Origin of the sequence: Fontibacillus phaseoli, from assembly GCF_003337355.1 — a bacterium.
In the GTDB taxonomy this organism is placed as follows: domain Bacteria; phylum Bacillota; class Bacilli; order Paenibacillales; family Paenibacillaceae; genus Fontibacillus; species Fontibacillus phaseoli.
The window spans coordinates 115343-173013 of the sequence record NZ_QPJW01000009.1 but is presented as its reverse complement, the minus strand read 5'-3'; the positions used below and the strand labels follow the sequence as shown (position 1 = coordinate 173013).

The window sequence follows — 57671 nt, the reverse complement described above, 5'->3', positions numbered from 1 at the left end:
TGTCCTTTCAATTATTTTCATGGTGTTTGTGAAACCGGTTTATTTGTTCCCGTCCGGGATGATGACTTTGACGCGGCCCACCTGGCCGTCTTGCAGCCGGACCTTGATCCCATGTGGATGGTTCGGCGAGTTGGTCAGAATATCTTTGACGATGCCGCGAGTAAGTCGTCCAGTCGGCTGGTCTTTTTTCAACACGATGTCGACGGTCAGACCCGGAGCAATATTTTTGCGTACAGTTCCGTTCATGGTTGGGTATATCTCCTCAAGTCGCATTTTTTGCAATTCAAATTAGAATTATCCTATACGATACCACAACCTGATGGATATCCAAAATGCACGGATTGGACAGTTACTGACGATAAACGACGGAGTTGTTGGGGAGGGCGGCAGATCGAACGTATTATTACAGAGGTTGCCTCAGATGCCGTGGTTGACCGCTACGGCTTGCCATTGTACAAAACTTTGCATATAATATCAGGTAAGTCAAAAAGTAAATGCAATGATGGAGAAGAGTAGGCAGAAGCCTCCTTACAGGGAGGAGACGTCAGTGATTGAGAGCGTCTCTATGGAATCAGGCTGTCGAAGTTCGCTCCGGAGCAGTTCCTTGAACCCCGCTAGCCGTAATCCGGCATTAAGCGGTGCAGTAGAGGATACCGGCTGCGGCCCGTTACGCCGATAAAGTGAGAGTCTTATCCTTTGGGGAGGTCCGTTTCGGGGCTTCCGGCAGCGGGTTATAGAGACTCTAACAAGGGTGGTACCACGGTCTTTTCGTCCCTTTCCGGGAGAAGAGGCCTTTTTTGTTTTCTGGACCAACACTGATTTATAAAGCTTAAGGGGGATTTGTCGATGAAAGAAACTTTGGAGGCACTCAAACACGAAGCGATGGAACAGCTTGGCAAAGCGGCCGACGCCATTCATCTCAACGACCTGCGGGTCAAATATCTGGGTAAAAAAGGCGCCCTCACCGAGATTCTTCGGGGTATGGGCGGGCTCAGCGCCGAGGAACGGCCGGTGATCGGCCAGGTGGCCAATGACGTGCGCGCGGTGATCGAAGCGCTGATTGAGGAGAAGCAGAACGATTTCCAGCGGAAAGAGACCGAGGGCCGGCTCGCAGCCGAGAAGGTTGACGTTACCTTGCCCGGACGACCGCTTAAGCAGGGGGCCGTACACCCGCTTAACCAGGTCATTCAGGAGATTGAAGACATTTTTATCGGGATGGGATACAAGATCGCAGAAGGTCCCGAGGTGGAAACGGACTATTACAACTTCGAGGCGCTGAATTTGCCGAAAAACCATCCGGCCCGCGATATGCAAGACTCTTTTTACTTGACCGAAGATTTGCTGATGCGTACCCAGACTTCTCCGGTTCAGGTTCGTACGATGGAAGACATGAAAGGGGAAGTTCCGATCAAGGTGATTTGTCCGGGACGCGTATTCCGCCGCGATGACGATGATGCGACCCATTCCTTCCAGTTCCATCAAATCGAAGGCCTGGTGGTTGGCAAAAGGATTCGCATGAGCGATCTCAAGGGAACACTGCTGGAATTCACCCGCAAGATGTTCGGAGCGAATACGCAAATTCGCCTTCGTCCAAGCTTCTTCCCGTTCACCGAGCCGAGCGTCGAGGTTGACGTTACCTGCGTGAAATGCGGAGGAAACGGCTGCCGGGTATGTAAGAACTCCGGTTGGCTGGAGATTTTGGGCAGCGGAATGGTTCATCCGCGCGTGCTGGAAATGAGCGGATACGATCCGGAACAATACAGCGGATTCGCGTTCGGAATGGGCGTAGAGCGGATCGCGATGTTGAAATACGGCGTCGACGACATCCGCCACTTCTACAATAACGATCTGCGTTTCCTGCAGCAGTTTGCCAGAGTCTAGGCCACGGAAAAGGAAGGGGAATTGACATGAAAGTATCAACCGAATGGTTATCACAATATGTTTCGCTGGAAAATGTAGATATTCAGGAGCTTGCTGAGCTGATTACGCGTTCCGGCATCGAAATCGACTCGGTCGAGGATCGGAATAAAGGAGTTACCAAAGTTGTAGTCGGTTACGTGAAAAGCAAGGAAAAGCATCCGGATGCCGATAAATTGAACGTCTGCATCGTCGATGCCGGCGCAGGGGAAGACTTGCAAATCGTTTGCGGCGCGAAAAATGTGGATGCCGGACAGAAGGTGCCTGTCGCCCTTGTCGGGGCAAAGCTTCCGGGCGGGCTGGAAATCAAGAAAGCGAAGTTGCGCGGCATCCCTTCGCAAGGCATGATTTGCTCGGCCAAAGAGCTTGGCCTGAACGATAAATTGCTGCCAAAGGAACAACAGGAGGGTATCCTGGTACTGCCTGAAAACAGCGAGATCGGCACGCCGGTCACAAAACTGCTGCATCTGGACGATCAGGTGCTGGATTTCGACCTGACCCCGAACCGCTCGGATTGCCTCAGCATGCTTGGGGCGGCTTATGAAGTTGGCGCGATTGTGGGCCGGGATGTGAAGCTCCCTCATCCGGAGAAAGAACTGATCGAAGTGGCTGAACCGGCAAGCGGCCGGATTTCTGTAAGTATACAATCCCCGGATCTGTGCAGCCGTTATGCGGTCCGGTATATTTCGGGCGTAAAGATTGGCGTCTCGCCGCTCTGGATGCAAAGTCGTCTGATGGCGGCGGGCGTCCGTCCGATTAACAATATTGTGGACATTACGAATTATGTGATGCTGGAGTATGGGCAACCGCTCCATGCTTTTGATGCCGATAAGATCGCGGGGAACGCAATCGGCGTGCGCGAGGCCAAAGAAGGCGAGACCTTGGTTACGCTGGACGGACAGGAGCGCAAGCTTGAAGCGGGAGCGCTGTTAATCGTGGACGGCGAAGATCGGCCCGTAGGCTTGGCCGGCGTAATGGGCGGACTGGATTCCGAAGTGACGGAAACCACCATGAACATCGTGCTGGAGTCGGCCAAGTTCGACGGCGGTTCCGTACGTAAAACGTCGCGTCAGCTCGGTCTCCGTTCTGAGGCATCGCTGCGGTTCGAAAAGGAAGTAGACCCGGCTAGGGTGCTTCCGGCACTGGACCGCGCGGCATCGTTGATGGTGGAATTCGCCGGCGGCAAAGTACAGGAGGGCGTAGTTCAGTCAGTTACTGCAGAACCGCAGGATCGTACGATTACTTTATCGCTGAATAAAATGAACGCCTATCTGGGCACGGACATTTCGGCTCTGGAAACGAAAGCTCTTCTGATTCGCTTGCACTTTGACTGCGGAGATCTGGAAGGGAATACGCTCGAAGTTCGCGTTCCGACCCGCCGGGGAGACATCACCCGCGACGTGGATCTGATTGAAGAGATCGCCCGTTTATACGGCTATGACAATATTCCGGTTACGATGATCGAGGGACCTTCGACTGCCGGAGGATATACTAAGCCGCAAGCTTTGCGGCGGGCGCTTCGCGGCCTGCTCGTACACGGAGGTTGGCAGGAGACGATGGGCTATTCCTTCATCCGTGAAGGGGCTAGCGGTAAATTCCCTGCGCCGGGTGAAGGTGGACATGAAGTGAAGTTGGCCATGCCGATGAGCGAGGACCGCAGCGTGCTGCGCGGCAGCCTTTTGCCGGGGTTGATCGATATGGCACAGTATAACCGGAACCGTAAACACGACGAGCTTGCCTTGTTCGAAATCGGCACGGTTTTCCATGGAAAAGATGAGCATTTGCAGGAGCAACCGAGGGAATTGCCTGTGCTAGGTCTGCTGCTTACTGGTAACCGCGGAGTCAAACGCTGGAACGCTCCGGCCGAGAAGGTGGATTTCTTTGATCTGAAAGGCGCTCTGGAAAGTCTGTTTGAATATCTTGGACTTGGCGATGCCGTTTCTTATCGGGCTGATGAACCTCAAGGGTTCCATCCCGGGCGTTCAGCTTCACTTTACCTGAATACTCCGGAAGGCGGGCTAAGAATCGGCACGCTAGGACAACTGCATCCGGAACTGCAACGGGACATGGACCTTGAAGATACGTATGTAGCCGAACTGTTGCTCGGACCTCTTTACGAGTATGCCGGCGAAACCGTAGCATACCGGGATCTGCCACGCTTCCCGGCGATGCAGCGGGACATTGCGGTCGTTGTGGATAGCCATGTGGAAGCAGGGGCTCTGATTTCTAAGATTACTCAAACGGCTGGAGAATGGCTTGAATCTGTTGAAGTTTTCGACATATTTACCGGCACCAAGCTGGGCGAGGGCAAAAAGAGCGTAGCCTTGTCTCTGGTATACCGTCACATGGAACGGACACTGACCGACGAAGAGGTAACCGGAGTGCATGAAACCGTCATTGCGGCTCTGGAGCAAACTTTTGCTGCAGAATTGAGAAAATAGCAGGAATTGAACGGAGTCACATCGAATCTTTCTTTGTAAGTAACGATTCGATGTGACTTTCGTGCAAATACAGACATCTGAGATCAAACCCGGACTGAAGGAGGCACTTGGCTGTGAATACCCCTGACCGTATTAGTGTAAATGTGGAAATATACGGAACTTCTTATAAAATCGTTGGCAGCAATGCTGATTACATGAAGCAGGTTGCCCGTCGAGTTGATGAGCAAATGCGTTCCATCGCCAAGATGTATACCCATCTGGACATTCCGCGCCTGGCGGTGCTGGCGGCTGTCCGTATGGCGGAGGAGGCTGTAAGAAGTGAACAGCTTCAAAGCGAACTGAAACAGGTTCAGCAGGAGAAAGGTGATCTCAAACAGGAGATCTCAGTGATGCAGGCGCTCCACGCGAAGCAGGAAAATGATCATAAGGGACTTCAGGAGGAGCATCTTCAACTGAAAAGCGACAAGAAGTTGCTCGCGGAGCAGGCAGCTCGAAGCGAAGATTCGCTGAAAGAGCGCGATGCAGAGTGCCGGAAACTGACCGTCCGGATTCAAGAGCTGGAGCGGCAGTTAGCGGAGCAACGCGGAAGTAGTACGCAAATTCAGGCAAAATTACGCACCGCGGAACAGGATATTCGTAAGGAGAAAGAAGAGCGCGTGAAGCTGTCCGAGCAACTCAAAGCATCCCAGCAGCGTGAGGAAGCGGCAAAGACGGCTGAACAGCGGGCTAAGGAGATTAGCCTGAAGCTGGAGCAGCAGTATAAGCTGGCGCAACAAACGCTGCAGGCTGCCGATGCCGAAGCCAAGAAACAGGCCCGTCTGCTTCAAGAAGCTAAGGAGCGGGAAGATAAGCTGCGTTCGGAGCTTGCGGCTGCCGTGCAGAACGAAACTTCGTGGCATAAGCTTGCGGATAAACGGAACGAAGAACTCAGCCGTTTGGAAATCGGTCAGTTAGAGGCGATCAGCCGGACGGAAAAGCTGGAGGAGCAATTAAATACCTTGAATGGCGAATTGGCGTCGGCCAAGGAAAAAGTATCTCTGGAAAAGGACAAGTCCGGGAAATTGGCGGGTGAACTTGATTCCCTTCGCGCCAGACTTGAGCAGAGTGAGCGTGAAAGAGAATCTGCGCTGCTTACCGCACAATCTGCGGGCGAAGACAAGCGGCGGCTGGAAGCGGAAATTGGCAAGTTAAACGGACGATTGCAGGAACTTGAGCAAGAGATGCAGGAATATGCGGCATTGGCCGAAGAGCAGGATGATTCCCGTCAGGCTGCCGAACGTCGTGAACGCGAATGGAGAGAACAACTTAAGTCGGCGGAGGAGGAATTGGCTTCCTGGCGCGAAACGGAAGCCGAACTGCAGCGTCAGCTTGCGGAATGGCAGCAGGAGTGTGCGAGCGGTGGCGAACAAGTGTTGAATCTGTCAACCGATTACCGGGAACTGGAGCAGGAGAAGGATCGCATCGCCGAGGAACTGCGGCAAGTTTCGGAAAGTTTTGAGATCGTGTCCCACGAGTATCGTTTGCTTCAGGCGGAACGCGAACTGGAGCGGGAGAATGTGCAAGATAAAGAGGAAGAATACAAGCGTCTAAGGGAAGATTATGCAAAGCTGCAGACCGAATATAATGAATGGATTGAACTGATCGAGCAGGATCAGAATTAAATCCACACATCGGGTTTTGTCAGTCCATTCATATAATAGAGCCCCCGGCGTTTTTCGCCGGGGGCTCTACTCTCTTATTCTACGATAATTTTAGAAATCATGGCGCTATGCCCGGTTCCGCACATCACCGAACAGGATAATTCGAATTCCCCTGTCTCTTTGGGGATGATCACAGCGGAATCTTCCTTGCCTTTAAGCTGCAGCTTTAGACCGGGGACCAGCATCCCGTGGTTTCCTTCCGAACTTTTGAACGTAATCTTCACGGGTACGTCTTTCTTTAAGTGGTATTCGTTCTGGTCAAATGTATAGTTTGTAGCTTCGATCACCAGTTCAGCTTCCGGTTTAACATGGCTTACTTCAGCGCTGCTGTTCGATGCCGAACCGCTTCCGCACGCTGCCAAAACCAACAAGAGAACAGAACTCATCAGAAATGCAACTATCTTTTTCACGATAATCACCCACGATATTAATATTTTTATGACAATTTCAAGAATATTATATCGTAGTTGAAAAGAGTCGATGAAAACAAGGTTTGGAGATTTGGTGAACATCTTCCTTGCAAACGGACAATCCGCCCGGTGCCGAAGGTCCGGGCGGATCGCTGTTGTGTATCTATAACTTTAAAGTCCGGTAGAAGGGATTAATCTTTCCCGGCTTCAAATGGAGTGGATACCGGGATAAACAGGTCGATAATCCCGATAACCAATGCGGCCAACAGGGCCCCGATCATGGAGACGGATACTCCGGATACGATAAATTGGGCCAGCCAGATCACCAGCGCGCTGGTGATGAAACCAACGATGCCGCGTCCGAACGGAGTGACTTTTTTACCGAAAATACCTTCAATAGCCCAACCCAGCAAGGCAATGACGAGCGCAAGCATCAGGGCGCTGCCGAAGCCGCCGATACTGAATTGCGGAACAAGCCAGCCTACAACAAGCAATACCAGGGCTGAGACAATGAATCGTACTACATGTCCCAGAAAATGCATGGCACTTGGCCTCCTTTTGTAAAAATGCGTGTCCTAATTCCCAGTTATCTTGTTCCGTGGAGCCCTGTTTTATGTGTGACCGTGTGAAATGGCGAAAAATGACCGGTTTCGCTATAATGAAATCATAGCCCGAGGGGAGTTGTGAACGTACTTGGACGACAAAATTTTAAAAACGATGGAATACCGAAAAATTATAGATCAATTAACCAAATATACGCAGACGCCGCTTGGCAGAGCAGTAGCCGAAGCGCTGTCTCCCGTTACCGGACTTGAGGAAGTCAAGTGGCTGCTGCAGGGTACGGAAGAAGCTTTTACCGTGGACCGGTTAAAAGGTTATCCGGCGTTCGGGGGGATACTCGACATCACTCCGGCCGTTAAGCGGGCGCGGATCGGCGGCACGCTGAATCCGCATGAATTGCTCGGCGTGGCAACCACGCTCGAAGGATCGCGCAGGATCAAGCGCTATTTGTCAGCGATGCATGAAGAACACCCGATCGAGCTTCTGTTTACCCTGAGCGATGCGTTGAGCGAACAGAAAACGCTGGAAGAAGGCATCAAGCGCTGCATCGATGACAGCGCGGAGGTGCTGGATTCCGCCAGTGCGGGGCTTGCGCAAATTCGCAGGGAGCTGCGGGGCGGAGAAGTGCGTATCCGGGAGAAGCTGGATGCGATGATCCGCTCCTCCAGCATTGCGAAGATGCTGCAGGATCAATTGATTACGATCCGCGGAGACCGGTTCGTCATTCCAGTGAAGGCGGAATACAGATCGCATTTCGGCGGTATTGTGCACGATCAGTCCGGTTCCGGAGCGACGCTGTTTATCGAGCCTGAATCGATCGTGGCCATGAACAATAAACTGCGGGAAACACGGCTGAAGGAAGAACGGGAAATCGAAGTGATTTTGCAGAAGCTTACCGCCCAGGTCGGCGAGCAGGCGGAGTTGCTGTTATACGACAGCGATGTGCTTGCACAGCTTGATTTCATGTTTGCGAAAGCGCGGATAGCCCGGCAGATGAAAGCGACGCTGCCGCGGATGAATGACCGCGGATTTATGAAGCTAAGACGCGGACGCCATCCTTTGATCCCTGCGGAGCAGGTCGTTCCGATCGATGTGGAGTTGGGCAACCAGTATTCGAGTATCATCGTGACAGGACCGAATACCGGCGGTAAGACGGTCACGCTAAAAACGATCGGCCTGCTTAGCCTGATGGCGATGTCCGGCTTGTTCGTTCCTGCGGAGGAAGGCAGCCAATTGTGCGTCTTTGACGCCATTTACGCCGACATCGGGGATGAACAGAGTATCGAGCAAAGCCTCAGTACTTTTTCAAGCCATATGACCAATATTATTTCGATCCTGAGTAAAATGACCACGAAAAGTCTCGTTTTGCTGGATGAGCTTGGAGCCGGCACGGATCCGGCGGAAGGTTCTGCGCTCGCCATTGCGATCCTGGAACATATTCATTCTCTGGGCTGCCGGATGGTAGCGACCACGCATTACAGCGAGCTGAAGGCCTATGCCTATGAGCGTAAAGGCGTCATCAACGCGAGCATGGAATTCGACGTGGCCACGCTGAGCCCGACTTACCGGCTGCTGGTTGGGGTTCCGGGCCGAAGCAACGCGTTTGCGATCGCCGAGCGGCTCGGGCTTCCGGGTGCCATTCTGAATTATGCCCGCGGCGAGGTGAAGGAAGAAGACCAGCGGGTCGAGCATATGATCGCTTCGCTGGAAGAAAACCGCAACGTCGCGGAGCAGGAGCGCGAAACCGCGGAAAAACTGCGTAAGGATTTGGAAGCTTTGCGCGGCCGGCACGCGGCGGAACTGGAAAAGCTAGAGCAGCAAAGAGACCGCAGGCTGGAGAAAGCCGAAGAAGAGGCGAGGGCGATTATCGTCAAAGCCCGGGGCGAGGCCGAGAAGATCATCGAAGACTTGAGGAAGCTGGCGCTCGAGGAAGGCGCTTCGGTGAAAGAACACAAGTTGATCGCCGCGCGCAAGCAGTTGGATGAAGCCGAGCCGCAGCAACGGAAGAAAACGGCCGGACGGAAAGCGGCCAAACCGCCGCAGCAAATACAGCCCGGAGATGAGGTCATGGTATACAGCCTCAATCAAAAGGGCCATGTCGTGGAACTGGCCGGGAGCAAAGAGGCGGTCGTACAACTGGGGATCATGAAGATGAAGGTGGCGTTGGACGACCTTGAGCTGGTTGGTTCGGCTCCGGTATCGAAACCGGCTCAACGGACGGTAGCTAATGTGAAACGGACGCGGGATGATCAGGTTCGGAGCGAACTCGATTTGCGCGGAGCCAATCTGGAGGAAGCGCTCATTGAGGTCGACCGCTTCATCGACGAAGCCTTTCTGGCTAACCTGGGACAGATTTACATTATTCATGGCAAAGGCACAGGAATATTGCGCACCGGCATTTCGGATTATTTGCGCAGGCATAAGCATATAAAGAGTTATCGTCTCGGAAATTACGGGGAAGGCGGTACCGGAGTAACGGTGGCCGAACTGAAGTGACGGGGAGGAGAACGGATTGAAGGGAACCACCATTGATCCGCTGTTGGAACAGCCTATAGGACTTATGGCCGGATATTTTTCAGTAGCGGTAGTAGAACTGATTGTGTTTCTTTCCTGCTTTGAGCTTGTAACGAGGTATCGTTGCTGGCATGAGATCAAACGGGGGAATTTGGCGGCCTCGCTCGCCACAGGCGGGAAAATTTTTGGCCTTTGCAATATTTTACGGTTTGCTACCGCACGTTCAACCATCTACGAGTTCATGGCATGGTCTTTTGTCGGAGCATTCCTGCTGTTTCTGGCTTACATTATGTTTGAGTTTGTGACTCCGGTCTTTCGGATCGACAAAGAGATCGCCGAGGGGAATGTGGCGGTGGGCTTTATCGCCATGGCCGTCTCCGTTTCGGTGTCCTATGTGATCGGAGCCTGTATCGCTTAGGAGGAATCTGGTATGTTGAAAAACCTGGTCAGGGTGTTATTTGTGGCTGCCGTGTTGTTTTTGGCTGCCGGAGTTATCTTCTTATGGAATGCCTGATGAAGTAGCTGTAAAGATGGACTAAAGAATTCATCTTATCCAAAACGTGACTTAAACTGTAAAAAAGGAAGGAAGGGCTGGCATGGATACAACGATTTGCCCATGGTGTCAAACGGAAATCGTATGGGATGAGGAGCTTGGACCCGAAGAGGAATGTCCTTACTGCCACAATGAACTTAAAGGCTACCGTACATTGAATATTGCGCTTGGTTCGGATGAGGAGCTTGAAGAGGAAGATGAGCCGGAGGAAGAAGATCTCGGGATTTGGGAAGAGGATGACGAAAGTCATCTGAACGCGATCCGGCGATTAGAGGCTTTTGGGGCCGTTGGCGGAGATCTGCTGGCTTATGAGTCCGGCGTTGAAAAAATTCTGGACCATCAGGAAGAAGTTCCCGAATGCCCTCACTGCCGGGAATATATGATGTATGCGGGGAGCCGGTCGCTGGGGCCTGATTATATTCCAGTTGTTCCGGAAGGATTAAAAGCGCCTCTGCTAAAGCAGGCTGCCAAGCTAAATGTTTATGTATGTACCGCCTGCTTCCATGTAGGCTCCTTCCTGTCGGAGGAAGACCGGAATGCGTTAATTCGTGCCGTTAGCCAAGATTGAGTTCAATAATATGGAGCTTTCCCGTAGTCATGCATCAAGACCGGGGAGGCTCCTTTTTTTCATTGCTTTGCTAGGAATTCATGCTTCCCCGCAGATTGGGTATCTTACAGGTACACTTAATCGTTGGAGGGGCAAAATGCATGAAGAGGAACCTTAACGGCCAATCCAGGCTGCTTCTGGCCGTCAATGGCTTATTTGTTTTGGCCGGGGCGTTGTCGGGAACTTTCCTGAACGTCTATCTATGGAAGGTAAAACAGGATTTTGCGATGATCGGATGGTTTACATTCAGCCAGCAGATTGCGCTCGGGCTCACATTCTGGATCGCCGGCAAATGGGTAAAGGAGCGGGATAAAATGGTGTCCCTTCGGCTGGGCATCGTCGTGTCGGGATTGTTTTATTTGCTCGTTCTTTGGGCGGGAGCGCGTACGGTCGAGTACATCTGGCCGCTTGGTTTTTTGTTCGGCATCGGCTCGGGCCTGTTTTGGCTCGCATTCAATGTCGTTTATTTTGAAGTGACGGATGTCGATACCCGGGATTTGTTCAACGGCTGGATCGGGATTTTAGGATCGGTGATCGGTATTTTGGGTCCCTGGACTTCCGGCGTGATCATTTCAGTGATGAAAGGCGATCTGGGGTACCGCGTAATATTTACGGTTTCCCTCGTCATTTACGGGGTCGGAATTCTGCTTAGCTTCTGGTTGAAAAAAAGAAAAAAGGGCGGCCCATACCACTGGCTGGGACCTTTCCGCCACTTTGAAAAAGACAGTCCCTGGCGGCAGGCTATACCGGCCTCGGCCGCGCATGGACTGAGGGAGGGTGTTTTTTCGTTTCTGGGCACTTTGCTGGTGTTCATCAGCACTTCCGCAGAGAGGAAGGTGGGGCAATTTTCCCTTGTTACATCACTCGTGTCCCTGGTCAGCTTCTGGGCGGTAGGCAAATGGCTCCATATCCGTTACAGGTATGTCGGCATGCTGATCGGGGCGGTATTGATTACCGGAGTCATCATTCCACTGCTCTGGAACGTCAATTATTTAACGCTGATATTTTTCGGGATCGGTACTTCTCTGTTTATGCCGCTTTATTTACTCCCGGTCATTTCCTCGGTTTTCGACTTGATCGGCAAAAGCGAAGATACGGTTGAGCAGCGGGTGGAGCTGATCGTGCTCCGGGAACTGAGCATTATGTCCGGAAGATTGGTCGGCACGCTCCTGTTCATCATTGTATTCGGCTGGTTCCCACGCATGACGACGGTGACCTGGCTGATGCTTGGACTTGGGGCATCGCCAATATTAAGCTGGATCGCGATCCGTAAATTGTTCAAGCCTCGAGCCGATGCGCCTGATACCGTCTGATTGGCTTGATGCTCCAAGAACCGCGTGCACTTTGGGTACGCCATGCCGAAAGAGCGGAGCGCCGGGGCAAGGAATTTCCGGTCAGATCAGGGTGAAGGCTTGGTGCTTCTGGTCAGCGCAAACAGGTCCATATCGTTGCGGTGCTTACCGGACAGGACATCCGTAATCATTTCTGCGGCTAACATACTGCAAACGGTGCCGTTACCTCCGTAGCCTTCCAGAAAGAAGCAATGGGGATAGTCCGGATGGGTGCCGATATAGGGTAATCCGTCGCGCGTTTCCCCGAACACGGCTCCCCAGGAGTAAGCGGCCTGAAGTTCCGCTTTTTCCGGGAACATGCTATGGACCATGCTCAATATCTCGCGCGATTTGTGAATTTCCCTTCCCTCCTTGAGCTTGCCGCCGGACAATGCTTCATCAAGGCCGCCGGCCATAATCCGCCCGTCGGGCGTCGTCCGCATATAAAGGTAAGGACGGGCGGATTCCCAGATCAGGCAGCGTTCATGCCAATCATTGAAATGGTCCGCCGGCTCCGTCACCACCACATAGGTACCCGTTAATGAGGCGCCCGGTTCTTTTTTCAGTATCTGCGCTTCGTAACCCGTCGCAAAAACGACATGTTTGGCTTTGATCGTGCAGCGTCCCGAACGGCATACAACCCCATCGCTCCTGAATTCCCAGCCGGTTACGGGGGTATGCTCAAAGATTTGCAGGCTCAAGGGTTCCGAGCGCTTCAGAAGGCTGTGAACAAAGGCGAACGGATTGATCTCGGCATCGCCCTGCGTATAAATGGCTCCTGGTTTGCGAAACGGGAATTTGCTGCCAATCTCGTCTTCGTCCCACCATGCTACGTTAAATCCGTATTTTATCAAATTCTCAAATTCATCTCTCAACATGGCTAGGTCCTCATCGGTACTCGCCAGATAAAGACTGTTCCTCTCCTGCAGCGGCAAGTCCGGACCCAGGCCCCGGTTGATTTCTTTCAAACGGATAAGGGCATCCCGGCAAAGCCGATAAACATGAACGGCCTTCTCTTCGCCGAAAGTATGGATTAATGAGGTCAGGGTTTTATCGTTGGCATACTGTAGAATGCCTGTATTGACCAAGGTGCTGCCTGAGGCGATGTCGCCTCTTTCGGCTAAGACGGTAATTATACCCTGTTCGCTTAAAAGATAAGCGCATAGGGCTCCGCCGACGCCGCCCCCGATAACGAGGCAGTCGCATGAGATATCCTCCTCCAAGGCCGGGTAGCGGGGAACCGTAGCCATCGTTTTGTTCCAACAATATTTCCCCGTATGTAATTTCATCGTTGCTCCCTCCTTGTTCTTTTCTCTAATCCCATATTCACCGAGACGCCATAAGTATAATCATCAAACGCCTTATAAAAATGGACAGGCAGGACATAATATGCCCGAATGTACCTATCTATCAGGAGGAAACCGAAATGAACCATATGCAAATGAAGCCATTGTCCGGCAAAGAGGTCAATTACATTGCGGATTCTGTGGCTAACGAAGACATGCTGATCAAAATGTGTGCGGCCGCGGCTGCCGTCTCGACAAATTCTCAACTCGGACAAGCCATTACGGAGCATATGCTTGTCCACGAACACCATATGCACACACTGATCGATGCACTGAAACAGCATCAGCAACTTGCTCCGACCCAGGCTCAGTAATGAAAACCAACAACAACTAAATTAGGAGGAAATCTTGTGAACTTACCATCCAGCACGGAGCAATTGCCCGAGAACGATCTGTTGAAAATTATTCTTGCCGACCTCCGGCGCACCGTAAGGGAATACACAACAGCAACAACGGAATCGTCCTGCCCCTCGATCAGACGCACCTTTGCCGAATTGACGGACAGTACTTTAAGACTTCAGGGCGATCTGTACATGCTGCTTGAGCAAAATAAGGTATATTCTGCTCCTGCCAGCGCCTCCCGTCAGGAAATAGACAAAAAGATTCAGGAGGCGGAACAAAGCCATCAAAAGGTCCATCAGTTTGTGCAGCAGCGTTCGGCCCAGAATAACCCTTATCTCCATCCGTCGAATGTTTCATACCATCAGACCAATGTGCAACAACAAAATCCCCGCTACATTTAGTAAAGCCTGTTTGTAAAGTATGGGGTTAACCCGAAACGTCCGCTTCCGTGGAATCTTCCATGAGCGGACGTTTTTCTTTGCAGGATGCACAAATTCATGTAATATTAATATTAAATTTAGATTCCGCGGACCTTCATCCTTGACGGCCCGCCGGAACAGCGCTGGAGGGTGAAGCATGAAACAATTGAGCGAACTTAAGCTGAAAGTGCTGGAACTCCTGAAAGAGGACGCCCGCCGGGATCCGAAATTGCTGGCAACCTTGCTGGGCGTATCTTCGGAAGAAGTCGCGACTGCCATTACGGAGCTGGAAGAGGATCATGTTATCGTTAAATACGCGACTGTGGTCAATTCAAGCAAATTGGATGACGAGAAAGTGACTGCCTTGATCGAGGTACAAATTACGCCGGAACGCGGCAGAGGCTTTGAAGCGATCGCGGAACGGATATACTTGTTCCCTCAGGTCATGTCCGTCTATCTGATGTCCGGAGCCTACGATTTGCTGGTTGAAGTGGAAGGGCGCAATTTAAAGGAAGTGGCCAGCTTCGTTTCCGACAAGCTGTCTCCGCTTGAGTCCGTGCTTTCGACGAAAACGCATTTCATTCTTAAAAAATATAAACAAGACGGCATCATCTTTGAAGATCCGGAAGAAGACCGCCGCCTGATGATATCTCCGTAAAGGAAGTAATGTTATGAGTGTAAATTCACAAGGACAAACAGAGCAGACGGGCAGATCCATGACTTCTTACTTGGCACCACGGGTTAGAGAGATACAACCTTCGGGCATTCGCCGCTTTTTTGACCTCGCCAGCGGAAACAAGGATATTATTACGCTGGGGGTAGGCGAACCCGACTTCATTACTCCTTGGCATGTGCGTGAAGCATGCGTTTATTCGCTGGAGCGGGGGTTCACAAGCTATACAAGCAACGCGGGTACACCCGAGCTTCGTGAAGCGATTGCGGAATACTTAAATAACAGCTATGACGTAAAATATAACCCGAAAGATGAAGTCCTTGTGACCGTAGGAGCGAGTGAGGCCATTGATCTGGCGTTACGCGCATTGATCGTACCGGGAGATGAGATTCTTGTTCCCGCACCCTGCTACATTTCGTATTCACCGATTACCGAAGTTGGCGGCGGGATTTCCGTAGAGATCGAAACGTTCGCCAAGGATAACTTCAAATTGAAAGCAGATCAGCTGAAGGCCAAGATCACGCCGAAATCCAAAGTTCTGATTTTGAACTACCCGAGCAATCCGACCGGCGGAATTATGAGTTACGAGGATTGGTTGCCGATCGCGAAAATCGTGGAAGAGCATGATCTTATCGTGATTTCCGATGAAATCTATTCGGAATTAACCTACGGCGAGAAACATGTCAGCTTTGCAGCCATTCCCGGCATGAGAGACCGGACGATCCTTGTCAATGGGTTTTCCAAAGCCTTTGCTATGACGGGTTGGCGCATGGGTTATGCCTGCGGCCATCCGGATTTGATCTATGCGATGTTGAAAATCCATCAATATACAGTTATGTGCGCTCCGGTCATGGGCCAGGTTGCCGCGCTTGAAGCACTCAAGAACGGATTGGAGGAAAAAGACCATATGGTTGAATCCTACAATCAGCGAAGAAGACTGATCGTTCAGGGATTGCGTGACATCGGGCTGACCTGCCATGAACCTCAAGGCGCATTTTATGCCTTCCCGAGTATCGAGTCTACCGGCCTAAGCTCAGATGAATTTGCTACCCGATTACTGATGGAGTCCAAAGTGGCGGCCGTACCCGGCAATGTGTTCGGAGCGGGCGGCGAAGGTTTCCTCCGCTGTTCCTATGCGACTTCCGTTACTCAGCTTAGCGAAGCGCTACATCGGATGGGACAATTCATTCATAAACTGAAGCAGGGCTAAGTCAATAGTACCTAACCGGGAAAATGGGGCTAATTAACATTTCTTTCATATATTAATTGATCACTGTCCAATTGACATGGTATAATTTTATTTTGGAAGAGGGTTTAGTTTCTCAGGGAGGGATTACTTTTGGGTTGTGGTGAGTACAATTTGCCTTATGAACTAGCTGGAATTGTGAACGCAAAGGGCAATGAATCGAATCAGTGGATAGTCGAAACCAGTCGCGGGACTTCACCACAAGCAGTTTCCTTGGAAGATGAAATCCATTTGCTGCGCAGTAAAATGGAAAAGCTATTCCAGCAGGAAAATTCGTTTACTTCGGATATCGTAATTGAAATCAGCAGCTTGCTGGATCTGAAAATTAATGAATTTATGAGAAATAACCGGAAGAATAAATAATTGCAGTTTTGGAATAGACCGTATTTTCCCAAAGAAGATCCTTCAAGGATCTTCTTCTTTATTTTTATGGTATATTTGAAAATAGGAAAAAAAGGGGGTAAGGTTTGTGAGTATTTATACACGTACCGGTGATCAGGGGCAAACCTCCGTCATCGGCGGAAGAGTATATAAAGATGACGAGCGGGTTGAAGCTTACGGAACGATCGACGAATTAAACAGTTTTGTCGGGCTGGCCGGTAGCTATGCGGATCAAGTCTTGTTTGCCGACTTGAAAGAGGATTTGCAGCAGATCCAACAGGAGCTGTTTGATTGCGGTTCCGACCTGGCTTATGTCAAGGCCGAAGAGCGCCGGTTTAAGGTTAGCGCTGAAATGGCCGAACGTTTGGAAACCTGGATTGACCGGTATCAAGCGGAAAATCCAGCGCTGGAAAAATTCATATTGCCTGGAGGGACGATGCTGGCTTCTACGTTGCATGTATGCCGGACCGTTTGCCGACGCGCCGAACGGCGGGCGGTAACGTTAAGTCGCCAGTCGGAGATCAATGCGGAAGCCGTAAAGTACTTGAACCGCCTGTCCGACTTCTTCTTTGCAGCAGCCCGGACGGCCAATGTCCGCCAGCAAACCCCTGATGTAGAATATGTACGCAGCAAGAAGGTGTTCGGCAGAAAATCATGACCGTTTATTATGATCCGATTTCTTATAAAGTTACCGAGCAAGAGGACGGATGGCTGTTAAAAACCGTGCTGCAGCGCAGGCTGGGGGTGTCACGGAAGCTATTGTCCCGCATCAAGCTTACGGAACAGGGCGTTATGCTGAACGGAGAACGGGTGTACATCAGCGTCCCGGTGAGGGCGGGGGATATCGTGTCCATCTCCCTGGAGCAGGAAACGTCGGAGGACATTTTACCGCAGCCGATTCCCTTTGATATTGTTTACGAGGATGCTGCTTTATTGATCGTGAACAAAGCGCCGGGCATCATCGTCCATCCGACCCATGGACATTATACCGACACCTTGGCTAACGGGGTGGTCCATTATTGGAAGGAAAAGGGCGAAAAGGTTCGTTTCCGCCCGGTTCACCGCCTGGACCAGGAGACGAGCGGTCTGATTGCGATCGCTAAAAATGCATATGTACACCAGCATATCTCCGAGCAATTGATCGCGGGCAATGTGACCAAGAAATATACGGCACTTGTACACGGCTGCCCAAAACCGGATGACGGCATTCTGGACGGCCCGATTGACCGCGATCCTCAGGAGCCTCATCGGCGCATAGTTACCCCGACCGGATATCCGGCGCTGACTTATTACAAAGTCGTCGCGTGTTACGGGCTTGGGGCACTGGTGGAATTGCGCCTGGGGACAGGCCGGACCCATCAGATCCGCGTTCATATGACTTCGATCGGTCATCCGTTGATCGGGGACAAGCTGTATACCTGGAGCGGAGCAAAAGGAACCGAGAATTTAACATTTTCCGCTTCGGTGCTGGATGACGTCATCAGCCGGCAGGCTCTTCATGCGTCGGAGCTCGGCTTTCAACATCCTCTAACTGGAGAAGAAATGCTTTTTCAGGCACTGCTTCCTGCGGATATGGAGTCATTGCTGCAGAAACTGGAATGCGGAGAATAGGAAAGTGAAGGTGACCGTTTAAAATGAGTAATTTGATCGTGTATCGATATCCGCCTTGCGATACCTGCCGCAAGGCCGTTAAATGGCTTGAAGCTCGGGGACATCACCTTGAGCTGAGAAATATCAAGGAGACCCCGCCCGGCCCGTCCGAGCTTTCCGAAATGGTAGGGCTCAGCGGATTGGAGTTAAAGAAATTTTTTAACACCAGCGGCGAGGTATACAAAGAATTGGCGCTAAAGGACAAGTTGCCGTCCATGCCAGTGGAAGAACAAATTAAACTGCTATCTTCAAACGGGATGCTGATAAAGCGGCCATTGGTATCTGACGGAAAGACAGTAACCGTGGGTTTCAAAGAAGAGGCATACGATCAGGCATGGGGAAATAAAAAATAAGTTAGCGTTGTTTACACTTGTTGATTTTCACGCAGAAAGGGGAGCGAACCATGACTCTCGGACAGAACAACAAAGAAAGCATTCTGCTGGTTGACGGTATGGCGCTGATGTTTCGCGCCTATTATGCATCTGCCGCTACGGGGTATATCCGGCGAACCAAGGCCGGTCTTCCGACGAATGCGATTTACGGGTTTATGCGGTACTTTTGGGACGCGGTACAGAAATTTGCTCCGAGTCATATCGCCTGCTGTTGGGATCTCGGCAGCAAAACATTCCGGACAGAGCAGTTTACGGCTTACAAAGGCAACCGTTCCGAGGCGCCGGACGACTTGATTCCGCAGTTTTCCGTTATCCGGGACGTGATGGAGAGTTTGGGCATTCCGAACATCAGCTGTCCGGGATACGAAGCCGATGACTGCATAGGCACGCTGGCGGCCAAATTCAGGGAGGATATGGACGTGCTCATCCTGACCGGAGATCATGATATGCTGCAGTTAGTCAGTGAACGCACGAGCGTTATTATCATGAAAAAAGGACATGGCAACTACATGGTCTACACTCCGGAAAGCCTGATGCAGGAAAAGCAGCTGACTCCGGGCCAGATTATCGACCTGAAGGGGCTGATGGGCGATACGAGCGACAACTACCCCGGCGTCCGCGGGATCGGCGAGAAAACGGCGTTGAAGCTTGTCCAGGAATACGGTTCCGTACAAGGCATCCTGGAAAATCTGGACAGCCTGTCCAAATCGGTGCGCACGAAAATCGAAAGCGATCTGGAGATGCTCCATCTGTCGAGACAGCTCGCTGAAATCCGCTGCGACGTCGAGCTTCTGTGCAATTCGGATTCCTGCCGTCTGGAGCTGAACCATGTGGTGGTCGCGTCCAAATTCGAAGAATTGGAAATGGCGAGCATCAGCACTTTAATGGGATTGGCGGCAACGCCGTAAAATAAGGGCTTGGGCCAGAATCGCCGTGGGTCAAACCAATAAAAGGGCCTCGTTGGAATTAACCCAACGAGGCCCTTTTGTATAGATGTTTATCCCTTAAAGGTAGGGAAGTCATCTTCGGTGTCGTATAAAACGGTTCCGGTCAACGATAAATCATAACCGCGAATGGAAGACAGCTCCTGCCGAAACTCGGGGGACCGCAAGGTTTGAAGGAGCAGTTGAATCCAGGCGGTATTTTGTTTGCTTTTTAGCACAACCAAGTCATAGCGCTCCTTGATCAGAGGCACGAAATCGACGGTGCTGATCAGGGATACTGCATTTTCGATCCCGACCCCCAAGTCTGCCTGACCGGACGAGACTTTGCCTGCGACGGCCAAGTGACTCGTTTCCACGTCATCATATCCCTCGATACCGGAGCGGTCAATGCCATGAGCACGCAGTTGCTCATCCAGCAGAACGCGGGCCCCGGAGCCGATTTCACGATTGATTAACCGGATGCCGGGCCGGCTTAAATCCGCCCATGTATTCAATTGTTTGGGGTTGCCTTGTCGCACGTACAGCCCGGCTTGGCGCTGCAGTAAATTGACGACGACGTAAGAATGACCGGTGAGTATTCTTGTTATATACGGAATGTTGTATTCGCCGCTGATTCCGTCCAGCAGATGGGTACTGACGATATCGCTCTTGCCGTGATACATGGAGATCAGACTGTCCAGGCTTCCGTCATGCGAGCGAAGCGGCCGGAGTGACGGATTCGCGCGTTCCAGATGTTTGGCCAGTACATCAAGGCTAAGATCCTGACCGGTGATGACCAAGGCCCCGGAGATTTGGGTTTGACCGGGAAGATTCGGATCTTCCTCGCGGAATTCCTGCATATGCGAAACTGTCCGCTTGACGGTTGCCAGCTTCCCCTTGGCGCGAATTGCCGCATATGTGCTATTTCCGCTTTTCGCGTTCTGCTTATACATTTCAAGATCATCCGCATCCACCCGCATCTGCTTGCCTACCCGGTAAGCGGGAAGCTCTCCTTTTTTGATCAGGTCATACACGGTTAATTTGGAGACTTTCAGCAGTTTGGCGACTTCCTCGGTAGTATAAGAGACTTCGTTCATGGATATCCTCCAATTGACAATATTATGTCTAATTATAATTAATTATGTTCAAATATATCTAGATATAATAAAATATAAAAATAAAATTCATTACATATTGGATCGGAGGAGTTTTTATGTCGATGGTTCAGAAAATTTCGGTTCGAGGCCGGTCCCTAGTCTGCTTGCTTCTGCTGGTCGGAGTCTTGTCCGCTTGCGGCAGTACGGGTAACACCACGGGAAACGCAGCGGGTGACAATACTACCCAACAGGTAGACGCGGAGCCGAAGAGTCAGGTTACGCTGACAATTTCAGCTGCGGCCAGTCTTAAAGACAGTATGGAAGAGCTTGCTTCCTTGTACAAAAAAGAACATGGGAATGTAACGCTGACCATGAATTTCGGTGCATCAGGCTCTCTGCAAAAGCAAATTGAGCAAGGCGCTCCCGCCGATTTATTCCTGTCCGCCGGACAAAAACAAATGAACGCCCTGATCGACGGCAAGTTCGTTAACGCGGACAGCAAGATCGATTTGCTGCAAAATCGCCTGGTTCTGATTGTTCCGTCCGATGCCGCGATAGTTCCTAAAGACTTGGAAGCCCTAAAGGATAACGGTTTTGGCAAAATCGCGCTTGGCGAACCTGAAGTAGTACCAGCGGGTTCCTATACGAAGGAATCGCTCGAATACGCGCAATTATGGGATGCGCTTCAATCTAAAATGGTGTTTGCCAAGGATGTGACTCAGGTATTGACCTATGTGGAATCCGGGAATGCGGATGCCGGTTTTGTGTACGAGAGCGATGCCAAGCTTTCCGACAAAGTGAACACGGCGCTCGTCGTGGACGAGAAAAGCCATGCTCCCATCGTATATCCGGCCGGAATCGTGACGGCTACCAAACATCTTGACGAAGCCGGTCAGTTCTTGAAGTTTCTGCAAACCGCGGAAGCTCGCGACGTGTTCGCAAGTCACGGGTTCACCGTTACCGAGTGAGGCCGTCCATGGAGTGGAGCGATTTTTGGTCGCCTGTCGGTTTGTCGCTAAAAGTATCGCTGCTGGCGGGCATAATCGCTTTTTTGATATCAGGCTATGCAGCCTGGGTCATGTCCCGTAAAAAATTCCGGGGTAAAATGATCCTGGAAACGGTATTCATGCTGCCCATGGTTTTGCCCCCGACCGTTGTCGGCTTCCTGCTGCTGATGGCGTTCGGCCGCCGCAGTCCGGTCGGAAAACTGTTTGAGGCATTGGCCGGTATGCCGATCGTGTTTTCATGGGGCGCCGCCGTGCTCGCCGCGTCCATTGTTGCCTTCCCTTTGGGATATCAATCGGCGAAAGCCGGATTTTTGTCCATCGACCGGGATTTGCTGTCAGCCGGCCGGTCGATGGGTGCCTCCGAATGGCAGGTTCTGCTGTGGATCGCGATTCCGCTTGCCCAGCGTACGCTCGTAACTGCGTTCGTGCTGTCTTTTACGAGAGCGCTCGGCGAGTTTGGCGCGACATTAATGCTTGCCGGTAATATTCCCGGCAGAACGCAGACGCTGCCGACGGCGATTTATATGGCGGTTGAATCCGGCGATACGTCGTCCGCCTGGGCTTGGGCCGGCCTGATGATTTTGATCTCGTTTCTATTGTTGGCGTTTTGCGGATCCCGGACGGAGCGAGAGATTTGATCCCTAATGATTCATCCGGCGAGTCCGCGGTAGATTCAGTCCGTAAAATAAGCTTCGCCCACAACCTGATACAGGAAAGTCCGGAGTTCTCCGCTTTCCTCTTCATTTAGACCGAAAACATGCTCCAAGTAGCCTTCTTCCTCCAAATCGTCCGTCCCCAGGATGGCAGTTTTGCCGTTTTGAAGATCGATAATGAGTTTTTTTCCGTAGAAGCGGTTGGTGGTGGTAACCGCCAGATCAAACCGCTTTAGGGAGTTGCCGATAAACGTAACGAAGCGGGTTGAAGTATTTTCCGTACTATCGGATAAAAAATCCAGTTCCTGATTAGGTTCAGGTTCAGTCATTGGCAAGGCCTCCTCGGATACTTGTTGTCTTCTGTCATTATATCCGAAAAAGAGAGCGGCGGGGAAATGATAACGATTGACAGCGAAACAAAAAATGGTATGATTAGGAATAACAGTATACGACTAGGGGAAGCACCTCTCTTGATTCATTCAGGAGGGGTGCTTTTTTGCGTGCCTGAAACATGAACCGGTCGATGCTGACAGTGATTAAGGAGGGTAATGAAATGAGGATCGTTTTTTTGAACAGCTTGGAAAAGCAAGAGGACGGGGCGGTTTCCGACGGGGCCCAGGTATGGATCGGGGAAGATGAAGGCATATGGCGGATGGGCTGGAACGAAATCACCGGGAGTGAGGAGCAGGAGACCGTTTGGTATGAAGGCGGCTCCTGGTCCGAGATGCTGCATGTGTACCGGCACCGTCTTGTCGTCAAGATGGGGGAAGGCTACCGGCCGGTGATCGAAGGGATTTGGGATGAGAGAGAAGAGTTTCACGGGCGTGGGATGGCGGCACAGAAGCTTATTTGTTATAGCGAGCAGCACGGCAATGAGGGGTTGTATAACGAACTCTGTGTATGGCGGCGAAAGAAAGCAGCTGCTGACCGCAAGGCACCTTATATGATCGCAAGCAACCGGCTCCTGAAGCTCATCAGCGTGTTCCGCCCGAGAACCGTCGAGGAATTGCTTCAGCTCCCCGGGTTAGGGGAAAGCAAAGCAACGGAATATGGACCTGATCTTCTGGAAATGGTGCAAGCCCAAGGGGAGGAACGACCGGGAGACTTTCCGCTGGATTGGGTGGAGCGGGAGATCGACGAGGATGTATTCCGTACCTGGATGTATAAACAGAAGGAGGCCAAGTTCCGGCTGGAAATGGAGAAATTCAGCTTGCGCCGCATGGTGCTGGAGTCGCTTGCCCAAGGTCTGGATCTCGAAGGAATCTGCAACCGGACGGGTCTCGAACGCAGGGAGGCAGTGGAATTGCTTGAATTGCTGGAGAAGGATGGATATACGACGGATGCCGTAGTACAGTTAGAGATCCAGAACATGCCGAAGGAACAGCAATCGGCGGTATGGAAGGCCTTCGAGGAACTCGGTGATCATTTCCTAAAGCCGGTATTGCAGCGCGTCTACGATCAGGAGGCGATTGAGGGCGGAGGGGTGGAACAGCTTTATGAAAAATTGCGGCTGATTCGCATTTCTTACCGGCGGCAGAAGGAGAATGCGCCAAAAGCGGGTTAATCCCGGCACAAACGCGCCACCGTCATAGAACGAAAAAGCGCCGGTTTCCGGAAAATCCTGAAGTGGATTCATCGGAAACCGGCGCTTGCTGTATTGTGTCAAACGGTAACATTACTCCGCATGCCGTTCATATCCAGTCGCGTTTCCGGAACAGATAGAACATTCCCGCCCCAAGTGCGATCATGATGCCAATGACGACATAGTAACTGTACTTCCAGTGGATTTCCGGCATATTGTCAAAGTTCATTCCGTAAATCCCGGTAATCAACGTCAGCGGGATAAAGATCGTCGTAATCGCCGTAAACACGCGCATAATTTCATTGGCCCGGTTGGCGATGGCCGCCTGGTAAGCTTCTCGTAAGTTCCCCACGAGTTCCCGGAACATATCGAAGTTTTCGGAGATCTTAACGGCGTTCTCATAGATGTCGCTGAAATATTTCTGCAACTGGTCATCGATCAGGCGCAGATCTTTTTTGTTTAAAATATTGATGACTTCTTTTTGCGGGCCCAGTACTTTCTTAAGCCACAATATTTCGCTTCGCAGTCCGATAATTTCATTCAGATGCGAACGTTTGGTGTGCATGAGGATGTCTTCTTCCAGTTTCTCGATCTTGACTTCGATCCGGTCGCCGACGATAAAGTAATTGTCAACGACCAAGTCGATAAGATAATACATGAAACGGTCGGGCTCGCTGACTTCCTGTTCCCACAGGATCGGCTTGACGGCACGGAGTTCGTTGATTTTTTGCTTGGTCACTGTAATGATATAATGCCGGCCCAGAAAAATGTTAAGCGCCCGCAGAAAGATTTCCTCATCATCATAACGGATGCTGTTGACCACAATAAAATAATGATTATCGTAGGTTTCGATTTTCGGACGCTGCTCTTCTTCGGTCAGACAGTCCTCCACCGCGAGATCGTGCAGCGAAAACAGCGGCTGCAGCAGTGCCAAATCGTCGACATCGGCGTCGATCCAGTAAAACCCTTGCTCAGGTGATGTTGTTGTCAATTCCACGTCCTCTACCGGCGTAAATACACCGGCGACCACATGACGGATTTTCATACCTTCACTCCCTTTCCGGCCGGAACAGCCGGTTATGCTCATATCTGTTTTGGTTGAGCATAGGAAGGTGATCAGGACTGGCGGCGCGGGAACGCCGAAAAAGGCGTTTTATGAAAACACCGGGAAAAGAAAGTGCCCATGACTTCCCGCAGGGCGCCTGCTGATCGGTTTCCTATGCGATTGTTGCTTCAGGACAGTACACTGCGGACTCGGGTCGCCTTCCATTCTCGGATTCACCTCTTTTTGGTCATAAAATTTACCTCTCAAACACTTGTCTAGTATAACGCTGGGGGATGAAATGTTTCAAGCCAAAAAGTTGCGGACAAAAAAGGGCGCATGACTTGTTAAAAAAGCAATTTCATGTATAATGAAAATCAGCATATTTAAATTTAAATCATAACAACAAAATAATAAGACGATTTTCTTATCAAGAGTAGGTGGAGGGACTGGCCCGATGATACCCGGCAACCGGCGATATGTCGCACGGTGCTAATTCTTGCAGAACTGCGGAGCTTCAATCCGAAGCTTAACGGTCTCTGAGAGATGAGAGAGGCGCATTCAGGAATAGATGATGACCTTTCTCTTTTTTTGGAGTGAGGTCTTTTTTCTATTGCACGCCCGCTTTCAGGAAAACCAATTCCAGTCTAATCGTCAAAAGGAGTGGACATTATGCCGATTAAAGTACCGGATCATTTGCCGGCCAAGGAAGTGCTATCGAACGAAAATATTTTTGTCATGGACGAGAGCCGGGCTTATCAACAAGATATCCGCCCCTTAAGAATTGCCATTCTTAATCTTATGCCGACCAAGGAGACGACGGAATCGCAAATTTTGCGCCTGCTGGGCAATACGCCGCTCCAGGTGGAAATTGTTTTGCTTCACCCGCGGTCCCATACGTCCAAGAACACATCCGCGGAGCATCTGGAAATGTTCTATAAAACCTTTGACGAGATCAAAGGACGCCGTTTTGACGGCATGATTGTCACGGGTGCTCCGGTCGAACAGCTTGCTTTCGAAGAGGTGAATTATTGGGACGAGTTAAAGGAAATCTTTGAATGGAGCAAAACCCATGTAACGTCGACCATGCACATTTGCTGGGCTTCCCAGGCGGGCCTTTACTATCATTTCGGAGTCCGGAAAGTACCGCTTGAGAAAAAATGCTTCGGCGTATTCACCCACGGTGTCAACAATCCGCATGTAAAGCTGCTGCGCGGCTTCGACGAGGTATTCCAGGTGCCGCATTCGCGCCACACGGACGTGGCGAGAGAAGATATCGAAGCTGTTGCTGAGCTGGAGATCTTGGCGGAATCCGAAGATGCAGGCATTTATCTTGTAGCTTCCCGGGACGGCAAGCAGATTTTCGTAACCGGACATTCGGAATACGACCCTTGTTCCCTGAAATGGGAATATGACCGGGATATCGCCAAAGGACTCGACAGCGAGCCGCCGGTCAACTATTACCCGAATAACGACCCTTCCAAAACTCCGGCTTCAACTTGGAGAGCGCATGCGAATTTATTATTCTCCAACTGGCTGAATTACTATGTGTATCAGGAAACACCATACGATATAGATCAAATGGCTGAATTCGTTTATCAGATCTGATGGGGAGGGGTTAATCTAGTGAAAGAGAACAAATGGCATTTGGAAAGCAGATTAGCACAGATCGGCTCAGTCGATGAGCCGGTCACGGGTGCGGTGAATTACCCGATTTATCAGGCGACCGCGTTTCGGCATCCGCAGCTCGGCCAAAGTACGGGGTTCGATTATTCCCGGACCAAGAGCCCGACAAGAACCGTGTTGGAGGAAGCCTCCGCGGTACTGGAGAGCGGTGACGCCGGCTTTGCCTGTAGTTCGGGCATGGCTGCACTGCAAACGGTATTCAGCTTATTTTCGCAAGGGGATCATCTGATCGTTTCTCTGGATTTGTACGGCGGTACTTACCGCCTGCTGGAAAAGATCCTTTCCAGGTTCGGGATTAGCGCTTCTTATGTAGATACGAATGATCTGGATGCGCTTGAGCAAGTGCGCAAACCGAATACGAAGGCGGTATTCATCGAGACGCCGACAAACCCGCTGATGATGATTACCGACATAGAAGAAGTAAGCCTTTGGGCCAAGCGGCATCAGTTGCTGACGGTCGTCGATAATACGCTGCTGACGCCTTATTTTCAGCGTCCGCTTGAACTGGGTGCAGATATCGTCGTACACAGTGCGACGAAATATTTGGGCGGACATAACGATGTCCTTGCCGGTTTAATCGTCACGAAGGGAGAGGAATTGTCCAAGGAGATCGGTTTCCTGCACAATTCGATCGGTGCGGTGCTCAGCCCAACGGACTCCTATCAGCTTATGCGCGGCATGAAGACTCTGGCACTCCGAATGGAGCGGCATGAGAGCAACGCCTTGGCAATAGCTCAATATCTGCTGAATCATCCGCAGATTGCGGAAGTGTTCCATCCGGGCCTTCCCGGCCATCCGGGTTATGCCATCCAGAAGAAGCAGTCAAGCGGCAATACGGGAATCTTCGCGTTTAAGGTAACTGATGCCCGTTATGTTGAACCCGTACTCCGCCATCTGGAGCTAATCGCTTTCGCGGAAAGCCTTGGCGGCGTGGAATCGCTGATGACTTATCCGGCGGTTCAAACGCATGCCGACATCCCGGCGGAAATCCGCGAGGCGGTCGGCGTGGATGACCGGTTGCTCCGTTTCTCGGTCGGCATCGAGCATGCGGAAGATTTGATCGCAGATTTGGGACAGGCGCTGGAAGCGGCGCGGATTGAAGTCGAGGGAGGACAAGGCCATGAGTGACGCAGGACAACATCAGCAAGGGAATGAGGGGCAAAATGGGCCGGGTAAAAAGTTCGACACAAAGCTGATTCATTTCGGCAATGAAGTGGACGCGGCTACCGGAGCATCCAGCGTTCCGATTTACCAGGTTTCCACTTTTCATCACCATGACATCTTCAATCCCCCCGAATACGACTATAGCCGTTCGGGAAATCCGACACGTCAGGCCCTGGAGGATTATATCGCCGTACTTGAAGGCGGCGAGCAAGGATTTGCCTTTTCCAGCGGGATGTCGGCGATCTCGACCACGTTTATGCTGTTTTCGGCAGGCGATCATCTGATCGTTACGGAGGACGTGTACGGAGGTACATACCGGCTGCTTACGAATATATTGAGCCGTTTGAATATTGAAGCGACGTTCGTCGATATGACGAATTTTGAAAATGTCAAAGCGGCGCTGAAGCCGAATACGAAAGCCGTCTATATGGAGACGCCGTCCAATCCGACCCTGAAAATCACGGATATGGCGTTGATCGCGGCTTGGGGCCGAGAGCATGATCTGCTCAGTATCGTTGACAATACATTTATGACTCCGTACTATCAACGGCCCATCGAACTTGGCGTAGACATCGTATTGCACAGCGCCACCAAGTTCCTGGGCGGACATAGCGACGTGTTGGCCGGACTGGCCGTGGCCCGCAGCGAATCGCTCGGACGCCGCCTGAAATTTCTTCAGAACGGTCTTGGCACGGTGCTGGGTGCTCAGGATTCCTGGCTGTTGATGCGAGGCATGAAGACGCTCGGCGCGCGAATGGCGCACAGCGAAATCAGCGCCCGCAAGCTGGCCGATTGGCTTAACCAGCGTAAGGACATCGACGCCGTCTTCTATCCCGGTCTGCCGGATCATCCTGGCCGTGATGTCCAGGAGAAACAATCGACCGGTTACGGCGCTGTCGTATCCTTTGATGTCGGTTCGGGCGAGCGGGCGAAGCAAGTGCTGAGCAAAGTGAAGCTGCCGCTTGTAGCCGTCAGCCTTGGCGCCGTCGAGAGCATCCTGTCCTATCCGGCAATGATGTCGCATGCATCGATGCCGCGGGAAGTCCGGCACGAACGCGGAATCACCGACGGCTTATTACGATTTTCCGTCGGTCTTGAAGATATCGACGATCTGATCGCCGATTTGGAGCAGGCACTGGAGAATAACTAAATTGATGTGCGAAACGGCACCCGAAGCAGATCGGGTGCTGTTTTTTGGTGACGATTGTGTTACGATTATTTTATTGGTGTTGGAATTTTATTGATTAGCTATTATAGAACAAACGCAAGGAGGCAGCAGAATGACTGCGATTAATGATATTTTAGATAAGGCGCTGCAAGGGGAGCGCCTCGATCTTGAAGATACGATCAAGCTGTTCGAGTCGGACGAAGTGGAGAAGATTGGTCATGTGGCCAATATTTTGATGGAACGAAAACATCCCGATCCGGTGACGACGTTCGTGATCGGGCGGAATGTGAATTACACGAATGTTTGCGACGTGTACTGCCGGTTTTGCGCTTTTTACCGCCGTCCCGGCTCGGAGGAAGGCTACGTGCTGCCGGATGAAGTGATTTTTCAAAAAATTCAGGAAACGATCGATGTCGGCGGAACCGAAATTTTGATGCAGGGCGGAACGAACCCGAATCTTCCCTTCAGCTATTATACCGACCTGCTTAAAGCCATCAAAGCGAGATTCCCAGACATTACGATGCATTCCTTCTCTCCTGCGGAAATTATGAAGATGAAGGAAGTATCGGACGGGCTTTCCATCGAGGAAGTCGTGCGTGAAATTCATGCGGCAGGCCTGGATTCTCTTCCTGGCGGAGGCGCGGAAATTCTGGACGACCGCACGCGCCGCAAAATTAGCCGGGCCAAAGGTTCTTGGCGGGAATGGATGGATGTCATGCAGACAGCGCACCGGATCGGCATGAATACGACCGCAACGATGGTCATCGGATTCGGCGAGTCGATGGAGGAGCGCGCCCTGCATTTGCTTCGGGTCCGCGAAGCACAGGATGAATGCTTGCAAAACGGATATCCGTCCGAAGGATTTTTGGCCTTTATTCCTTGGACATTCCAGCCCGACAACACGAATCTGAAGGTCGAGCGTCAGACGCCGGAATCTTATCTTAAGACCGTGGCCATCAGCCGGATCGTGCTTGACAATATCAAAAACCTGCAATCCTCCTGGGTAACGATGGGTCCTGAGATCGGCAGGCTGTCGCTGCAATACGGCTGCAATGACTTTGGCAGCACCATGATCGAAGAAAATGTCGTATCTTCCGCCGGAGCGACTTATAAGGTAAATATCGAATCCATTCTGTCCATCATCCGGTCGGCAGGGAAAACCCCGGCGCAACGGAATACGAAATACGATATTTTGCGTGTATTTGATCAGGATTCCAGCATCGAGCGGGATTTCATCATGCAGAATTAATACATTTTCAAACTGGTAATGCTGGCTATCTTTCCATAGGCTCGTCTCGTATATCCGTTTCCTTCCCGCCATATACTTTGGGAAGGAAACGAAAGGGGGAGGGCTTATGGATTTTTTTATGCTGCGTGCGGATTTAAAGGGCATTTTTTCGGAACAGCAATTTCTTGATTATCTCGGCAATACCGGCGGTGCGGTACATAATGACGCTACCCCGGTATACTTCGGCCATTCCCTGAATGGAACCGTGATGACCTTTACGATTTCCTTTGCGGAGCCACATTTCAGTCCGGAATTAAGACAAATGATGATGGAAGATCTCGCGCGAGGGATGGCTGCTTACATTGTGGATGTCCGGGAAGAGAGCATAGCGATGAGCATCGCCTCGAAACAGTATTCATTTTCCTCACGCGAAGAAAGTAGGGCTGCGGAACAGTGCTGCCATAAACTGCTTGCCGGTCCTGAAGAAGGAGACCAAGCGGCAAGGCAACGGCGAAAAAGCGGAATATATAAGGTCCTTAAAGAATATTTGCAGGATAACCGCTATTTAGACCTGGATGGTTTTATTGCTTTCCGGCTGCCTGAATACAGGGACAAGCTGCGTGAAACGGTGGAGAACGCCATGGAGGAATACCTGCTGGACCAGCAGTATGAGGAATTCATTCACTTGTTGCAGTATTTTGTTCATTTCCAGGAGCCGCTCATCCCGCTGATCCATCTGATGCATAAAGAAGATCATGAATTTCATATTTTGAACGAACAATTTTCCAAAATCAGCGTTCCTTCCCAAGGCGGCGTCGTGGCCCAAATTGCGGATCAGGAGATGGAAATGGAGGATATGATCGTCAGTACGCTGATTTCCTTATCCCCTGACCGGATTTTGATTCATACGCTTGAGCCCGAGGCGCAAATTATTTTGACGATCCGGCGTATTTTCGGTGACCGCGTGGAACTCTGCTTGCATTGTCCGCGCTGTCAATTGTTTCATCAGGAGCAGTTCCATAGGGATCAGGGAACCTGAGGAGGTCCTTGACGAGCTTTCGCGTTAGCTTTATAATTACACATAATTCAAGTCAAAAGCGTTGACAAAGACATGAACCAGAGCAGCGGACAGTGCAGAGAGAGGGAACCTTGGCTGAAATTCCCTTGTGATCCGGTTTTGGTTTACCCCTTTGTAGCTGTGATTCCGAACCTGTTCAGGGAATTCAGGACGGAAATAAGGATCGCCGGTTCATTACCGTTACCAGATGCTCAATAAGGGCTGCACTTGCGATGGCAGGTTGGCCGAATGAGGGTGGAACCACGGGTAGATAACGCTCGTCCCTTTCCGGGACGGGCTTTTTTTTGTCGTCCGTTTCCGGGACAATAAATTTTTTCGGGAGGAAAAGACAGTGGCAATTAAAGTATCTTTGCCGGATGGTTCGGTCCGGGAATATGCGGAAGGAAGCACTTTAGAAGATGTAGCGTCATCGATCAGCAGCGGTTTGCGCAAAAACGCCGTAGCCGGCAAAATCGACGGCAAAGCGGTGGATCTGAATACGAAGCTGGAAGACGGGAACAAGGTGGAAATTGTGACTCTCGATTCCCAAGACGGTCTGGAAATCATGCGTCACAGTACCGCCCACTTGATGGCTCAGGCGGTTAAACGCCTGTTTGGCGGCAAGGAAGTGCTGCTCGGTATCGGTCCGGTTATTGAAGACGGATTTTATTATGACATGGATCTGGAACACCCGTTGAATCCGGAAGACCTGCAAAAAATCGAAAAAGAAATGGAGCGGATTATTGGCGAAAATCTGCCGATCACCCGTCGCGAAGTCAGCCGGGAAGAAGCGGTAGCGATCTTTACCGAACTCGGCGATCCATACAAGTTGGAACTGATCCGCGATCTGCCGGAAGAGAGCGTCATTTCGATTTATGATCAGGGCGAATTTTTCGATCTTTGCCGTGGACCGCATGTTCCTTCGACCGGTAAAGTCAAGGTGTTCAAGTTGCTGAGCGTGGCCGGCGCATACTGGCGCGGTAACAGCAACAACAAGATGCTGCAGCGGATTTACGGCACGGCGTTCGTGAAGAAAGCCGAGTTGGATCACCATCTTCTCATGCTGGAAGAAGCCAAAAAACGCGATCATCGTAAGCTCGGTAAAGAGCTGAACATCTTTACGTTCAACAATCTTGTGGGTCAAGGGTTGCCGATCTGGCTGCCTAAGGGCGCTACTCTGCGCCGGACGCTGGAGCGGTATATCGTCGACATCGAAGAACGCCTCGGTTACCAGCATGTGTATACGCCAGTGCTTGGCAATGTCGATTTGTATAAAACTTCGGGGCACTGGGAGCACTACCAGGAAGACATGTTCCCGAAAATGACGATCGACACCGAGGAATTCGTGCTTCGTCCGATGAACTGCCCGCATCACATGATGGTTTATAAGAGCGATATGCGAAGCTACCGTGATCTGCCGATCCGGATTGCCGAGCTTGGTATGCAGCACCGTTATGAAATGTCGGGCGCGCTGACCGGGCTTCACCGGGTGCGTTCCATGACGTTGAACGACGCGCATATTTTCTGCCGCCTGGATCAGATCAAGGGGGAATTTACGCGCGTACTGGATCTCATCAAACAGGTGTACAGCGACTTTGGCATCCATGAGTACCGGTTCCGCTTGTCCTATCGGGATCCGCAGGATACCGAGAAGTATTTCCAAAACGACGAAATGTGGAATACGGCCCAACGCATGCTACGCGAAGTTGTCGAGGAAGCCGGTCTGCCGTTCTTCGAGGCTGAAGGCGAAGCGGCGTTCTATGGTCCTAAGCTGGACGTGCAGGTGAAAACGGCGCTCGGCAAAGAAGAAACTTTGTCCACCGTGCAAATCGACTTCCTGTTGCCTGAACGCTTTGAGCTGGAATATGTCGGCGACGACGGCGCGAAACACCGTCCGGTTGTCCTTCACCGGGGCATCCTTGGTACGATGGAACGTTTCTCGGCCTTCTTGCTTGAGAACTTTGCCGGAAATCTGCCGCTCTGGCTGGCGCCGGTTCAAGCCAAAATCATTCCGGTTTCCGGGGCGTTCGAAGAGTATGCACGTGCAGTTGAAGAGAAACTGCGCGCCGGAGGCATCCGGGTAGAGAGTGATCTGCGCAACGAGAAGCTCGGTTACAAAATCCGGGAAGCACAGCTGGAAAAGATCCCTTATATGTTCGTAGTGGGCGAAAGCGAGCAAAGCAGCGGCAGCGTCTCCGTCCGCAAACGCGGTGAAGGGGACCTTGGAGCGAAGTCGCTGGATGAGGTACTGGCGTTCCTCCAGGACGAAATCCGCAATCACGTGATATAGTGGATTTTTTGAAGTTTATTTGAATTGGAATTAAAAAAAACATTGAATAATCGATGTATAAACTGCGGCGCATGTGGAAACCCTTCGGAATAAGGGGGAGGTTTTCATATGCGCCAATTTGTATTGTGGCGGAGAATCGGATTAAGTTTGTTAACGATTCTTCTCATTCACGGGATCGCCGCAGAATGTAAAATTCATGCCAATACTATAGATTTTTCGAAGAACCCGTATCATCAATATGTTCTTCGGGAATATCGGGAAAATGCCCTGAGGCTGGAAATAGCTGCAGCCAACCAGCCGCAGAGCGAAAAGACCATGAGTTCGATTCATACGCCTCTTCAGGGCAAAAAGATAAGTGACGTAAAAGTGGAGGCGGCCAAGAAGAAAGTCCAAACGGTCAAAGTGATGGCTACCGGTTATACCGCCGGTTTCGAATCCACGGGTAAGAAGCCGAATCATCCCCAGTACGGAATTACGTATTCGGGGGTCAAGGTTCGCCGGGATAAAGATACGATTTCGACGATTGCCGCGGATTTGAAAGTATTTCCGCTTGGCACCATTCTTTATATTCCCGGTTACGGTTACGGCGTAGTCGCGGACAAAGGTTCGGCGATCAAAGGGAACAAAATCGACCTGTATTTTAAAACGACCAAGCAGGTGTTTAAGGAATGGGGCAAGAAGGAAGTAGAAGTCCAGGTGATCCGCAAAGGGAACGGTAAGCTGACGGAAGCGATGCTTAATAAATTAGGCAAAGCGATGGAGGTCGGACAAGACATTCCTGATAAAGTATGGGAGCTGGCCATTTGATCAAGCTGAATATTTCGCAATATCTGTAAGCATAATAAAAGGCGTGGTCATAACTGACCCACAAGTCATACAGCGCTTGCGCTTTATGCAAAGGGAGGTGAAATATCATGCCTAATCAAAAAAACAAGGCTGCTTCTCCAGGCTACAAAACGCCAAACGAGAAGTTTAATGCCGAATTTGCTGAAGAATCCACAGCAACGGTTGCCCAAAAAGCGAAAGCATCCCGGAATGCTGTGAACAACCAAGGTTCAGGACAACAACAACAATAACGCAAAGAATCGACAAGGTGCTTCCTGACCACTCAGTCTGTGGTCTGAGGCACCTTTTTCTCATGTACAGCCATTTTCTATAGAAAATGATTTGGATAAAAAAGTAAACCCCTCCGTCTGTAGACCGAGGTGATCTTCCATCCGGCGCCGCTGTTGCACGTCCCCTGTATACGGTAAACTGGGTTTAACCATTCAGGAATGATGAAAACGGAGGGAACTGCAATGAAAAACGGAATGATGGGACGGTTGATTGGCGGCCTGGTGCTGATCTCCATCGGCGGAATATTTTTATTGAATCAGATGGGGATTACCGATCTTAGCCTGGGTTATCTTTTCGCTACCTATTGGCCTGTATTTTTGATACTTGGCGGCCTCGGTCAGCTCAGCAACGGAAATTGGAAGGGCTCCAGCTTTATCGGGAGCGCAATATTAATTATTATCGGGGGCTATTTTTTAGCAAACAATCTAGATCTAATTTCGTTGTCACCGGGAGATTTCTTTAAGTACTTCTTCCCGCTTGCGCTCATTGTTGGCGGCTTGTGCGTGTTGTTCAAACCGGGCCGCGGCAAAAAATACCGGAACGACGATTTTCCGCCTCCTCCACCTTCAAGACCACCGGTACCGCCGCTGAACGACACTTATATTCCGGAGATGGAATCTCCGCTAGACTCCATTTTTGGCGGTTTGGAACAAGAAGAGAAGAAAAAAGAACAGAAATTCAAACATGAGAAGTCGCACCATTACGATGCATTCGGCAAAAGTTATGGCAACGACGGCGGATTCTCCGGCGGAACGGAGAAGATCAACAAGTCAGGCTTTATCGGAGACGTTCATCTGGGGCAGGATTATTTTGAGCTTCACCCTACGAATATTTCTCACTTTATCGGCGATACGATCATCGATTTAACGAAAGCGCAAATTCCTTACGGAGAAACCAAAATTAATGTGTCTGCATTCATCGGTGACGTGAAGGTGTTTATTCCGGACGACATGGATATCGGGATAACCGCGGTTTCGAGCGCTTTTATCGGCGATTTAAAGGTGCTGAACCAGAAACAGGGCGGATTTATGAGCAATGTTCAGGCTCAGTCCCCTCATTTCGGAGAAGCCAGTAAACGGGTAAAACTGTTGGTCAACGTCTTTATCGGAGACGTTAAAGTGAATATGGTGGGTTAAGCTTATGATGGTGCAACGGATTTTGAAAAATACGAAATGGGAGCTTCTGCTTTTCTTCTTGCTGGCAGGCGGTTTGGCGGCGATTACTCTCTATATCGGGACCGTAACCGGGGTCATTGTGGTCAATGATTCCCGGATATGGATTTACGATATGGCGGGTGTCGTCGTTTTGACGCTCATTATCGGGTATGTCGCCGGACGGCGTATCCAGGGGCGGATTGATTTGATGCATCTGAACATGCTCCAGGTAGCTAAAGGCAATTTATCGGTACGTATGCCGGAAACGGTGGATCAGACTTTTGCCGGAGTATATCAGGAATTCAACAACATGACGGATGCGGTAGAAAAAAAGATGCAGCTTCTTCAACGGCTCGGGGAGCAGGAAGTGGTGGAGAAGGAACAGGCTGCGGAGAAGGCCGTTCTTGAAGAACGGCGGAGGCTGGCCCGTGACTTGCACGACACGGTCAGCCAACAGTTGTTTGCGATTCATATGGCGGCTTCCTCCCTTCCTAAAGTGCTGGAAAATAACGAGGCGCAAGCGCATGCGGTCATGGATCAGCTCATCTTGATGTCCAATACGGCGCAAAAACAAATGCGGGCGTTGATCGCCCAGCTTCGCCCCATGGAACTGGTCGGAAAGAGTCTTGCGGAAGCGCTCGATCAGTGGTTTCCCGATTACTGCAGGCAAAATGGACTTAAAGGGATCAAGGACATGGATGTGCAAGGCGACATGTCGGAAGCAAAAGAGCATCAATTATTTCTGATTGTACAAGAAGCAATGGCGAACATCGTCAAGCATGCCGGGGCCCAGTTGGTCAGTTTGTCGCTGCGGGAAGGGCCGAGACAGGTCGTGCTCAGCATCAGCGATGATGGACAAGGGTTTAGCGGCACCTCTCAGAAACAGGGGTCTTACGGGCTGACCACGATGCGGGAACGGGCCGAGAAGCTTGGGGGACATGTGGAAATTATCAGCAAGCCCGGTGCGGGAACGACGATCAGGGTACATATTCCAAAGTTTGAGGATGGTAAAAGGGGAGAGCGGGAATGAGCGGAAAAATCAAAGTGATGATCGTGGACGATCATGACATGGTACGGATGGGGCTTAAAACTTATTTGATGCTGGACCCCGGGTTCGAGGTTATCGCCGAGGCCGGAAACGGCCAGGAAGCGCTACAGGTCTTGGAAGCCGGGGTGGAGCTGGGACATCCGGATATCATTTTGATGGATTTGATGATGCCGGTCATGAACGGCGCCGAAGCGACAAAAGCGGTGCTAAGCCGGTTCCCCGGCATGAAAATCGTAATTTTGACAAGCTTTCTTGAAGATGAGCTGGTCGTGCAAGCGGTAGAGTCCGGAGCGGTCAGCTATGTGCTGAAAACCGTGTCCGCGGAAGAGTTGATCTATGCGCTGCAAGGGGCTTACCGGGGAATGCCTGTAATGACGGGGGACGTAGCCCAGGCATTGACGCGGGGACTTCGCCAAAGGACGGTGCAGGGCGATGATTCCGGCATGACGGAACGGGAAAAAGAAGTGCTGCTATTGATCGCGGAAGGAAAAAGCAACAAAGATATCGGCGAGGAACTGCACATCAGCATAAAAACGGTGAAGACGCATGTCAGCAATCTATTGATGAAATGCGAGCTTGAAGACCGGACGCAGCTTGCCATTTATGCCCATAGACAGGGATGGGTCTCCAAACAGTAATCCTATATTTTTATACCCTACTTCTTAAACCTATTCCTTACTCTTTCGCTTTTATCTCCTTTTTAATTGTTTTTAAGGTACGCTTAAGGTTTATAGTACAAAATAAGAACAAGAAAACAAGATAACCCCTGTAAGGAACAGGGGAAGGAGGGTACATCACCATGGACGAGGAAAGAAACAAATCTGGTCAGCCTTTTGGGGAGGACATGAACAGCAACGAAAATAACAACGATAAACCCCGGCAATCGGAAGGTTCCGGCTCATCATATTATTATTCGTACGGACCTTTTCAATCCTATGGCAAAGACGGCGACAACAGCGATGGCGGAGCTTATCCGTACGAGCCCCGGCAGCAAGAAGAAGTGGAAATCACCAGACCGCAGCCGGTTCGGCCGATTCCCGCGTCTTACGAGATTCGTTCTGCGGGAGACGGCATCGGAGGCGGTGCCAATGGAGACGGAAGATCCTCTTCACCGGCAAAAAATTCGGGTAACTGGCAGTTTAATAAACCGCCGAAAAAATCGTCGTTCAAGTCGGTACTGGCTGGCGTGTTGGCCGGGATGCTGATTATGACCGGAGCGATGGTGTTTGCGGATAGAGAAAATTTATTCACGGGAGATCAGCCTGCGGCAAGCGTGGCTGCGCCGGCCCCTTCGACTTCAAACGGAGGCGACAGCGCGAAAGAAAGCCAAAGCGGTTCTTCTTCATCCAAAGCTACGCAGGCACTTTACCCGATCACAAATCCCGGCGACGTGACTAACGTAGTTCAGCAAGCGGGACCGGCGGTCGTGAAAATCGAAACCCTGGTCAGCTCAAGCAAGCAAGGTTCGGGCAGCAATCCCTACAGCAATGACCCGTTCTACCGTTACTTCTTCGGTGATGATTACGGAAGCGGAGGCAATTCAGAAGATAACGGAGGAGGAACCTCCTCGGGATCGGATCAGCTTGTTCCTACGGGAATCGGCTCCGGCTTTATTTTCGATAAGAGCGGATATATTTTGACCAATGAGCACGTGGTGCATAACGCGGATGTTGTTCAAGTAACGGTTCAGGGTACGGATAAACCGTATGAAGCCAAAGTGCTTGGCACAAGCTATGAACTGGACTTGGCCGTACTGAAACTTGAAGGCGACGGAAACTTCCCTTCGATTCCGCTGGGGAACTCCGACAACACGGAAGTCGGCGAATGGCTCGTGGCGATCGGCAATCCGCAAGGTTTTGACCACACAGTAACTGCCGGTGTGCTCAGTGCGAAGGAACGCGGCATTACGATTGCCGGCGAGAACGGGGAAAAGAACCGTGAATACGAGCATCTGCTGCAAACGGATGCCTCCATCAACCCCGGAAATTCCGGTGGTCCGCTGTTGAACCTGAACGGGGAAGTCGTAGGAATTAACGTAGCGGTAAGCTCGGATGCCCAAGGGATCGGATTTGCGATTCCGACAAGTACGATTAGCGAAGTGCTTGACAAGCTGAAAAACAATGAGAAAATTCCGCAAAAACCGGTACCGTTTATTGGCGCAACACTGATGACGATGACCGATGAAGTGGCGAAGCAAATGGGAACAGACGTGAAGGAAGGCTCTGTCGTATCTGATATCGTCTTCAAATCTCCGGCTTATAACGCGGATCTTCGCCCTTACGACATCATCACCGGAGCGGACGGGAAATCCTTTGCCACTAAAGAAGCGCTGATCGAGTACATTCAGACGCAGCAGGTCGGCGACGAAGTGACCTTTAATGTAGTTCGCGACGGCCGCAAGCTGGATCTGAAAATTACGATCGGCAACAAGAATAATTTTAACAATCTGGAGTAAGCGGGCGGGAACCATGTCCGAGAAAGAGAGGCGGCAGGCTGAGGCCTGCCGCTTTTTTTAAACCGAGGTTTAGGGCAAAGCTTTAGCCTAAGCTTGTTTGGCTGGTCTCTAAAAAGTCCGGTTTTTTTGTTAAAATAAATGAGTGAGAAGAAGTATAATGGCTGGCTGCCCGACTGTCGGTGAAGTTATCCAATGCATGAGTAAGGGCGGCCTGAATAAAAGGAGTGATGGTAAGTGAGATCTACAATTCTGGTCATTGATGACGATGAAAAAATCACCTCCATGCTGCGGCGGGGTTTGGCTTTTGAAGGGTATGACGTACATACGGCGCTTAATGGTGCTGAAGGGTTATCGAGAGTAATTACGGAAAACCCCGATCTGATTATTTTGGATGTCATGATGCCGCAAATCGATGGGTTTGAGGTATGCCGCAGGCTGCGTGAAGGCGGAAGTAAGGTTCCTGTGCTGATGCTGACGGCCAAAGACGAAGTAGAGAACCGGGTAAAGGGCCTGGACACCGGGGCGGACGATTATCTGGTGAAGCCCTTTGCGCTTGAGGAACTGCTCGCGCGCGTTCGCGCTTTGCTGAGACGGAAAGAACCGGCAGGCGAAACCGAGAGTCATCGGCTTGCATTTGAAGACATTCTCATGGACATGGATTCCCGCGAGGTGCTGCGGGCAGGCCAACGTCTGGAACTGACGGCGAAGGAATTCGATTTGCTGCATCTGTTCATGCAAAATCCGAAGCGGCTGCTGACGCGCGATCTGATTATGGATAAAATTTGGGGATATGATTACAGCGGCGAGTCCAATGTGCTGGAGGTCTATATCGCGATGCTCAGACAAAAGACGGAGGAGTATGGCGGCAAAAGGGTCATCCAGACGATTCGCGGCGCAGGCTACATACTGAGAGGAGACTCCTAGAGATGTCGATGAGATGGCGGCTAACCGCCTGGTATACGGGGATTTTGGCAGTAACCCTGATCTTGTTCGGAGCTTCGATTTACGGATTTGTCAGGTTTTATACGTATGGCGAAGTGAAAAGTCGGCTCGAAGAGCAGGCGGAGAAAATAAAAAACTCGCAAAATTTCAGTCTATCCCAAGGCCTTGACCTGTATCTTGATCCCATGCAGGCAGAGCGGCTTGAGGATGCGCAATTGTTTGTCCAAATTCATAATTATACGAACGGCTACACCCGATTTTCCCGGAACATGCTGGATCGTCAATTGCAATTTCAGGTACCGGATTCCAGCGAGGTTTCGAAGATTTTCAGATTTCAAAACACTCAGTTGAACGGCTACTCTTTTTTGTTGTATCAGGTTCCGGTTAGTTTGAACGATAAGGTAATCGGGCTTGTTCAACTGGCAGCCTATACCGGTGCCGAGGACCGGCTTATGGAGCGGATGAAAACGATTCTGCTTATCGGCTCCTTTATTACGATTATAGTGGCGAGCACTTTCGGTTTGTTCCTTGCCCGTAAATCGATGGCGCCGATCGGCAAGGTGATCGAGGCGGCGAGCGGGATTCAGACCGGTAACGATCTTAGCGTACGGATTGACTATGATGGGCCCAATGACGAAATCGGCCGCTTAATCGGCACGGTCAACAGTATGCTGGCCCGGACGGAAGGATTTTATAAGGAGCTGGACGAAGCCTATTCAACGCAGCGGCGGTTCGTGTCCGACGCTTCCCATGAGCTGCGCACCCCGTTAACAACAATTCGCGGGAATGTGGATCTGCTTAAAAAGATCTGGTCTGCCGAAGAGGGGGCCCGCCCGGAGATGGATGAGGAGCGGCTGAGAAACTTTTCGCTGGAAGCCGTAAACGATATTGCGGATGAGTCCCAGCGGATGAGCCGGCTGGTGAACGATATGCTGTCCTTGGCGCGCGCGGACGCCGGACAGACGATTGCGCGGGAGATGGTGCCGATGGCTCCGCTCGTGGAAGAAGTGATCCGCAGGGCACAGTTTTTGCCGCGTAATGCAGTCTGGGTCCAAGGGGATCTGGAAGTGCTGAATGGGGCAAGCGTTTTTGGCAGCAAAGATTATTTACAGCAAATGCTCTTTATTTTTATAGAAAATGCCTTTAAATATACGCCTGAAGGCAGCGTTACGTTGGATGCGATCCGTGCGGGCGAACAGATCGGGATTCGCATTACCGATACCGGGATCGGTATGGACCGCAGCGAGGTGCCCCATATTTTTGAGCGGTTTTACCGGGCGGATCCTTCCCGTGGCGTAACGCCGGGAACCGGGCTTGGTTTATCGATCGCGAAATGGATCATTGACGAGCATGGAGGATCGGTCGAAGTCATGACCAAGTTTGGCGAAGGGGCGACATTCGTAATCTGGCTTCCGGTCGTCTTTAATGCCTTGCCGGAATAGGCTATAATAGAGGAGGTTCCCTCCGGAAGGAAAACCGGGAACGAGAAAGCAGGGATAGAAGAATGGAAGTTATTAAAATCTCGCCGCGCGGTTACTGCTACGGGGTTGTGGATGCGATGGTACTGGCCAGACAGGCCGCCAAAAACCTAGATCTTCCGCGCCCGATTTATATACTGGGCATGATCGTTCATAACAGTCATGTCACGAATTCTTTTGAGGATGAAGGCATTATCACGCTGGACGGTCCCAACCGGATGGAAATTTTGGAGCAGGTGGAGAGCGGAACCGTCATTTTTACGGCACACGGCGTATCTCCGGAAGTACGAAAGCTGGCGCGGGACAAAGGTCTTACAACCGTGGATGCAACCTGTCCAGACGTCACGAAGACGCATGTTCTAATCCGTGAAAAAGTGGCTGAAGGCTATGCTATCATCTATATTGGTAAAAAAGGCCATCCTGAACCGGAAGGCGCCGTTGGCGTTGCTCCTGACAAAGTTTATCTGATCGAGAAGGAAGAAGAGATAGAAGCTCTGGAAGTGGCAGGCGATAAAATCGTGATTACGAACCAGACGACGATGAGTCAATGGGACATCAAGCATATCATGAAAAAACTGCTGGAGAAATTCCCCGGCGCCGAAGTACACAACGAGATTTGCCTGGCGACTCAGGTGCGGCAGGAGGCCGTGGCGGAACAAGCCGGGCAAGCCGACCTGGTCATCGTGGTCGGAGACCCGCGCAGCAACAATTCGAACCGCCTTGCCCAGGTATCCGAAGAGATTGCCGGGGTAACAGCTTACCGGATCGCGGATGTAAGCGAATTGAATCGCGATTGGCTAAAGGGCGTTCAAAATGTGGCGGTGACATCCGGCGCATCAACGCCTACGCCGATCACGAAAGAGGTCATCGCTTACCTGGAGCAGTATGAGCCCGAAGATCCGGCGACCTGGGAAATTGTACGAACCGTCAATATGCAGAAGCTGCTGCCACCGGTGAAGGCAGGAGTAAAGAGTAAAACCGATGAGGTTCGCAGCTAATAAGCAAGCCAAGTGCTGGTTCGAACATTACAATAAACCGCCCTTTAGGATGGCATCCCAAGGGCGGTTTTAATGTATGAAGGGAAGATTTCAGTTCTATTACCAACTTTTGCGGGGTCCTTCTTTACGAGAATCATGTTATACTCCTGATAGAAAGATTACAAAATTGTTACTATATCAAACTAGCTATCAAGGAGATGACAGCATGAGAACAACCCGAATGAGAAAACATTTGATTACCGGAGGATTAACTGCCATTCTGGCAGCAGGTCTCGTCTTGCCTGCATCGGCTTCGGCGGCGTCCAATAATCATGATACGACGAATACTACGTCCTATTGGAAAACCTACTTCTATTCGATTCCTTGGAACGAAATCTATAAGCAACAACCGGTGCAAAACGGAAATCAAGGTACGACTGGCGGAACGAACGGAACGGTTCAGAACGGCAATTCGGGCAACACCAGCAACACAGGCAACACAACTAACTCCGGCTCTTCTTCCCAAAGCGGATCAAGCACCGACAAATCGCAATTTGCTACCCAGGTGATCACGCTCGTGAATCAGGAACGTGCCAAACAGGGGCTGAAGCCGCTCGCCGGTAATGCGGAATTGAATAACATGGCTTTAGCAAAAGCGAAGGATATGAGCCAAAACAATTATTTCGACCATACGTCTCCAACCTACGGTTCGCCGTTCGACATGATGAAGAAGTTCGGCATAAGCTACAGCTATGCTGGCGAGAATATTGCCATGGGACAAAAAACACCTGCGGAAGTCGTTAATGCCTGGATGAACAGCGCTGGCCACCGTGCCAATATTTTGAATGCCAATTACAATTTGATCGGCGTCGGCTATTATAACGGGTATTGGGCACAAGAGTTTGTAGGCAGATAAACAACGAGGAATGCTTGAAAATGGCGGTGCAGATATTAGCGGTGCGGAGGTTTATTTCCGCGCCGCTTTTTTTGTTTATGGCAAGCCTGCCTTCATTCGAACTTTTCCAATGGGGAACCAAGGGAGCCGTGATTTGTGTTCTCTCATTGGATAAATTACCCTACATAGTTGGATATTGTCCAATCAAGCGGATAGCCAGTATCCGCAGGTAACTAATTACGCGAAAAGGGTTGACGAGAAAGGTAAAAACCGTTATATTTACTTTAATGGATAAAAGCATAAAAGCGAACAAGCGTTCAAGCGAAATAGTATTCTGCGGATGAACGCTTTACATCGAATTAGTTGGGTTAAACCCGTTCAAATGAGAGGATGAAGGAATCATGATCGTTATTACTTCGAATCAAACGCCTGAGGAACGCGTTCAGGAAATTATCGCAGTCATCGAAAAGGAAGGGCTGCAAACCCATGTGTCCCGCGGGAAAGACCGGACGGTTATCGGCCTGATCGGCCAGATCGAACCGAAGCTTGCTGAGCATTTGCGGCAGATGAAGGATGTAGAAAATGTCATCAAAATATCTAAATCATACAAATTAGCGAGCCGCGACTTCCACCCGGAAAATACGGTGATCAACATCGGAGACGTGAAGATCGGGGGCGGAGATCTGGTCGTCATGGGCGGCCCTTGCGCCGTGGAATCGCCTGAACAAATCGACGAGATAGCAAGACTCGTGAAGGCTGCAGGCGGGCAAGTGCTGCGCGGCGGCGCCTTTAAGCCCCGTACGGGCCCGTACAGCTTCCAGGGCGTCGGTGTGGAAGGTCTCGTCATGATGGCCGAAGCAGGCAAAAAACACGATCTGTTGACCATTACTGAAGTTATGACTCCGGAGTATGTCGACGTCTGCGCCGAATACGCCGATATTTTGCAGGTGGGTACCCGCAACATGCAGAATTTTGATCTGCTGCGGAAGCTTGGAACCTGCGGCAAGCCGGTGCTGCTCAAAAGAGGATTCAGCTCCACGTATGATGAGTTCCTGAATGCCGCCGAGTACATTTTGGCTGGCGGAAACCCTAACGTGATGCTCTGCGAGCGCGGTATCCGCACGTTTGAAACTTATACCCGTAATACGCTCGATTTGTCGGCAATTCCTGTACTTCAAAATCTGAGCCATTTGCCGGTCATTTCCGACCCTAGCCACGGGACGGGACGCAGGGAACTCGTCGAGCCTATGACCAAGGCATCCGTAGCCGCCGGCGCGGATGGACTCATTATCGAAATGCATACCGATCCGGACAATTCGATGACAGGGGACGGCGTGCAATCTCTCTTTCCGGACCAGTTTGCAGCTTTGCTGCAGGATCTGGAGAAGTTAGCCCCATTGGTCGGAAAAAGGTTTGACACGCCGAAGGCCGTGCAAATTTAAACAAAAATCCAGTGGTTTCCTTTCAAATTTGAGCTCTCCCGCACTTAGTAGCGGGAGGGCTTTTACACTTTTTGTCGACAAATTTGTACTTAGTGTAATAATACCTTACACGGCATATAAAAATACCTTACATGGCTATTGACGACATTCATCGTGCAGTTCTATAATGACGACAGAATAAATATAAAGGATGAACGTTAAACCAGTTTTAGAGATTTAATGTTCGTGATTTGGGGAGGAAGTTATTATGTCAGCAGAGTTGGTTATGAAAACAATTCAGGAAAAGCAAATTGAGTGGGTCGATTTTCGTTTTGTTGACTTATCAGGTCGCGCACATCACATTACTCTTCCGGCTAAAGAGGTAGATGAGGATACTTTTGTAAACGGGGTTGCTTTCGACGGGTCTTCGATCCCGGGCTTCCGCGGAATTGAAGAGTCCGATATGGTGATGATGCCGGACCATGGCGCGGTATTCGTGGATCCTTTCACGGCTCATCCGACACTGAACGTATTCTGCGACATTTTCACGCCGGACGGGGACAGATATGAGAGAGATCCGCGCAGCATAGCGGTTCGGGCGGAAGAATATCTGAAAGCAAGCGGCGTCGGTACCGCTGCATTCTTCGCACCGGAATCGGAGTTCTTTATTTTTGACGATGTTCGTTATGAGAGCGGAATGAACAAAACTTCTTATTCGGTAGATTCAGAGGAAGCGATCTGGAATACGGGACGTACTGAGGAAGGCGGAAACCTTGGTTACAAAATCCCGGTGAAAGGCGGTTACGTACCGGTTGCTCCGGCTGACAAACAGCAGGACATCCGTAGCGAAATGTGCCGTCTATTGGATGAAGCAGGCATTCGCGTGGAACGCCATCATCACGAAGTGGCGACTTCGGGCCAGGCTGAAATCAACTTCCGTTTCGATACCTTGTTGAAAACAGCCGACAATCTTATGGTGTATAAATACATCGTCCACAATACGGCCATTCAATTCGGAAAAACGGCAACCTTTATGCCAAAGCCTTTATTCGGAGATAACGGCAGCGGGATGCACGTTCACCAATCGATTTTTAACGGAGACACTCCTTTGTTCTACGAAAAAGGCGCCTATGCGAATCTGAGTGAGACGGCGCTGCACTATATCGGCGGAATTTTGTATCATGCTCCAGCGTTGATCGCGTTCACGAATCCGAGCACGAACTCGTTCAAACGTCTGGTACCGGGTTATGAAGCTCCGGTGAACCTGGTTTATTCGAAGGGCAACCGTTCGGCTGCCGTACGGATTCCGGTCGCAGCCGTGACGCCTAAAGGCTGCCGGATCGAATTCCGTACGCCGGACTCCACGGCGAACCCGTACCTCGCATTCTCGGCCATGCTGATGGCCGGTCTGGACGGAATCAAACGTAAGATTGATCCGACCAAGGAAGGCTACGGTCCGTTCGACAAGAATATTTACGAACTGTCTGATGAAGAAAAAGCGGGTATCCGCAGCGTTCCGGGATCGCTTGACGAGGCCTTGAGTTCGTTGGAATCCGACTATGAATTCTTGACAGAAGGCGGCGTATTTACCAAAGCATTCATCGATAATTTCATTGACCTGAAACGCGCAGAAGCCAGATCGGTAGCGATCCGCGTTCATCCTTACGAATTTGGGCTGTACTACGATCTGTAAGTAAGGCAAACAAAAAACGGCTGGAACCTGAATCTTCGGGTCCAGCCGTTTTTTTGTTTGATGAAATAAAAAAAGCCGCTCACAAAAACTCGCGGCGGCCTAACTTTAAAGCTGAACTTTCAATTTATCCCCGCAGGACTCCCGGATGACAAGCTCGGGTTCCACAACCACATTGCTGGTTACCGATTGGGAATTGATCAGGTCGAATAATAAGGAAGCGGCGAGTCTGCCGATCTTATCCTTGTTTTGGCGGATGGTCGATAGGGCCGGACTCGTATATTTGCAAGCTTCAATATCATCGCAACCGATGATGGCTACGTCTTCGGGAACGCTGAACCCATGCTCCTTCAAAGCGCGCATCGCGCCGATGGCAATTAAATCGGAAGCTGCAAAGATGGCCCTTGGTAGGCTGCCGATATCGATCATTTTGTTGATCGCTTCATATCCGCTATCTTCGAAAAAGTTCTCTCCGTTTACGAACCAGGTTTCGGTTACCGGAAGTCCGAAGCTTTCAATGGCATCCTTGTATCCTTTCTCCCGCATATTGGAAATATCGGATTCCAGCGTGCTTCCTATGTATCCTAGCTCCCGAAATCCTTGCAAATAGAAATGTTCAACCACTTTGTAAGACATTTTGTAGTTGTCGGACATAATATAACCGGAGCTTTTCCCCTTCAGCTCGATGTCCACGCCGATGCAAGGAATTTCGCTGTGATCCAGCTCGCTGATTGAGGGCTCCACCTGCTGTCCCGTAACGATGATGCAGCCGTCAACTTGAAAGTGGCGGCATCTGGCCAAGTAATCTCCGTCTACGGCATGGGATTTTTCATTGGAAAAGAATAGGAGGTCGTATCCGAGAAAGCCCATCTGTTTCTTAAAGGAGTTGAGTACTTCCACGAAAAATGGATGGGTAAAGTCAATGTTCAGTTTCCCGGCAAAAATAACGCCGATCAAACTGGATTTCTTGGTGGCCAGCGTTTTCGCGGAATTTGAAGGCACATAGCCGGTCTGCTTCATGATTTCGTGAACTTTCGCTTTGGTTTCTTCTGAAATATCACTATAGTTGTTAATGATCTTGGATACGGTCGATACTGAAACCCCCGCCATTTCCGCAATCGTTTTAATATTGATCGGCAAGGTGAAGCCCCCTTCTGTTGAAACTGATTCATTTCACGGGATATTCTTGCTACGAAACATGTTTCGTGACTTTAGTTTACATGTTCGCATTAAGCAAGTCAATCCAAAATAGCAGGTCATATGCCGTCAATATTGAGGAGAAAACCGCTAATATAAAAGGAAACTTTAATGTTAATCGTCTTTTGGAGAAAGCGTTTTTTCTTCCGGAAAGAGGTTTATAAAAAATACCTTTACAAACGGCATGAATGATGCAATAATGTGTTTTGACGAAACCGCTTTCGGAGAATTTTATCTATTTGTTCGATTTTCCTGAAGTTTCAACGAAAATTTTAGGAACTTCACTGTCGGATGCATACCGAAAGAGTTGTCTACTTATTTATCAAATTAGGGGGTAACAACATGGTAAAGAGAATTTCAGCCTTGGTACTTGCAGGCGCTCTTACACTCAGCCTTGCAGCTTGTGGCGGTGGGGATAAAGGCGGCAATGCGGCACCTGCAAATGAAGGCGGGGGCAACAAAGCAACGGGTGAAAAGAAAGTTGTAAAGATTCTCCACTGGAAGCAAGAAAACATTAATAAAGCGATGAAAGAAATCAACGATGCTTTCGAAAAGAAATATCCGGAATATAAAGTCGAATACACGACGACAGGTCCGGACGACGAATATAAACAAGCCCAAAGAGCCAGAATCACGGCAAAAGACGTGGATGTCATGGCCGATTTGTCGGGAATGAGACTTTCGCCGCAAGATTGGACACCGGGTGCGAAAACGCCGGATTGGCAGCAATGGATCGATTCCGGTCTGATTGCTGATCTTTCGGATCAGGCGCTGGTGAAAAACTGGAACGCGAATGATATCGAAAAAGCCGGTACATACAATGGCAAAGTTTATGCCGTTCCTACCGGTAAAGTGGCCATGTCGGGTCTGTTCTACAATAAACAGATTTTTGAAGACAATGGCTTGAAAGTGCCTACGACCTGGACCGAATTTCTCAAGCTTTGCGAAGATTTGAAGGCTAAAGGAATCACTCCGATCGGTGTGGCCGGTAAAGACGTATGGCCGTTGAAGCTGCCGGTATTTGCGCTTCAAGCGAAAATCCTGGGCGGCGGCGATCAGCAAAAATGGATCGAAGGCGTTTGGAAAGGCGAAACCGCGTTTAATGACGCCGAAGCCGTTGAAGTGCTCGACAAGATGAAAACGATTCAGGACAACTACATGATCGACGGTTTCATGGGCATCGACTATGCTTCCGCTCCTGCTATCTTTGCTACAGGAAAAGTTGCTATGCTGGCTGACGGATCGTGGGATGCTCCAACGATCGCTACGGCTAACCCGGATTTGAAATTCGGATACTTCCCGGTTCCGGCTACCGAAGATGCAGCGAAAAACGCTTCTTTCGTCGGGAAGTACGATGTAACCTGGTATGTTGCCGAGCAAGGCCCGAACAAAGAGGGCGGAATCAAATGGCTGGAATTCTTCTCGGAGCCTGAAAACTACACTAAATTCGTCAAAGCAGCAGGCTTTATTCCAACCCAAGACAACATTTCCACGGACAGCGAGTTTATCGATAACGAACTGACTCCTTACCTCGGAGATTTTGAATTGGCTTACGAAATCATGATGATCAACCGCGAAAACGTGGGTGAACATCTCGCTGCAGAAGGCGTGCATACAGAATATCTGGCACCGGGCGGACAATTTAAAACCGCTAAGGAATTGGCTGACGTACAACAAAAAGAGTGGGAAGCCGCAGCTCCAAAATAATATAGAGAGAAAATTATAAAGATCATACTGCCCTCGGGGTCTGCGTTGGCGGACCCCGATCATTTATTTGATATGGACCTGCGAGGTGAGAGAGATGTATCCATTTGGCAAAGGCTTTGCGAGATTTATACCGTTTATATTACTGCTGATCCCCATGGGATTGTATCTTGTCTTCTATTTTGGACCCTCCGTAATGACAGTGATTTATTCCTTTACCGACGTGAAAAACATACCCGGCAGTTCCATGAAATTTGTCGGCCTGGAAAATTATTATGATCTTTTCTACTCCGGAAACTCTGGAGAACGCTGGCGCTCCATTATTAATACATTAATCTTCATGTTTGTCGTTACCATCGTTCAGAATGGAGTCGCCTTATTCGTTGCCGTATTGATTAATCAGCGGCTTCGCGGCGACTATTTCTACCGTGCCGTATTCTTTTTGCCGGTCGTGCTTGGGGTAGCTGTGGTCGCTCTGATCTGGAGCATGATGTTCGACCCGATGAGCGGTCCGGTAAATATGCTGTACGAGTGGCTGTTCGGATATAAAGATATGTTTTTTGCCAGCTTTACGCATGCGTTCGGTTATATTATTTTCGTTCAAATCTGGATGTACATGGGCTACTCGATGCTTATTTTCTTGGCGGGCCTGCAGTCGGTTCCTAAGGACCTCTATGAAGCCGGTTATATCGACGGTACAACCAAATGGCAATCCTTCCGTCATATCACCTTCCCGTTGATCGCTCCGTCCTTTACCGTGAATATGCTGCTTTCGATCATCGGCGCGATGTCTGCGTTCGATATCATTCTGGCCACGACGGATGGACGATTTAACACGAGAACGATGGCTTATGACGTTTATAAGGAAACTTTCCGCGGCAGTCTGGAGATGGGACTTCCGTCCGCTTTGTCTGTCGTTCAGTTCCTGATCATTCTGGTCTTCGTCGTAGTTGCGGTGAGACAGACGCGTAAGAGAGAGGTGGAATATTAATCATGAAAAATTCCAAATCGTTTACAGTGCTGTCTTATGCCGTGATCGCGATATTGTTGATTTTATATGTAGTACCGCTGATTCTTGTACTCAATGTTTCCATTAAATCATACCCCGAATACCTGATGAATCCGATCGGTTTCGTCAAGGAAATCCAGTGGAGCAATTACGCTACCGCATGGACGGAGGGGAATTTTGCGAATTACTTCGTGAACAGCGTTCTTTATACCGGCGTGGCAACCGTGTTAACGATTATCGTGTCCGTATTGGGTGCTTTCCCGGTAGCCCGCGGCTATGTCAAATGGGCCGGATTTATTTATCTCTTCTTCCTTTTGTCTCAATTTCTTCCGAATCCAATGGTTGCCCAATATAAGCTCATGTTGTCAATGCGCGAAAGTCTGGACATGTTCGGATATGACACGAAGCTGGGTTACATCATTCTGAAAACATCCGGTACCGGTGTCGTCTTCATGATGTTTGTCGGTTATATCAAATCGATCAGCCGGGAACTGGATGAAGCGGCCGGAATGGACGGATCGGGCTATTTCCGTTATTTATTCCAGATGATTCTGCCGCTGATGAAACCGGTTATCGCTACCGGCGTCATCCTGACGGCCATTGGAATCTGGAATGATTTTGTCGGACCGATCATGTATTTGCCGAGCAAAGCCAATTACCCGATCACTTTCGGTCTGAAGGAATTCAAGGGCCAATACGGCAACAACTGGCCGCTCCTGGCCTGCGGTATTACCATTGTGGCAGCACCGTTAATCGTGTTGTATACCTTCATTCAAAAATATCTCGTGGACGGCGCGCTTGCGGGAGCAGTAAAATCCTGAAGCTGTTTCACGGAACAGAATCCCGCGTACCTTCGTAGAGCGGGATTCATTTTTGCCTGAAAACAGAAATCCGGCTGGTAAGGTGCGGATTTACGATATCCAAAGGAGAGGGAGATCCAAATGAAAAGCAAAAAATGGGAGTTTTTAGGGGATCATGGGCAATTTAGGCTAGAGCAACCGGAAAAGAGCAGTTATTTGTATTTTCCGCTGGTCAACGAAGCGGGGATGATGTCTGCGATCACCCCCAATTTACACGGTGAAATGACCTCCGGCCATAACACATTTTTGATGGAGCCGGTGTCGGTACTGGATCTGCACAATTCCAAGGCTTCACGGAATTTTTGGGTGTTTATCGAAGGAAGCGGCGCCTGGTCCGTGAGCGGTAACTCCGCCAAGCAAAACTCCTCTTTATTTTCCGCGGAAGAAGAGGAAAGTAAGCTTGAGGGAGGCTTTTTGTGGCATAAAGTGACCCGGGATCACGGGGCTGTAGGCTTGCGGGCGGAAACGGTGAATTTCGTTCCCGTCACGGACGACAAGGTGGAATTAATGAAAGTTAGTCTGACCAATACGGGGAATAACCCGCTTGTCATTACTCCGACCGCGTCTATCCCGATTTATGGGCGTTCGGCGGACGATCTTCGCGATCACCGGCATGTTACATCCTTGCTGCATCGCACATTTACTTCGAAGTACGGGGTAGAAGTCCAACCGGCGCTTTCCTTTGACGAGCGGGGGCATCGGGTCAACAAGGTGACCTACGGCGTATTCGGAGCCGAGGCAGGGGGAGAATCACCCGTCGGCTTCTTCCCGGAAACCGAAGATTTCATGGGCGAGGGCGGTGCCCTTGATTGGCCGGAGGCCGTGGTGGCGAATCTGGAGCCGTCTGTCGCGTCCGGTGCCGTTCTGGAAGGCTATGAGGCGACAGGAGCCCTCCGTTTTGAGAAGGTTTCCCTTGCCCCTGGACAAACGGTATCCTTCGTCATCGCGATGATGATCTCCGATGACCGGATCGATCTGGACCGGATCGCCGCCGACTATTTGTCGGAAACCCGTTTCGATCAATTACTTCAGCGGAACGAATCTTACTGGCGTTCAAAGCTTGATACGGTGTCCTTCCATACCGGAGATAACGAGCAGGATATGTGGATGAAGTGGGTAACCCTTCAGCCAATTCTGCGTCGACTTTACGGCAACTCCTTCCTTCCGTACCATGATTATGGCCGCGGTGGGCGGGGTTGGCGCGATTTGTGGCAGGATTGCCTGGCCCTCATGGTCATGGAGCCTGCGGAGGTCCGGAATTTGCTGCTTAACAACTATGCGGGAGTCCGGATGGATGGCAGCAATGCGACGATTATCGGTTCCAAGCCCGGCGAATTCGTGGCCGACCGCAACAACATTCCGCGCGTCTGGATGGATCATGGAGCCTGGCCGCTGCTGACAACGCTGTTGTACATTCATCAGAGCGGGGATTTGGAGCTGCTGCTTCAGCCGCAAACCTATTTCCGCGACGTGTTTGTCAAACGCTGTAAGGATCGTGATTTGACATGGACTCCGGAGCAGGGGAACAAACTGCTGACGCGGGACGGTCAAATCTATGAAGGAACAATTTTGGAACATATTTTGCTGCAAAATATGACCCCGTTCTTCCATGTCGGAGAACACGGCAACATCCTGCTGGAGGGCGCCGACTGGAACGATGGATTGGATCTGGCGCCGAACCGCGGCGAGAGCGTGGCATTTACGGCCTTCTATGCGAGCAACCTGCTTGAGCTTGCCGATTTGCTGCTGGAGATGCAAGCCAAGAACGGTCAGAACACGATTGAAATCGCCGAAGAAATGGCGATTCTGTTTGACACATTGGCGGAGCCGTTAGCATATGACAGCATTGCCGATAAGCGGGATTTGCTTCAACGCTATTACGATTCCATTGTCCCGTCGGTTTCCGGGGCCAAGGTGAAGCTGGATATTTGTCAGGCAGCCGGAGATTTGAAACGTAAAGGCGAATGGGCGATGGAACATCTGCGCCAGAACGAATGGATCAAAAACCGGGAAGGCTATGAGTGGTTTAATGGATATTACAACGACCATGCGAAGCGGGTGGAAGGGGATCATCCTAATGGGGTGCGGATGACATTGACGGGTCAGGTGTTCACCATCATGGGCGGTGTCGCTACTGGAGAGCAGGTCGGCAAAATATCATCCGCCGTGAACCAATATTTGAAAGACGACAAGATCGGGTACCGGTTAAATACCCGGTTTGGGGGCATTCAACAGGATTTGGGCCGGGCGTTCGGATTCGCCTTCGGTCATAAGGAAAATGGAGCGATGTTTAGCCATATGACCGTAATGTATGCAAACGCCTTATATAAGCGCGGTTTTGTTAAAGAAGGCTTCGACGTCCTGGACTCCATTTACAAATTGTCCGCAGACTTTGAAAAGAGCCGGATGTACCCGGGAATTGCGGAATATATTAATGAAAAAGGCCGCGGAATGTATACGTATTTGACCGGATCGGCCAGCTGGCTGCTTTTGACCCAGTTAACGGAAGTATTCGGGGTCAAAGGTTATTACGGCGATTTGAAGTTGGAGCCAAAGCTGATGAAGCCGCAGTTTGACGAGGCCGGAAAGGCTTCCGTGGAAACGCTGTTTGCCGGACGCATGCTGAGCATTGCATATCTGAATCCTCAAGGTGCCGATTACGGAGCCTACCGTATCCAATCCGTTAAGCTCAACGGGGAAACTATCCCGTTCGTTATTTCCGAAGACGGTTGCTTGCTGAACCGGAACGTAATCGGAAGCCTGGCGGAGACCGGATTGCATGAACTTGAAATTGTGTTGGGCGAATAGCCTGAAAATGGTTTGGAGGCATTTCAGCAATGGTTTATCAACTTAAGAATGAACAACTGGAGATTGAAATCGCCGGGGCGGGGGCTTACAGGGGATCCCGTTTCGACTGGAGCGGATTTATAACGGGCATTACTTTACTCGAAGGCCGTCATTCATTCTGCGTTCCGGAAAGCCTGGTGCCGGGGCAAGGCACCGGGGGCGCCGGTTTGTGCAATGAATTCGGGATTTTACGAGCGATCGGTTATGAGGAAACACGTACAGGAGAATCTTTTCCCAAGCTTGGCGTCGGGTTGCTGACCCGGCTTGACGATAGGAAATACGAGTTTTCGAGAGACTATCCGGTACAACCATTCGAGACGGAAGTCGAAATGGAGGGTACCCGCAAGATTATCTTCCGGACGATTTTGGAGGAATGCCGGGGCTATGCGGTTTCCCTTACCAAGACGGTCTCAGTCGACGAAAACCGTCTCACAGTGGAATACGCTGCGCATAATACGGGTACAAAGGTCATTGCTACTGAGGAATATTGCCATAATTTCCTCGGGATCGACGGCAACCCCGTCGGTCCCGACTATGTGCTGAAGTTTCCTTTTGAGTTGTCTCCTTGGGCGGATGAGGAGGAAACACTGAGGGGCCTGACCTTCGGACAGGGGGAAGTTCGTTGGGGACATATCCCCGACAGACCGTTCTATTTTCGCCTCCCCGGCTTTGAAGGGGAGAGGTATCCCTGGATGTGGGAGCTTCTGCATCGCCCGAGCGGAACCGGCGTCCGCGAAATCAGCAGGTTCCCGGTATCCGCGGCGGCGGTCTGGGGGCTCGGTCACGTGGTGGCTCCGGAAATGTTCTATGAACTGCAACTGGCTCCGGGAGAACGGAAAACATGGTCAAGAGTGTACGAATTTTTTACGAAATCCCCCTCAATCCTTTGACGAAATGAAGCGTTAATGTGTCAATTCTGCAAACTGCTGCTTCTTAGCGAAATAACAGCTTGATGGAAAAAAGAATAGTTGCTATGATAGTCCTTATCAAAACTTCGAACCTTACTAGACACGGAAGAGAAAGGATGGGGGAAATGAGTAAGAGAGCTTACAACTTTAATGCCGGCCCGGCTGCCTTGCCTCTAGCAGTGCTGGAACGCGCCCAAGCGGAATTCGTTGATTTTAAGGAGACGGGAATGTCCATCATGGAGATGTCCCATCGCGGTAAAGTATATGAAGAGGTTCATAATGAAGCCGCCAGTCGTTTACTTAAGCTGCTCGGAAATCCTGAGGGCTACAAAGTGTTGTTCTTGCAGGGCGGAGCTACAACGCAATTTGCCATGCTGCCGATGAACTTTTTGGGCGAAGGCAAAAAGGCAGGTTACGTGAAGACGGGAAGCTGGGCCAACAAAGCCCTCAAGGAAGCCAAGCTGATCGGCGAGACTTTCGTGGCTGCTTCCTCGGAAGAAGATAAGTATATGTCGATTCCGGATCTCAGCAAGCTGGAGCTTCCTGAGAATACAGCTTACTTGCACATCACCTCCAACGAAACGATTGAAGGCACCCAGTTCCAGGCTTATCCCGATACCGGCAGCGTGCCGCTGATCGCCGATATGTCGAGCGACATTTTGTGCCGTCCGTTCGATCTGACTCAGTTCGGCGTTGTTTATGCCGGCGCACAGAAGAATCTCGGGCCGTCCGGCGTAACGGTCGTGATCGCGCGGGAGGAACTGCTGCAAAACTCGCCTAAGCATCTTCCGACTTACTTCCGTTATGATACGCATACGGAGAACAACTCGCTTTATAACACACCGCCGTCCTTCTCGATCTACATGGTGAACGAAGTATTGAAATGGATCGAAGAGCAAGGCTCCCTGAAGGGAATCGAGCAAAAGAACCTGGAGAAGGCGAACCTTTTGTATCAAACGATCGATTCCAGCGGCGGATTTTACCGCGGTTGCGCAAACACGGCGGACCGTTCGATCATGAACGTGACGTTCCGTCTCGCTTCCGAAGAACTGGAGAAGCAGTTCGTCAAGCAATCGGAGCTTGAAGGGTTCATCGGATTGAAGGGCCACCGTAGTGTCGGCGGATTGCGTGCTTCCATTTATAATGCGGTGCCTTATGACAGCGTCAAGGCGCTCGTAGACTTCATGAATGAGTTTCAAAAAGCAAACGGATAAGCTAATGAAGTGAAACGATAGATGTCGAAGCGGCAGCGGAGGGAAACCTCCGGCTGCCGCTTTTGCGTCGGGATACTTCACGGATTTTCTTTTTCATGCGGATTTTTCGGATAAACTGTTATAATAATAAATATTAAATAGATATACGAGGTGTTGATCAACATGGCATTACATATTGTACTGGTGGAGCCGGAAATTCCGGCGAATACCGGAAATATTGCGCGCACCTGCGCGGCCACCGGCATACATCTTCATTTGGTCCATCCGCTCGGGTTCCGTACTGACGACGCCACGATGAAAAGGGCGGGCCTGGATTACTGGTATGCCGTTCAAATCGAATATCATGATTCGTTCCGGGACGTAGAAGAGAAATACGGCGGTAGCCGTTTTTTCTTTGCGACGACAAAGGCGAAGAAATCGTATACAGACTTTGAGTTCCAAGACGGTGATTTCTTTGTGTTCGGAAAAGAAACGAAGGGCTTGGCGCCGGACATACTGGAGACTCACCCGGAGACGTTGATGCGGATGCCGATGACCGATAAAGTCCGCTCGCTGAATTTGTCTAATTCCGCTGCGATTATCGTTTATGAAGCGTTGCGGCAGCTTGATTTTCCCGGTATGGAATAAAACAGAGGATCAATATAACATTTTGGAGGTAGCGAGAGAATGTCACATCTTAAAACGGAAAAGGAAAAGATGCTAGGCGGGGAGTGGTACGACGCTAGCGACGAGGAACTCGTGGCGAAACGGCTGAAGGCTCGCAAACTGACACGTCAGTACAACCAGACCCTGGAGGACGAGAGAGAGCAGAGAACGGCGATCATGAAGGAGTTGCTCGGGGCTTCCGGGGAGCATGTTTATATCGAACCGACATTCCGCTGTGATTACGGTTCGAATATTTACGTCGGAAATCATTTTTACGCCAACTTCGACTGCGTCATTCTGGATGTTTGTGAGGTGCATATAGGTGACTATTGTTTCATGGCTCCAGGTGTCCATATCTACACGGCAACGCATCCTTTAAACCCCACTGACCGGAATTCCGGGGTCGAGTTCGGCAAGCCCGTTAAGATCGGTAACAATGTGTGGATCGGCGGACGAGCTGTGATTGTCCCGGGAGTGACGATCGGTGATAATGTCGTCATTGCAGCGGGGGCGGTAGTCACAAAAGATGTGCCGAACGGAGCGGTCGTTGGCGGTAATCCGGCCAAAATAATTAAATACGTCGAGATTTAGCGAAGCAGCAGGAATCCTGAAAACTATAGCGAATTATAAATAGAATAGGTATTTGGTTCTATTTTTACATAATATTTTTCAGGAGAGGTGTCCGATTTATGAAGCCTGCTGGTGTGGTCCGTAAAGTGGACCAGCTGGGT

Annotated in this window: 54 protein-coding genes, 1 riboswitch and 1 other annotated feature (1 of these 56 cut by a window edge); of the genes, 46 read left to right on the top strand and 8 right to left on the bottom strand. The window is 50.5% G+C overall.

The genetic code is table 11. The features are described from left to right. Positions 1-39 precede the first annotated feature (39 nt). Positions 40-246, bottom strand: a complete 207-nt coding sequence (locus DFP94_RS19155; protein WP_114498075.1) for a YwbE family protein — start codon at positions 244-246, stop codon at positions 40-42. Positions 247-490: 244 nt separating this feature from the next. After that, positions 491-779 (top strand) — a binding site (T-box leader). A 67-nt stretch (positions 780-846) separates the two neighbouring features. On the opposite strand from DFP94_RS19155, the gene pheS reads away from it, so the two are divergent. The 3 genes from pheS (at position 847) to DFP94_RS19140 (ending at position 6019) form a co-directional block, all read left to right on the top strand. Further along, positions 847-1881, top strand: a complete 1035-nt coding sequence (pheS, locus tag DFP94_RS19150) for a phenylalanine--tRNA ligase subunit alpha (protein ID WP_114498074.1) — start codon at positions 847-849, stop codon at positions 1879-1881. A gap of 26 nt (positions 1882-1907) precedes the next feature. Continuing rightward, positions 1908-4358: a phenylalanine--tRNA ligase subunit beta gene (gene pheT, locus DFP94_RS19145; protein ID WP_114498073.1), complete on the top strand. Its 2451-nt coding sequence runs from the start codon at positions 1908-1910 to the stop codon at positions 4356-4358. Positions 4359-4471: 113 nt separating this feature from the next. After that, on the top strand, positions 4472-6019 hold the full coding sequence (locus DFP94_RS19140; protein ID WP_114498072.1) for a cell division protein ZapA: 1548 nt from the start codon (positions 4472-4474) through the stop codon (positions 6017-6019). Positions 6020-6093: 74 nt separating this feature from the next. Here DFP94_RS19140 and DFP94_RS19135 read toward each other — a convergent pair whose 3' ends face one another. Both DFP94_RS19135 and DFP94_RS19130 read right to left on the bottom strand, forming a co-directional pair. Then, positions 6094-6468, bottom strand: a complete 375-nt coding sequence (locus DFP94_RS19135) for a cupredoxin domain-containing protein (RefSeq protein WP_114498091.1) — start codon at positions 6466-6468, stop codon at positions 6094-6096. Between the two features lie 191 nt (positions 6469-6659). Beyond that, positions 6660-7010 (bottom strand): phage holin family protein, encoded by a 351-nt coding sequence (locus DFP94_RS19130; RefSeq protein WP_114498071.1) that lies wholly within the window; start codon positions 7008-7010, stop codon positions 6660-6662. A gap of 151 nt (positions 7011-7161) precedes the next feature. On the opposite strand from DFP94_RS19130, the gene DFP94_RS19125 reads away from it, so the two are divergent. The 4 genes from DFP94_RS19125 (at position 7162) to DFP94_RS19110 (ending at position 12016) form a co-directional block, all read left to right on the top strand. Then, positions 7162-9525 carry an endonuclease MutS2 gene (locus DFP94_RS19125; protein WP_114498070.1) on the top strand — a complete coding sequence of 788 codons (2364 nt, stop codon included), beginning with the start codon at positions 7162-7164 and terminating at the stop codon, positions 9523-9525. A 64-nt stretch (positions 9526-9589) separates the two neighbouring features. After that, positions 9590-9961, top strand: a complete 372-nt coding sequence (locus DFP94_RS19120) for a DUF350 domain-containing protein (protein ID WP_114498090.1) — start codon at positions 9590-9592, stop codon at positions 9959-9961. Positions 9962-10139: 178 nt separating this feature from the next. Beyond that, complete coding sequence (locus tag DFP94_RS19115; protein WP_114498069.1) at positions 10140-10664, top strand: hypothetical protein; 525 nt, start codon at positions 10140-10142, stop codon at positions 10662-10664. A 140-nt stretch (positions 10665-10804) separates the two neighbouring features. Then, a complete protein-coding gene (locus tag DFP94_RS19110) occupies positions 10805-12016 on the top strand; it encodes an MFS transporter (RefSeq protein ID WP_114498068.1) in 1212 nt (403 codons plus the stop codon). 86 nt (positions 12017-12102) lie between these two features. Here the strand turns inward: DFP94_RS19110 and DFP94_RS19105 are convergent, their stop codons facing one another. Beyond that, entirely contained in the window at positions 12103-13323 is a 1221-nt protein-coding gene (locus tag DFP94_RS19105) for an NAD(P)/FAD-dependent oxidoreductase (protein ID WP_114498067.1), read from the bottom strand. 137 nt (positions 13324-13460) lie between these two features. Between DFP94_RS19105 and DFP94_RS19100 the strand changes: the two genes are divergently transcribed. The 9 genes from DFP94_RS19100 (at position 13461) to DFP94_RS19060 (ending at position 19391) form a co-directional block, all read left to right on the top strand. Next, positions 13461-13694 (top strand): hypothetical protein, encoded by a 234-nt coding sequence (locus DFP94_RS19100; protein WP_114498066.1) that lies wholly within the window; start codon positions 13461-13463, stop codon positions 13692-13694. A 36-nt stretch (positions 13695-13730) separates the two neighbouring features. Then, positions 13731-14123 carry a spore coat protein gene (locus tag DFP94_RS19095; protein ID WP_114498065.1) on the top strand — a complete coding sequence of 131 codons (393 nt, stop codon included), beginning with the start codon at positions 13731-13733 and terminating at the stop codon, positions 14121-14123. Positions 14124-14298: 175 nt separating this feature from the next. Beyond that, the gene (locus tag DFP94_RS19090; RefSeq protein WP_114498064.1) at positions 14299-14799 is read left to right on the top strand and encodes an Lrp/AsnC family transcriptional regulator; all 501 of its coding nucleotides are present in this window, start codon (positions 14299-14301) and stop codon (positions 14797-14799) included. Between the two features lie 13 nt (positions 14800-14812). After that, on the top strand, positions 14813-16024 hold the full coding sequence (locus DFP94_RS19085; RefSeq protein ID WP_114498063.1) for an aminotransferase class I/II-fold pyridoxal phosphate-dependent enzyme: 1212 nt from the start codon (positions 14813-14815) through the stop codon (positions 16022-16024). Between the two features lie 207 nt (positions 16025-16231). Further along, on the top strand, positions 16232-16423 hold the full coding sequence (locus tag DFP94_RS19080) for an aspartyl-phosphate phosphatase Spo0E family protein (RefSeq protein WP_425459267.1): 192 nt from the start codon (positions 16232-16234) through the stop codon (positions 16421-16423). Between the two features lie 106 nt (positions 16424-16529). Further along, entirely contained in the window at positions 16530-17099 is a 570-nt protein-coding gene (locus DFP94_RS19075) for a cob(I)yrinic acid a,c-diamide adenosyltransferase (RefSeq protein ID WP_114498062.1), read from the top strand. Further along, entirely contained in the window at positions 17096-18052 is a 957-nt protein-coding gene (locus tag DFP94_RS19070) for an RluA family pseudouridine synthase (protein WP_114498061.1), read from the top strand. The genes DFP94_RS19075 and DFP94_RS19070 overlap by 4 nt, the downstream gene beginning before the upstream one ends. A gap of 23 nt (positions 18053-18075) precedes the next feature. Next, positions 18076-18444, top strand: coding sequence for an arsenate reductase family protein (locus DFP94_RS19065; RefSeq protein ID WP_114498060.1), 369 nt, complete (start codon positions 18076-18078; stop codon positions 18442-18444). 50 nt (positions 18445-18494) lie between these two features. Next, positions 18495-19391, top strand: coding sequence for a 5'-3' exonuclease (locus tag DFP94_RS19060; RefSeq protein ID WP_114498059.1), 897 nt, complete (start codon positions 18495-18497; stop codon positions 19389-19391). A gap of 89 nt (positions 19392-19480) precedes the next feature. Here the strand turns inward: DFP94_RS19060 and DFP94_RS19055 are convergent, their stop codons facing one another. Further along, positions 19481-20503, bottom strand: a complete 1023-nt coding sequence (locus DFP94_RS19055; RefSeq protein ID WP_114498058.1) for a helix-turn-helix transcriptional regulator — start codon at positions 20501-20503, stop codon at positions 19481-19483. Between the two features lie 116 nt (positions 20504-20619). Between DFP94_RS19055 and modA the strand changes: the two genes are divergently transcribed. Then, complete coding sequence (gene modA, locus DFP94_RS19050) at positions 20620-21471, top strand: molybdate ABC transporter substrate-binding protein (RefSeq protein WP_245954974.1); 852 nt, start codon at positions 20620-20622, stop codon at positions 21469-21471. An 8-nt stretch (positions 21472-21479) separates the two neighbouring features. After that, positions 21480-22148 (top strand): molybdate ABC transporter permease subunit, encoded by a 669-nt coding sequence (gene modB / locus DFP94_RS19045; RefSeq protein ID WP_114498057.1) that lies wholly within the window; start codon positions 21480-21482, stop codon positions 22146-22148. 35 nt (positions 22149-22183) lie between these two features. Here modB and DFP94_RS19040 read toward each other — a convergent pair whose 3' ends face one another. Continuing rightward, positions 22184-22492, bottom strand: coding sequence for a DUF3055 domain-containing protein (locus tag DFP94_RS19040; RefSeq protein WP_114498056.1), 309 nt, complete (start codon positions 22490-22492; stop codon positions 22184-22186). Between the two features lie 224 nt (positions 22493-22716). On the opposite strand from DFP94_RS19040, the gene DFP94_RS19035 reads away from it, so the two are divergent. Next, positions 22717-23727, top strand: a complete 1011-nt coding sequence (locus tag DFP94_RS19035; RefSeq protein ID WP_114498087.1) for an HRDC domain-containing protein — start codon at positions 22717-22719, stop codon at positions 23725-23727. 127 nt (positions 23728-23854) lie between these two features. On the opposite strand, the gene corA is transcribed toward DFP94_RS19035, so the two are convergent. Then, entirely contained in the window at positions 23855-24790 is a 936-nt protein-coding gene (gene corA, locus DFP94_RS19030; protein WP_114498055.1) for a magnesium/cobalt transporter CorA, read from the bottom strand. Between the two features lie 421 nt (positions 24791-25211). Next, a riboswitch (SAM riboswitch) is annotated at positions 25212-25340 on the top strand. 119 nt (positions 25341-25459) lie between these two features. Between corA and metA the strand changes: the two genes are divergently transcribed. The 18 genes from metA (at position 25460) to glnA (ending at position 46559) form a co-directional block, all read left to right on the top strand. Beyond that, positions 25460-26395, top strand: coding sequence for a homoserine O-acetyltransferase MetA (gene metA / locus DFP94_RS19025; protein WP_114498054.1), 936 nt, complete (start codon positions 25460-25462; stop codon positions 26393-26395). Between the two features lie 18 nt (positions 26396-26413). Continuing rightward, entirely contained in the window at positions 26414-27601 is a 1188-nt protein-coding gene (locus tag DFP94_RS19020) for a PLP-dependent transferase (RefSeq protein WP_114498053.1), read from the top strand. Further along, positions 27594-28787, top strand: coding sequence for a trans-sulfuration enzyme family protein (locus tag DFP94_RS19015; protein ID WP_114498052.1), 1194 nt, complete (start codon positions 27594-27596; stop codon positions 28785-28787). Before DFP94_RS19020 ends, DFP94_RS19015 begins: the two co-directional genes overlap by 8 nt. 130 nt (positions 28788-28917) lie before the next feature. Further along, positions 28918-30054 (top strand): cyclic dehypoxanthinyl futalosine synthase, encoded by a 1137-nt coding sequence (gene mqnC, locus DFP94_RS19010; protein WP_114498051.1) that lies wholly within the window; start codon positions 28918-28920, stop codon positions 30052-30054. A gap of 106 nt (positions 30055-30160) precedes the next feature. Next, on the top strand, positions 30161-31072 hold the full coding sequence (locus DFP94_RS19005) for a putative sporulation protein YtxC (RefSeq protein WP_114498050.1): 912 nt from the start codon (positions 30161-30163) through the stop codon (positions 31070-31072). A 370-nt stretch (positions 31073-31442) separates the two neighbouring features. Next, positions 31443-33380, top strand: a complete 1938-nt coding sequence (gene thrS, locus DFP94_RS19000) for a threonine--tRNA ligase (RefSeq protein WP_114498049.1) — start codon at positions 31443-31445, stop codon at positions 33378-33380. 108 nt (positions 33381-33488) lie between these two features. After that, positions 33489-34187 (top strand): 3D domain-containing protein, encoded by a 699-nt coding sequence (locus DFP94_RS26325; protein ID WP_281269511.1) that lies wholly within the window; start codon positions 33489-33491, stop codon positions 34185-34187. Positions 34188-34294: 107 nt separating this feature from the next. Next, entirely contained in the window at positions 34295-34456 is a 162-nt protein-coding gene (locus DFP94_RS25585) for a hypothetical protein (protein WP_181873219.1), read from the top strand. Positions 34457-34678: 222 nt separating this feature from the next. Continuing rightward, complete coding sequence (gene liaF, locus DFP94_RS18990) at positions 34679-35632, top strand: cell wall-active antibiotics response protein LiaF (protein WP_114498048.1); 954 nt, start codon at positions 34679-34681, stop codon at positions 35630-35632. 4 nt (positions 35633-35636) lie between these two features. Continuing rightward, on the top strand, positions 35637-36680 hold the full coding sequence (locus DFP94_RS18985; RefSeq protein WP_181873218.1) for a sensor histidine kinase: 1044 nt from the start codon (positions 35637-35639) through the stop codon (positions 36678-36680). Further along, the gene (locus DFP94_RS18980; RefSeq protein ID WP_114498047.1) at positions 36677-37336 is read left to right on the top strand and encodes a response regulator; all 660 of its coding nucleotides are present in this window, start codon (positions 36677-36679) and stop codon (positions 37334-37336) included. The genes DFP94_RS18985 and DFP94_RS18980 overlap by 4 nt, the downstream gene beginning before the upstream one ends. Before the next feature lie 161 nt (positions 37337-37497). Next, the gene (locus tag DFP94_RS18975) at positions 37498-39153 is read left to right on the top strand and encodes a S1C family serine protease (RefSeq protein ID WP_114498046.1); all 1656 of its coding nucleotides are present in this window, start codon (positions 37498-37500) and stop codon (positions 39151-39153) included. 234 nt (positions 39154-39387) lie between these two features. Next, complete coding sequence (locus DFP94_RS18970) at positions 39388-40077, top strand: response regulator transcription factor (protein ID WP_114498045.1); 690 nt, start codon at positions 39388-39390, stop codon at positions 40075-40077. A 2-nt stretch (positions 40078-40079) separates the two neighbouring features. After that, positions 40080-41537: a sensor histidine kinase gene (locus DFP94_RS18965; RefSeq protein WP_114498044.1), complete on the top strand. Its 1458-nt coding sequence runs from the start codon at positions 40080-40082 to the stop codon at positions 41535-41537. 62 nt (positions 41538-41599) lie between these two features. Continuing rightward, complete coding sequence (locus DFP94_RS18960; RefSeq protein ID WP_114498043.1) at positions 41600-42571, top strand: 4-hydroxy-3-methylbut-2-enyl diphosphate reductase; 972 nt, start codon at positions 41600-41602, stop codon at positions 42569-42571. Positions 42572-42776: 205 nt separating this feature from the next. After that, a complete protein-coding gene (locus DFP94_RS18955; RefSeq protein WP_114498042.1) occupies positions 42777-43466 on the top strand; it encodes a CAP domain-containing protein in 690 nt (229 codons plus the stop codon). A 380-nt stretch (positions 43467-43846) separates the two neighbouring features. After that, positions 43847-44887, top strand: a complete 1041-nt coding sequence (gene aroF, locus DFP94_RS18950) for a 3-deoxy-7-phosphoheptulonate synthase (RefSeq protein ID WP_114498041.1) — start codon at positions 43847-43849, stop codon at positions 44885-44887. 247 nt (positions 44888-45134) lie between these two features. After that, a complete protein-coding gene (gene glnA, locus DFP94_RS18945) occupies positions 45135-46559 on the top strand; it encodes a type I glutamate--ammonia ligase (RefSeq protein ID WP_114498040.1) in 1425 nt (474 codons plus the stop codon). A 105-nt stretch (positions 46560-46664) separates the two neighbouring features. Here the strand turns inward: glnA and DFP94_RS18940 are convergent, their stop codons facing one another. Continuing rightward, entirely contained in the window at positions 46665-47690 is a 1026-nt protein-coding gene (locus DFP94_RS18940; RefSeq protein WP_114498084.1) for a LacI family DNA-binding transcriptional regulator, read from the bottom strand. Positions 47691-48095: 405 nt separating this feature from the next. Between DFP94_RS18940 and DFP94_RS18935 the strand changes: the two genes are divergently transcribed. The 9 genes from DFP94_RS18935 to DFP94_RS18895 all read left to right on the top strand — a co-directional run. Then, the gene (locus DFP94_RS18935) at positions 48096-49460 is read left to right on the top strand and encodes an ABC transporter substrate-binding protein (protein ID WP_114498039.1); all 1365 of its coding nucleotides are present in this window, start codon (positions 48096-48098) and stop codon (positions 49458-49460) included. A 94-nt stretch (positions 49461-49554) separates the two neighbouring features. After that, positions 49555-50448 (top strand): carbohydrate ABC transporter permease, encoded by an 894-nt coding sequence (locus DFP94_RS18930; RefSeq protein WP_114498038.1) that lies wholly within the window; start codon positions 49555-49557, stop codon positions 50446-50448. Between the two features lie 2 nt (positions 50449-50450). After that, a complete protein-coding gene (locus DFP94_RS18925) occupies positions 50451-51287 on the top strand; it encodes a carbohydrate ABC transporter permease (RefSeq protein WP_114498037.1) in 837 nt (278 codons plus the stop codon). A 120-nt stretch (positions 51288-51407) separates the two neighbouring features. Continuing rightward, the gene (locus tag DFP94_RS18920) at positions 51408-54134 is read left to right on the top strand and encodes a GH36-type glycosyl hydrolase domain-containing protein (RefSeq protein WP_114498036.1); all 2727 of its coding nucleotides are present in this window, start codon (positions 51408-51410) and stop codon (positions 54132-54134) included. Between the two features lie 29 nt (positions 54135-54163). Further along, the gene (locus tag DFP94_RS18915; protein ID WP_114498035.1) at positions 54164-55063 is read left to right on the top strand and encodes a hypothetical protein; all 900 of its coding nucleotides are present in this window, start codon (positions 54164-54166) and stop codon (positions 55061-55063) included. A 143-nt stretch (positions 55064-55206) separates the two neighbouring features. After that, positions 55207-56295 (top strand): 3-phosphoserine/phosphohydroxythreonine transaminase, encoded by a 1089-nt coding sequence (serC, locus tag DFP94_RS18910; protein ID WP_114498083.1) that lies wholly within the window; start codon positions 55207-55209, stop codon positions 56293-56295. A 162-nt stretch (positions 56296-56457) separates the two neighbouring features. Then, complete coding sequence (gene trmL / locus DFP94_RS18905; RefSeq protein ID WP_114498034.1) at positions 56458-56922, top strand: tRNA (uridine(34)/cytosine(34)/5-carboxymethylaminomethyluridine(34)-2'-O)-methyltransferase TrmL; 465 nt, start codon at positions 56458-56460, stop codon at positions 56920-56922. Between the two features lie 39 nt (positions 56923-56961). Continuing rightward, the gene (locus tag DFP94_RS18900; RefSeq protein ID WP_114498033.1) at positions 56962-57531 is read left to right on the top strand and encodes a maltose acetyltransferase domain-containing protein; all 570 of its coding nucleotides are present in this window, start codon (positions 56962-56964) and stop codon (positions 57529-57531) included. Positions 57532-57629: 98 nt separating this feature from the next. After that, a protein-coding gene (locus DFP94_RS18895) for an AbrB/MazE/SpoVT family DNA-binding domain-containing protein (protein WP_114498032.1) crosses the window boundary here: on the top strand, positions 57630-57671 show its start. The gene runs 204 nt beyond the window's last position; 42 of the gene's 246 nt are visible here — the first part of the coding sequence; its start codon is at positions 57630-57632; its stop codon lies beyond the right edge, outside the window.

What these genes read in the sequence shown, in the direction of transcription:
- liaF (WP_114498048.1), top strand. Translation starts at nt 34,679, where the DNA reads ATGAAAAACGGAATGATGGGACGGTTGATTGGCGGCCTGGTGCTGATC.
- serC (WP_114498083.1), top strand. Translation starts at nt 55,207, where the DNA reads ATGAGTAAGAGAGCTTACAACTTTAATGCCGGCCCGGCTGCCTTGCCT.
- pheS (WP_114498074.1), top strand. Translation starts at nt 847, where the DNA reads ATGAAAGAAACTTTGGAGGCACTCAAACACGAAGCGATGGAACAGCTT.
- DFP94_RS18980 (WP_114498047.1), top strand. Translation starts at nt 36,677, where the DNA reads ATGAGCGGAAAAATCAAAGTGATGATCGTGGACGATCATGACATGGTA.
- DFP94_RS19120 (WP_114498090.1), top strand. Translation starts at nt 9,590, where the DNA reads ATGGCCGGATATTTTTCAGTAGCGGTAGTAGAACTGATTGTGTTTCTT.
- DFP94_RS18920 (WP_114498036.1), top strand. Translation starts at nt 51,408, where the DNA reads ATGAAAAGCAAAAAATGGGAGTTTTTAGGGGATCATGGGCAATTTAGG.
- DFP94_RS19035 (WP_114498087.1), top strand. Translation starts at nt 22,717, where the DNA reads ATGAGGATCGTTTTTTTGAACAGCTTGGAAAAGCAAGAGGACGGGGCG.
- DFP94_RS18975 (WP_114498046.1), top strand. Translation starts at nt 37,498, where the DNA reads ATGGACGAGGAAAGAAACAAATCTGGTCAGCCTTTTGGGGAGGACATG.
- DFP94_RS18925 (WP_114498037.1), top strand. Translation starts at nt 50,451, where the DNA reads ATGAAAAATTCCAAATCGTTTACAGTGCTGTCTTATGCCGTGATCGCG.
- DFP94_RS19130 (WP_114498071.1), bottom strand. Translation starts at nt 7,010, where the DNA reads ATGCATTTTCTGGGACATGTAGTACGATTCATTGTCTCAGCCCTGGTA.
- DFP94_RS18915 (WP_114498035.1), top strand. Translation starts at nt 54,164, where the DNA reads ATGGTTTATCAACTTAAGAATGAACAACTGGAGATTGAAATCGCCGGG.
- corA (WP_114498055.1), bottom strand. Translation starts at nt 24,790, where the DNA reads ATGAAAATCCGTCATGTGGTCGCCGGTGTATTTACGCCGGTAGAGGAC.
- DFP94_RS19155 (WP_114498075.1), bottom strand. Translation starts at nt 246, where the DNA reads ATGAACGGAACTGTACGCAAAAATATTGCTCCGGGTCTGACCGTCGAC.
- aroF (WP_114498041.1), top strand. Translation starts at nt 43,847, where the DNA reads ATGATCGTTATTACTTCGAATCAAACGCCTGAGGAACGCGTTCAGGAA.
- DFP94_RS18955 (WP_114498042.1), top strand. Translation starts at nt 42,777, where the DNA reads ATGAGAACAACCCGAATGAGAAAACATTTGATTACCGGAGGATTAACT.
- DFP94_RS19090 (WP_114498064.1), top strand. Translation starts at nt 14,299, where the DNA reads ATGAAACAATTGAGCGAACTTAAGCTGAAAGTGCTGGAACTCCTGAAA.
- trmL (WP_114498034.1), top strand. Translation starts at nt 56,458, where the DNA reads ATGGCATTACATATTGTACTGGTGGAGCCGGAAATTCCGGCGAATACC.
- DFP94_RS26325 (WP_281269511.1), top strand. Translation starts at nt 33,489, where the DNA reads ATGCGCCAATTTGTATTGTGGCGGAGAATCGGATTAAGTTTGTTAACG.
- DFP94_RS19055 (WP_114498058.1), bottom strand. Translation starts at nt 20,503, where the DNA reads ATGAACGAAGTCTCTTATACTACCGAGGAAGTCGCCAAACTGCTGAAA.
- DFP94_RS19015 (WP_114498052.1), top strand. Translation starts at nt 27,594, where the DNA reads ATGAGTGACGCAGGACAACATCAGCAAGGGAATGAGGGGCAAAATGGG.
- DFP94_RS18900 (WP_114498033.1), top strand. Translation starts at nt 56,962, where the DNA reads ATGTCACATCTTAAAACGGAAAAGGAAAAGATGCTAGGCGGGGAGTGG.
- DFP94_RS18935 (WP_114498039.1), top strand. Translation starts at nt 48,096, where the DNA reads ATGGTAAAGAGAATTTCAGCCTTGGTACTTGCAGGCGCTCTTACACTC.
- glnA (WP_114498040.1), top strand. Translation starts at nt 45,135, where the DNA reads ATGTCAGCAGAGTTGGTTATGAAAACAATTCAGGAAAAGCAAATTGAG.
- modA (WP_245954974.1), top strand. Translation starts at nt 20,620, where the DNA reads ATGTCGATGGTTCAGAAAATTTCGGTTCGAGGCCGGTCCCTAGTCTGC.
- DFP94_RS19110 (WP_114498068.1), top strand. Translation starts at nt 10,805, where the DNA reads ATGAAGAGGAACCTTAACGGCCAATCCAGGCTGCTTCTGGCCGTCAAT.
- DFP94_RS25585 (WP_181873219.1), top strand. Translation starts at nt 34,295, where the DNA reads ATGCCTAATCAAAAAAACAAGGCTGCTTCTCCAGGCTACAAAACGCCA.
- DFP94_RS19115 (WP_114498069.1), top strand. Translation starts at nt 10,140, where the DNA reads ATGGATACAACGATTTGCCCATGGTGTCAAACGGAAATCGTATGGGAT.
- DFP94_RS19105 (WP_114498067.1), bottom strand. Translation starts at nt 13,323, where the DNA reads ATGAAATTACATACGGGGAAATATTGTTGGAACAAAACGATGGCTACG.
- mqnC (WP_114498051.1), top strand. Translation starts at nt 28,918, where the DNA reads ATGACTGCGATTAATGATATTTTAGATAAGGCGCTGCAAGGGGAGCGC.
- modB (WP_114498057.1), top strand. Translation starts at nt 21,480, where the DNA reads ATGGAGTGGAGCGATTTTTGGTCGCCTGTCGGTTTGTCGCTAAAAGTA.
- DFP94_RS19005 (WP_114498050.1), top strand. Translation starts at nt 30,161, where the DNA reads ATGGATTTTTTTATGCTGCGTGCGGATTTAAAGGGCATTTTTTCGGAA.
- DFP94_RS19065 (WP_114498060.1), top strand. Translation starts at nt 18,076, where the DNA reads ATGAGTAATTTGATCGTGTATCGATATCCGCCTTGCGATACCTGCCGC.
- pheT (WP_114498073.1), top strand. Translation starts at nt 1,908, where the DNA reads ATGAAAGTATCAACCGAATGGTTATCACAATATGTTTCGCTGGAAAAT.
- metA (WP_114498054.1), top strand. Translation starts at nt 25,460, where the DNA reads ATGCCGATTAAAGTACCGGATCATTTGCCGGCCAAGGAAGTGCTATCG.
- DFP94_RS19070 (WP_114498061.1), top strand. Translation starts at nt 17,096, where the DNA reads ATGACCGTTTATTATGATCCGATTTCTTATAAAGTTACCGAGCAAGAG.
- DFP94_RS18965 (WP_114498044.1), top strand. Translation starts at nt 40,080, where the DNA reads ATGTCGATGAGATGGCGGCTAACCGCCTGGTATACGGGGATTTTGGCA.
- DFP94_RS19040 (WP_114498056.1), bottom strand. Translation starts at nt 22,492, where the DNA reads ATGACTGAACCTGAACCTAATCAGGAACTGGATTTTTTATCCGATAGT.
- DFP94_RS19100 (WP_114498066.1), top strand. Translation starts at nt 13,461, where the DNA reads ATGAACCATATGCAAATGAAGCCATTGTCCGGCAAAGAGGTCAATTAC.
- DFP94_RS18930 (WP_114498038.1), top strand. Translation starts at nt 49,555, where the DNA reads ATGTATCCATTTGGCAAAGGCTTTGCGAGATTTATACCGTTTATATTA.
- DFP94_RS18985 (WP_181873218.1), top strand. Translation starts at nt 35,637, where the DNA reads ATGATGGTGCAACGGATTTTGAAAAATACGAAATGGGAGCTTCTGCTT.
- DFP94_RS19085 (WP_114498063.1), top strand. Translation starts at nt 14,813, where the DNA reads ATGAGTGTAAATTCACAAGGACAAACAGAGCAGACGGGCAGATCCATG.
- DFP94_RS18960 (WP_114498043.1), top strand. Translation starts at nt 41,600, where the DNA reads ATGGAAGTTATTAAAATCTCGCCGCGCGGTTACTGCTACGGGGTTGTG.
- DFP94_RS19060 (WP_114498059.1), top strand. Translation starts at nt 18,495, where the DNA reads ATGACTCTCGGACAGAACAACAAAGAAAGCATTCTGCTGGTTGACGGT.